We start from the raw sequence: 57671 nt of genomic DNA, 5'->3' as shown, positions 1-57671 counted from the left end.
GCGACAGACCACCGGCGAAATACGCGGCGGCCGCCTCACCGAGCGACTGCCCCACCACCGCACCGGGTTTGGCGCCGTGGTGCTTGAGCAGTTCACCGAGCGCGATCTGGATGGCGAAGATCACCGTCTGGACCACTTCGATGGGGTACTCACAGGTCTCGTTGGTGTAGTCGATCGCATCGTCGAGGATCAGCTCAACAACCGAGTAACCGCGTTCGTCCTGGATGTGTGCGTCGACCTTGTTGATCCACTCGGCGAACACAGGGTCGCGCAGATACAGTTCCTTGCCCATCTTGCGGTGCTGGGCACCGAATCCGGCCAGAACCCACACCGGACCGTTGGTCACCGGGCCGTCGGCGCTGTACACCAGCGGACTCTGCTTGCCGTCGGCAATCGCGCGCAGACCCTTGATCGCCTCGTCGTGGTCGTGCGCCATCACCACAGCCCGAGAACGGCCGTGATTGCGCCGCGATAGCGAGCGTCCAATTGACTCCAGCGATGACGCGCGGCCCGCCGGGCTGTCGATCCAGTCCGCCAGCTCGGCCGCCGCAGCGCGCTTTCGTGAGGTCAGGAATCCCGAAATAGCCAGCGGTACAACGGGAGCGGGCTTCTCCGACGCCTCCCACTCGGCGCGCGCGGCTTCGATCAGCTCCAGCGCCTCGTCGGTCAGACCGGGCAACTCCGGCTCGTCGTCGTACGCGACGGCCGAGGCGTACTCCTCGGCCACCTCGTCCTCGTCGACGAACTCGCCGTATTCGTCCATCCGGACCCCGCCGACGTAGACGGCATCGGCGTCGGCCGCGCCCTTCTCTTCGACCGGTGCGGATTCCTCCTGCGGGTCAACCAGATCCGACGGCAACACCTCGCGCACCACCAGGTGGGCGTTGGCGCCGCCGAAGCCGAATCCGGATACACCGGCGATTGCATGGCCGCTGTAGCGGGGCCAGTCGGTGACCTTGTCGACCACCCGCAGCCGGACTGTGTCGAAATCGATGTACGGGTTGGGTCCGGCGTAGTTGATCGACGGCGGAATCTTGTTGCGGCTCAACGACAATGCCACCTTGGCCAGGCTGGCCGCACCAGCGGCCGACTCCAGGTGACCGAGGTTGGACTTCACCGCACCCAACAGTGCAGGCTGGTCCGCGGAGCGGCCGCGACCGACGACGCGACCGAGCGCGTCGGCCTCCATCGGGTCGCCGAGAATCGTTCCGGTTCCGTGCGCCTCGATGTAATCCACGGTGCGCGGGTTGATTCCGGCGTCCTTGTAGGCCTTGCGAAGCACCTCCGCCTGCGCGTCCGGGTTGGGCGCAAGCATGCCGTTGGACCGGCCGTCGTGGTTGACCGCACTGCCTGCGATGATCGCGAGAATCTCGTCACCGTCGCGGCGGGCGTCGCTCACCCGCTTGAGCACCAGCATGCCGCCGCCCTCGGAGCGCGAATAGCCGTCGGCATCAGACGAGAACGACTTGATCCGGCCGTCGGGTGCGAGCACACCGCCGACCTCGTCGAAGCCGATAGTCGCCAGCGGGGTGATCATGGCGTTCACTCCGCCGACCAGCGCCACATCGGTCTCACCGGACCGCAGCGCCCGCACACCCTGATGGGTCGCGACCAGCGAACTCGAGCACGCGGTGTCCAAAGACATTGAGGGACCGCGGAAGTCGTAGAAGTAGGACACCCGGTTGGGGATGATCGAGCTTGTGGTGCCGGTGATCGCGTACGGGTGAGCGGTGGTCGGATCGGCCACGGCGAGGAACTGGTAGTCGTTGTTGGTCGAGCCGATGTACACACCGACGTTGGCGCCACGCAGGCTCGACGCGGGGATGCGGGCGTTCTCCAGCGCCTCCCAGGTGAGCTCGAGCGCCATCCGCTGCTGCGGGTCGATGTTGTCGGCTTCCATCTTCGACAGCGCGAAGAACTCGGCGTCGAAGCCCTTGATGTCGGTGAGGTAGCCACCGCGGGTGGCGGCCTTGGCAACCCGTTCGGCGATGCGCGGCTCGGCGAGGAACTCCGACCAGCGGCCCTCGGGCAAGTCGGTGATCGCGTCGCGGCCCTCGAGCAGCGCCTGCCACATTTCGCCCGGCGTGTTCAGGTCCCCGGGGAAGCGGGTGGCGACGCCGACGATCGCGATGTCCTCGACATCAGCGGTGCGCGACCAGTCCTCACCCTCGTCGTCGAACTCGACCTCGGGTTCACCCTCGATGATCACCGTGGCGAGCGACTCGATGGTCGGGTGGCGGAAGGCCACCGTCGCGGTCAGCGTCACACCGGTCAGATCCTCGATATCGCTGGCCATCGCGACCGCGTCCCGCGAGGACAGTCCCAACTCCACCATCGGGGTGGACTCGTCGACCGCGTCAGGCGCCTGCCCGGTTGTGTTGGCCACCCAGTTGCGCAGCCATTCGCGCATCTCCGGCACCGTCATGTCGGTGCGGGCGGGAGTATCGGGCGTTTCGGGCGTTTCTGATTCAGACATGGGGCCTCACCTCGTGCGAAGGGGTGAACTCCCCTTCATCGGTTGAGTCTTTCCTTCGTTCGTCATTCCGATTCGTCAGGGAAGGCATTGGCCACCTTCCCGCTGCGCAGAGTGCCGTCGAGGTACGCCGACCGGCAGGCTCGCCGGCCGATCTTGCCGCTGGAGGTACGCGGGATCGCACCCGCCGGAGTCAGCAGGACGTCGCGGACCGTGACGCCGTGGCGTACCGCGATGGCGGCGCGGATGTCGTCGGAGATCGGGCCCATCTCCATCTTGTGTGAACCCGGCGCGCGCTCCGCGACGATCACCAGTTGCTCGGAGCTGTCGTCGGCATTGCGCTTGAGCCCGGCGTGGGCGTTGTCGAACACCTCGTCCGGCAGCTGATTGGCCGGCACCGAGAACGCGGCGACGAAACCGGTCCGCACCGCCTTGGTGGCCTCCTGAGCGGAGTACTCGAGGTCCTGCGGGTAGTGATTGCGGCCGTCGATGATCACCAGGTCCTTGACGCGGCCGGTGATGTACAGGTCGCCGTCGTAGAACGCACCGAGGTCGCCGGTGCGCACCCAGGTCGCCTCGTCGGCGGCACCCTCCGCGTGCGACGGGCTGGTCCGAGACTTGAGGATGTTCTGGAACGTCGCGATGGTCTCGTCCGGTTTGTTCCAGTAGCCGGTGCCCATGTTCTGGCCGCTGATCCAGATCTCACCGATCTGTCCGTCGGCCAGCTCGGTGGCGGCGTCGTTGTCGACGATGACCGCCCACTCGGCGACGCCGATCTTGCCGGCCGAGGCCTGGGCCACCGCCTTGGGCGAGTCGTCGGGCACCACGACGAAGCGGCCCGCGTTCAGTTCGTCGCGATCGACCGAGACGATCTTCGGTTCCTCGGCCGCCGGGGTGGTCGACACGAACAGCGTGGCCTCGGCCAGGCCGTAGGACGGCTTGATGGCCTTGGGCTGGAAGCCGAATGGGCGGAATGCGTCGTTGAAGCGTTGGACGGTGGCGGCCGAGATCGGCTCGCTGCCGTTGAGGATCGCCTTGACGTGGGACAGGTCCAGCGGCTCTTCGTCGTCCTTCGGTACGCCACGTGCCGCGGCGTGGTCGAACGCGAAGTTCGGGGCCACGGAGATGGCCCCACCGGTGTCGCCTTCCCGGTAGGCGAGTTCGCGGATCCAGCGGCCCGGGCGACGGACGAAGGCCGCCGGCGTCATGAATGTGAAGTAGTGGCCGATCATCGCGGGCAGCAGCGCGGTCACCAGCCCCATGTCGTGGAAGAACGGCAGCCAGGACACACCGCGGTCGCCTTCCTCACCCTCGAGGGCCTCGATCACCTGCACGACATTGGTGGCCATGTTCAGGTGGGTGATCTGCACACCGCTGGGGATCCGGGTGGAACCCGAGGTGTACTGCAGGTAGGCGATGGTGTTCTCGTCGACCGCATCGAACGGCTCCCAGGTCGCGCCGACCTCGTCGGGGACAGCGTCCACGGCGATGACGCGGGGGCGTTCCTTGGCCGGGCGGCTTCGGAAGAACTTGCGCACACCTTCAGCGGAGTCGGTGGTGGTCAGGATCGCCGACGCGCCGCAGTCGTCCAGCACGGCGTGCAACCGGCCGACGTGGCCGGGCTCGGCCGGGTCGAACAGCGGGACGGCGATACGACCGGAGTACATGGTGCCGAAGAACGCGACCAGGTAGTCGAGGTTCTGCGGGCAGAGGATCGCGACGCGGTCGCCTGGTTGGGTGACCTGCTGCAGGCGGGCGGCGACGGCGCGATTCCGGGCGCCGAAGTCGGCCCAGGTCAGTTCGCGGACGACGCCGTCACGTTCGACGGAGAAATCGAGGAAACGGTAGGCGATCTTGTCACCGCGGACCTTGGCCCAGCGCTCCACGTGCTTGATCACACTGGCGCCCTCGGGGAAGGTGATCAGTCCGTTCTTGATGAACGGGTTGTGGAACGGCATACCAGTCTCCTGTCAGAACACATCTGTGTCGGGCCCTGCGGCGGCCGCGCATGACGTCGCGCCACCGTTCGCCCTGCGTCTAGGGCCCCAAACCTCACAGATCGTACCGATCCATCCCAGGTCCATCGGGGACCTCGGTGGCACTGTGGGCCGGCACCCTGTCGGCTCGGACGCGTGGACGTCCGGACCGACAGCTGACGCATGCAGCTCTTATTTTCTTCTTAATGTTAGGCGTAGTCGCGGCGGCGGCCAAATCCATCGGCCGACGAAGCTCCCACGTCATCCATGTTTTGGATGAGGCGCGTTCTCGATCAGATTGCGCGCCCAATCCAGTGTCCACTGCGTGGACGTTTGCCCGTCGAGGTTCCAGAACTGCGGCGTGTTGTAGAGCGCATGCACGGGTTGTCCGGCGCCGCCGGCCAATACATCGAGTGTGGTCGGCAGGTTCGTGATGTTGAACGCTTGCTGGGGCGCAGCGCAGATCAGGTCACCGGACGCGCAGATCTCATTGGTCCGGTTGTTCAGCGCGCCGAAGCCACCCGGCCGGGCCCCCGTCATGGTCAGGCCCATCGCGGACAACACCGGAACTTCCTGCAGCGTGATCTCGGCGCCTTCGCCAGGCGGGTTGGGGCCGATGTCCTGCCCGACGCCTGCCTGGCGACGGCCGTCGGCGATCAACGTCACACCCAGCACCAGATCTTCGTCGACCGGCCCCCGCCCGTTGCCGATATCGCTGGCGATGTCACCGCCGATCACCGCGCCCTGCGAGAAACCGGCGATGACGTAACTGGTCAGCGGGCAGCGGTTATTCATGTCCGTCATGGCCTTGACCGCGTTGCGGGTGCCTTCGGCGCGACTGTCGTTGTAGGACATCTGGTTGTCCTGCGACAGCGGATTGTGGAACTGCGCGGTGTAGGGAACGGTGTACACCTCGACGCGGTCGCGGCCGAACTGATCGGAGATCGGCGCCGTGACGTTGAGGATCAGCGACCGCGGGAACTGCGTCGGGTTCAGCGGATCGTCGGTCGGCGACGACTCCCAGGTGCCGGGGATCGCGATCATCTGAACGTCCGGACAGCTGGCGTCCTGGAATTCCGGCCGCGGCTTGTGCTGGCCGGGGGAACTGGTGGGCGGCAGCGCAGTCGGCGGCACCGCCGTCGGCGGCGCTTCGGGCCGGCGGGCGACGATGACGATGATCGCGACGATCAGGGCTACCGCGGCGGCCATGGCGCCTGCGGCGATGAGTCCGAGAATGCGGTGACGTCGGCGGTTGGTTCGGGAGTTTCGAGCCATTGAGGGGAGGTGATCTTCCTGCTAGCAGAGCCGCTGGGTAGCGATCCGGATGTAGTCGGCGGTAGCCGCGGTCACCTGCGGATCGGGGGCAGTGTGCGGCGGCGATCCCGCGTCGACGACGTCACTGCGCACCATCGGAGCAATGTAGTCCCAGACCGCCTGGTCACTTTGACCGGCCGCGTGGGCCTGGCAGACATGGGAACCGATGCTCAGTGCTTCCAGCTCACTCGATGGATGCACGCCGGCGGCAGCGAGCGCATCGAGGAACCCGCGCTGGGACGGCGTGACATTGAACTTGGCGGACTGCAGGTCGGCGTCTGCCGGCAACGGCGCACCGTGACCGTGGACGGCGCCATGGGTCTGCGTGGGCGGTGGCGCCGCGGTGGTCACCAGATCCTCGCCGGAGCTGCAGGCCACCATCAGCAGAGTCGTCGAGCCGAGCAGGCCGGCCATCAGCAGTGCGTGCCGGACGGTGCCGGCAGCGGTGGCGTTGACGCCGCTGCCGTTCACACGATGGACCGAGCCTTGCACGTCTCCACGTTACCGGCTGGGCATGACTGCCCCAGAGCACCGGGAGATTGCGGAAAGTTAACAGTTCGCGCTGACCTGGGAGGTCAGGAGCGAGCTATTTGATAGCCGCTACTACATCTCCCGACATCGCGGCCAGCTGCCCGGCCCAGTTGCCCCAGTCGTGATTGCCGCCGGCCGGGAAGTCGAAGTGACCGTTGCGGCCACCCACGGCCCGGTAGTGCGCGTAGAACGTCCGGTTGCTGCCCTGGGCCAGGTCGCAGTAGCCGATCATGGCCGGAACGTCGCTGCAGGTCGTGGTCTGCGGGCTGAACACCCACAGCCGGGTGTTGTTGTCGGCCAGCAGCTGCACGTGCACCTCGGGGTCATGCCACTTCCACCGGCCGAGCTGCGCGGCACCCCACATGGCCTGGGTGTTGACGCCGCCGAACTCGTTCATTCCGGCAGTGATCGCGCCGTTCATGAAGGTGTTCGAGGGGGTCAGGAAACCCGACAGCGAGCCGGCGTAGCGGTAGCGATCAGGGTGGAACGTCGCCTCCATCATGGCGCCCAAACCGCCCTGGGCGGCGCCGACGATGGCGTGCCCACCCGGGGCCAGCCCCTTGTTGGCGGCCAGCCAGTTGGGCAGCTCGTCGGACAGGAAGGTCTCCCACTGCCGGGTGCCGTCGGCCTCCCAGTTGGTGTAGAGGGTGAACGCACCGCTTGCCGGAGCCACCACGGAGACGCCCTTACCGGCCAGGGTGTTGAACGCGTTGCCCGCGGTGACCCAGTTGCTGACCGGGTCGCCGGCGTTGAACGCGTCCAGCAGCACCACGGCGTGCGGGCCGCCGCCCATGAAGGCAACCGGGATATCGCGGCCCATGGCCGGCGACGGCACCATCAGATATTCGACGTCGGCCGCATGGCCGGTCGGTGCGGTGGCACTCATGAGGCCTAGCGCCACAACCGCGGCGCACACTCCCCGAAACAGGCCCGACAGACTCTTCATGGTCACCTCAATGTCGACTCGTCGCATTTCACAGCCCCGCCCCACCTGCAGGTAGTGAATCACACTGCTTACTCGGTTGGTTCGGATACGCCAACGGCGACGACCCGGTTGGGTCGCCGCCGTCGGTGAGTTGTCGACTGCTGGATATCAGGCGGTCGGCGTGGCGCCGAGCACGCGCTGGATGTCCGGCTTCATCTGCTGCAGCTGCTGACCCCAGTAGTTCCACTGGTGGGTGCCGTTGGCGGGGAAGTTGAACACCCCGTTGGTGCCACCCTTGGCCAGGTAGGTGTCGCGGAACGTCTTGTTCGTCCGCAATGTGAAGCTCTCCAGGAACTTCGCGTTGAACAGGTTGCCGCTGCTGGTTCCGGCGTCCAGGTCCGACGGCTTGCCGTCACCGCAGTAGATCCAGATGCGGGTGTTGTTGTTGATCAGCGTCTGGATGTTGACCATCGGGTCGTTGCGCTTCCAGGCGCTGTTCGGATCCTCGGTCGGTCCCCACATGTCGTTGGCCTTGAAGCCACCGGCGTCGCCCATCGACAGGTTCACCAGCATCGGCCACCAGCCCTCGGAGAGGTTGAGGAAGCCCGACAGAGCGCCGGCGTACGGGAACTGCTCGGGGTGGTAGATCGCCAGGGTCAGGGCGGCGGAGCCGGCCATCGACAGACCCACGGCAGCGCTGCCGGTCGGCTTGACCTGCTTGTTGGCGGCCAGGTACGCGGGCAGCTCCTGGGTCAGGAACGTCTCCCACTTGTAGGTCTGGCAACCCGCCTTGCCGCACGCCGGCTTGTACCAATCCGAGTAGAAGCTGGACTGGCCACCGACGGGCATGACGACCGACAGGCCGGAGTTGTAGTACCACTCGAACGCCGGGGTGTTGATGTCCCAGCCGTTGAAGTCGTCCTGCGCGCGCAGACCGTCGAGCAGGTAGACCGCGGGCGAGTCGGGCCCGCCGCTCTGGAACTGGATCTTGATGTCGCGTCCCATGCCTGCGGACGGCACTTCGAGGTACTCGACCGGCAGGCCGGGCTTGGAGAATGCTCCCGCCGTTGCGGAGCCGCCGACGACGCCGATCAGGCCGGGCAGCACGGCGGCAGCCGCGGCAGCGACTGTCAGCCGGCGCAGCCAAACGCCGCGCAACTTCTCAACGAACTTCATGTATTTCCATCCTTTTTCGGGGGCCGCACCGCATGCGATCCACGCAGCCGTGCCCTGGTAGTCAACCACATGTGTCGTGATCGTTCCTCTTCAGAGATGTTGTCGTGACCGCCCTCTCACCGGTTTATGGTGGCGATGAGGTCGGGTTTCAGTGCCGCGAGTTGAGCTCCCCAGTAGGGCCACGAATGGTTGCCCGACGGCGGGAATTCGAACGTCGCATTTGTGCCGCCGGCCGCGGTGTAGGCGGCCTGAAAATCTTTGTTGCTCTTGATCGCCATCGACTCCAGGCTGGTGGCACTCAGCGCAGCGCCCGCGTCGGCGCCGACATCGAGATCGGTCTGCCCACCAGGCGCGCAGTAGATCCACAGCCGGGTGCCGTTGTGCGCGATCGCCGCGGCCTGGACCACCGGATCATTGCGCTTCCACGCTGGATCCCAGGGTGGGCCCCACATGTTGTCGACGTTGTAACCGCCGGCGTCGAGCATGGCCACCCGGATGGCTTGCTGCATCAGCAGCGCCGAGGGATTGAGGAAGCCCGACAGCGAGGCCGCGTAGACGAACTGCTGCGGGTGATAGGCCGACAGAATCAAGGCGGCGCCACCCGACATCGACAGGCCGACGACGGCGTTGCCGGTCGACGAGACCTGCTTGTTGGCGGCCAGCCACTGCGGCAGCTCACTGGTGAGGAATGTCTCCCACTTATAGGTGTAGGGCTGCTTGTTGAAGCTCGACGGCGAGTACCAGTCGCTGTAGAAGCTGGACTGCCCACCGACGGGCATGACCACCGAGACTCCGGAGTCGTAGAACCACTCGAAGGCGGGGGTGTTTATGTCCCAGCCGCTGTAGTCGTCCTGGGCACGCAGACCGTCGAGCAGGTAGACGGCTTTGGAGCCGCTGCCCGCTCCTTGGAACTCGACGCGGATGTTGCGGCCCATCGACGGCGAGTACACGTCCAGGTACTCGACCGGAAGGCCTTCTCGGGAGAACGCTTTGGCGTGCGGAACCACGCCCGTCACCGTCGCCAGTGCGGTCATCAGTAGGACGGCGGCGAGGGAGGCTCTCACGGCACGGACCATCGGTTGCTCAACTCATTCGTTCACGGCACGGCAGAACCGTTGTCGACATTGACATTGGTTTTGCCAAGCGCTGTCACACTTGACCTGTGTATCGCCGCAAACTGACCGCAGCGTTACCGGCTAGAGCCCGGCTGGCAAACTAAACTACCGCGCCGGCGACACAATCGTGAAACCCGCTGCACCGGACGGGTGCCTCGGGGCCACGACTCGACGGCCTGCGGCGGGTGTCACACGTAACATCTTGCACTCGGCCCACTTTGGCCACAGCGCGAGGCCGGAAAACTGACGGTACAGTCAGCCGCGGCGATCAGGGACCCGTTGCAGGCAGGCCCGTGTAGGGGGTGCCCTTCAACGGCGGCTCCGCAAGTCCGCAACGCGCCAGCTCGTACTGCGGAACGCGATCGATGCGGTACCGGGTGAAATCGATCGCGTGCAACACATTTGACAAGAAGCGACGGATACCGAGCGGGCCCCGGATGGAATTGAGCATCGCGTCGGTCTCGGGGCACCTCAGCGCCACCTCGGCCTCGGCGATCCACCCCTCGTCGAGATACGGCGGCACGTAGGGGTGCTCCTTGAACCAGGGCCCCTCGGCAACGGCCCAGTCCGGGAACAAATTCTTGTCGTGGCCGATCCGGCCATCCTCCAGCCGCGCCGTGTGCGCTGCGATCGGGTTGGCCAGACCGATCTGGTCGATCACCCTCACGTTCAGCCCGACGTTCATCCCGAGCATGCCGAGGTTCGTGAAAAAGACTGTGTGCGGGGCTATTTGGCGACGCCAAGTATCCATCGAGACGCCCGGCGGAGGTGGCGGCGGCGGGTAGGCGGGCACCACATCCCACTGGTCGTAATTCCCAGACGGCAGCAGTAGCGCGCCATCGGGTGTGTTGGCGATCGCGGTCAGCACCGCGCGCATACGCGGGTAATCCAGGTAATCGGCAGCGGTAAGCGGGTGAGCGTGCCCTGTGGCCTGGGAGTAGAACCGCCGCTCGTCGACGATGCCCGAATACGTGACCCGGGTGGCGTCGGGGCCCAGACCCGGCGAGTTCGCCGCCCACAGCGACCAGCCGACCAGCCCGAGCCACACTGCGATGGTCGCGCCTGCGAGCACCGTGGCGCGCTCACGGGAGAAGGTGATGGGGTCTGGCAGCACAACCGGAATCACCGCGACGGGAGTCAGCAGGCAGAACAGGGGCGTCAGCAACACCCGGCCGTGCATGAAGTCACCGCCCTGCCGGATCCAGTACAGCGCCTGCAGCAGGCCACTGACGAGCATGAAAATCACGACGGCAGTGGGACTTTGGATTCTGCGCGCCAACCGGCCGCGGCCGCCGGACAGGTCCGGTGCGCCGGCCCGCGACGAGGTGTCGCGCGCGGCGACCACCGCCGCACCCAGTGCGATCACCAGCAGCGCCGCCAGCCACAATGCATAGGGCTGGTTGAAGTTGGCCAGATAGATCAGGCCCTGCCCCCACTTGTCTCCCGAGGCATCCTTGGCCAGCGCGGTCTGTGGGAAAAGCAGTGCGTAGTAACCCATCCGGAAGATCTGGTAGGCCACCGGGAGCAGGCCACCGGCGACCAAGATGATCACTCGGGTGATCCAGCCGCGGGCCGCGACGAGCATCATGATCAACGCGACGCCGCCGATCAGGGCGAGTTCGGGCCGCACCAGCACGCTCAAGCCGGCGACGAAGGCCAGCGCGGCAGTGAAGACCGGGCCCCCGCGGTGCAACCGAGGCGCTTGCGCCCAGCAGACCATCATCCACCACAGCAAGCCGATCCAGGCCAGCACAAGTCCGTTCTCCAGACCCGAGGTGGCAAAGTCCCGTGCGGGCGGGATCGCAATGTAGACCAGGGCACCGGCGGGCAGCAACACGGCCCGGCGGCCAACCAGGCTGGGCGCGAAAAGTCTTGCGGTGCCCAGCATTATCAAGACCACCCCGGCGACCGACAGGCTCAGCGCCAGCGCCAGCGCCACGTACTCCAACTGCACCGGCCCGGCGATCAGCGCGCCGAGATAATTCAGGTAGGTCCACAGCGTGGAGGTGTTGGATTCCACCCGCTCTCCGGCGTTGAACACCGGGCCGTTGCCGGCCAACAGATTGCGCACCGTGCGCAGTACGATCAGGCCGTCGTCGGCGATCCAGCGGCGCTGCCAGGCGCCCCACGTCCACAACGCCGCGGTCACCACGACGCCAACCCAGAGGCTCACCCGGGCCAGGCGGCGCCCCGTCGGCGCGGCCGAAACCGGTTCAGACGTCAGGTGTTCAACTGAAGGCGATCGCTGCACCGATGGTCCCGATCCAAGCCAGCAACAGCAGCTGCAGCACCCGGTCCTTCAACGCGATGTCCTCGGGTTCACCGGCCATACCGCCGTCGACGTCGACCGCATACCGCAGGATCGCGATGGTGATGGGAATGATCGTGACCGCGTACCAGGACGCGTTGGCACCGTCACGCTCAAAAGCCCACAGGCTGTAACAGACCACCATCGCGGTGGCCGCCACCGTCCACACGAACCGGAGGTAGGAGGCTGTGTAACTCTCGAGCGACTTGCGGATCTTGGCGCCGGTCCGTTCGGCGAGTTGCAGTTCGGCATAACGCTTTCCGGCCACCATGAACAGCGAGCCGAAGGTCATCACCAGCAGGAACCATTGTGACAGCGGGATACCCGCGGCCGCGCCGCCTGCGATGGCGCGGATCAGGTATGCCGACGACACGATGCAGATATCCAGCACCGCTTGGTGTTTGAGTCCGAAGCAGTAGGCGAGTTGCATGGCGATGTAGACGGCGATCACGATGAGCAGGTTCACCGAGGCCAGCAGCGAGAGTGCGAGCGCGGCGATGCCCAGCACGACCGCCAACGTGTATGCCAGCCACGGGGGAACCACACCCGCGGCGATCGGTCGGAACCGTTTGGTCGGATGCTGACGATCCGCTTCGACGTCTCGCGAATCGTTCACCAGGTAGATGCAGGAGGCGGCCAGCGAGAACGAGGCGAAAGCGATCAGGATCTTGACCGCGACCTCTTTGTAGTCGTACTGCACGTTGCCGCCGAGCGCCGCGATGGGGGCGAGCAGCACGAGCAGGTTCTTGACCCACTGGCGAGGGCGGATGGCCTTGATAATCCCGGTGAACAGATTGCTCGGCGGTCCGGAAACCGGGGCCGCTGCCTCACTCATGGGCGCTCATTTCCGCTTCTCCTTCTGCGGTGCGGCGACACGGCTGGCCGTCGTCGCGACAGCGGCGCCGACCGCCGCCCCCGCGAGCACGTCAGTCGGGTAATGCACGCCGAGCACCAGCCGCGACAGGGCCATCGCGGGCACCACTACCAGCGGCAGTCGTGAGCGGGTGGCCCGGCTCAGCAGCATAGCCGCGGCCGTCGTGGAGGTGGCGTGCGCCGAGGGAAAGCTCAGCGCGCTGGGCGTGCCGACGTTGACCGCGACCGCGGGATGATTGGGGCGCGCGCGGCGGACCACCAGCTTGATCGCAATCGCGGCCGCGTGCGCGGCAACGGCACCGACGCCGACCAGCACCCAGTCCCGGCGCCGCTTCGGCATGGCCAGCGCACCGAGCGCCGATACCGCGACCCAGCCCTGGGCGTGTTCGCCGAAATGCGACATCGCCCGGGCCACCTCGATGACCCGGGGCGTACCCATGGTCGATTGGATCGTGACCAGCGCGGCGACCTCGCCGCTCGCGGGTGGCGCAACGGGCTCGACGTCAGCCATGGCTGGAGGAGCTCTCGAGCAACACCGTTTCCCACTTCTCCTTGCTCGACAGCGTCGGGAGAGCGTCCCGGTAGACCTTGCGCATCCGATTGAACTTGCGGGCCAGCCGGACTTGGCGGCGCGCCGAAGCACGCAGCAGCGCAAACATTTTCGCGCGGTCGCGCTGCCGGTAGACCACGCCGCGTCCGTCGGCGGTGGTGACGGTGACACCGTCGACCCGAGACAGCGAGAACCACCGGGCATCCTGGGTGGCGACGTTGATCTGGGGACGCTGGTGGTGCACCGGATCGTGCGGCTTCAGCTGGTGGGCCACGCCGCGGGCGAGCCGCACCGAGATCGACAGCGGGTTGGTCGGGATGCTGACCTTGCGGCGCCACCGCTTGTCCGAGGGCGTGGGCAGTGCGGTCGCACTGGGCAGTACAACGGCGTCGGGGTACTGCGACCGCATCTGGCGCACTTCCGGCAGCGCCGACTCGAGGATCGAGAAGATGTGCTCGGGCCCCTCGAGGAAATCGTCCATCGCCTTGTTCTGGATGGCGACAGTCGAATACTCAAGGCACAAAAGGTGTTTGAGGGTTGCCTTCATGTGGCTGGCAATCAGGCCGCGGACGTTTCCGTCCCAGTGCAGGGCGGCCACCACCAAGCGGTTGCGCAGGTGGAAGTACGCCTGCCAGTCGATGGCATCGTCCTTGTCGCTCCACGCCATATGCCAGATCGCGGCGCCGGGCAGCGTGACGGTGGGATAACCGTGCTCGCCGGCCCGCAGGCCGTAGTCCGCGTCGTCCCATTTGATGAACAGCGGCAACGGCTGGCCGAGCTCCTCGGCGACCTGCCGCGGGATCATGCACATCCACCAGCCGTTGTAGTCGACGTCGATCCGCCGGTGCAGCAGCCGGCTGCGATATTCCTCTTCGTCGTTGAGCGGGTACTTGGCGAAGTTGTGGTCGTACTCGGTGTTCACCGCGCCGGTCCACATGAAGTTCTCCGAGTCGACCATCTCGCCCATGACGTGCAGGTGGCTGGGCTCCTGCAGGTTGAGCATCTGGCCGCCGACGAGGGTCGGGACCTTCGCAAATCGGTTGAGCGCCAACGCCCGAAGGATCGAGTCCGGCTCGATGCGGATATCGTCGTCCATGAACAGGATCTGTTCGCAGTCGGTGTTCTTCAGCGCCTCGTACATGACCCGGCTGTAACCGCCCGAGCCGCCCAGGTTGGGCTGGTTGTGTATCGACAGGCGTGAACCCAAAGCTGCCGCGGCGGCGTCGAACCCAGGATGGTCTTTCGCTTTCCGGGTTCCTTGATCCGACACGATCACGCCGGTGATCACGTTGTCCACCAACGGATCCGACGTCAGGGCCGCCAGCGCGTTGACGCAGTCCGCAGGCCGGTTGAAGGTCGGGATTCCGACGACGACGCTGGCCCGGCCCGGCGCGGGAACCGGGGCGTACCACCCGGCGCTGTGCACCGTCGTCGTGTTGTCGGTGGTGATGTCGAACCAGACCCAGCCGCCGTCTTCGAAGGGGTCCAGGCCGATCTCGAATTCGGCGGCGGTCGGCGTCGTCGCATCGGGGCTGCTGATCTCGGTGCCGCCGACGGTGATTCGGGCGCCGGTGGCCTTGGACCGGTAGACGTCGACGCGGGCCGATCCGGTGATCTCGACGCGCAACACCACCGAGTCGAGCGTGGACCAGCGTCGCCAGTAGCTGGCCGGGAAGGCGTTGAAGTAGGTCGCGAACGAGACCTCGGACTCCGCGCCGATCTCCAGGGTGGTGCGAGTCGGCGCATGCGCACGGCGGGCGTTGGTGTCGGACTCTTCGATGTACAGCTTGCGAACGTCGAGCGGTTCGCCGGGACGCGGGAGGATCACCCGCGCCAACAGGCTGACGGCCTTGGTTTCTCCGGCCGCGATCGGGCCGGACGGAATCTCGCTCATTCTGTGCTGCTTTCGGTCAGCGGAGTCCCGTCGCGCAAATGCGGCGCCAGGGTGTTGTCGTACATGTTCAGCGCGCTGGCGATCGCCATGTGCATGTCCAGGTATTGGTACGTGCCCAGCCTGCCACCGAAGAGCACCTTGTTCGCGGACGTCTCCTCCCGCGCCCTGGTGCGGTAGGCGGCCAGCAGCGCGCGGTCGGACTCGGTGTTGATCGGGTAGTACGGCTCATCGTCGTCGTCGGCGAACCGGGAGTACTCGCGCATGATGACCGTCTTGTCGGTCGGGTAGTCGCGCTCCGGATGGAAGTGCCGGAACTCGTGAATGCGGGTGTAGGGCACGTCGAGGTCGTTGTAGTTCATCACCGGGGTGCCTTGAAAATCACCGGTGGCAAGCACGTCAAGCTCGAAGTCCAGCGTGCGCCAGCCCAGCCGGCCCTCGGCGTAGTCGAAGTAGCGGTCGAGCGGCCCGGTGTAGATCACCGGGGCATCGGGGCTGGCGGCACGCAGTTCGTCGCGGACGTCGAACCAGTCGGTGTCCAGCCGGACTTCGATGCGGTCGTCGGCCGCCATGTTCTGCAGCCACTTCGTATAGCCCTCGACCGGCAGGCCCTCGTAGGTGTCGTTGAAGTATCGGTTGTCGAACGTGTAGCGCACCGGCAGGCGGCTGATGACCGCTGCCGGGAGTTCGGCCGGGTCGGTCTGCCACTGCTTGGCGGTGTAGCCCTTGACGAAGGCCTCATAAAGGGGACGGCCGATCAGCGAGATCGCCTTCTCCTCGAGATTGGTGGCCTCCTCGGTCTTGAACTCGGCGGCCTGCTCCTGGATGAGTTGACGCGCTTCGTCCGGGGTGAAGTACTTGCCGAAGAACTGCGCCACCAATCCCAGCCCCATCGGGAACTGGTACGCCTGCCCGCCGTGCATGGCGAACACTCTGTGCTGGTATCCGGTGAAGTCGGTGAACTGCCGCACGTAGTCCCACACCCTCTGATTGGAGGTGTGGAACAGGTGGGCGCCGTAGCGGTGGATCTCGATGCCGGTCTGGGGCTCCGGCTCGGAGTACGCGTTGCCCCCGATGTGCGACCGGCGTTCGACGACCAGGACCCGCTTGCCCAGCTGGGTGGCCACGCGCTCGGCGATGGTCAGGCCGAAGAAGCCGGAGCCGACGACGAAGAGGTCGAAGGGGCCTGGGGCTTTCCCGGAATTCGACTCGGCGGGTAGGAGCGGAGCGACCCGGGATTCTGAATCGGTCATCGGCGCCTAGGTTATCGGACCGGCGCGGCGGGACCCGCATCGCAAGCCCGGACGCCGGCGGGAAATCACATGCGTCGGTACCGATCCAAGGTCGCAATTGGCTCACGATTCAGCATCGTCACTCTAGACACAGCAGTCACACCCTTAACATCAATCACGTTGGCTTCGGATCCGGCGCACGGCCGGTTCCGAGTCCCCACGAAGTGATCAGACACGAACGTTGTCTAGATATTGAGGAGACTTCCGTGCCTAACAGCCGTCGACGCAAGCTCTCGACAGCCATGAGCGCAGTCGCCGCATTGGCCGTCGCAAGTCCAATTGCCGCTATTGGTGTGATCGAACTGACCGCCGCCCCGCAGAAGGCGCCCGAGCATCGCGAGTTCGTTCGCGCCGCCGTGGTGACCGACCTGCCCAACGAGCTGATGTCCGCGCTACAGCAGGGCCTGTCGCAGTTCGGGATCAACCTGCCGCCACTACCGACGGGCTTGAGCCCCGCCGGCGCCCAGCCCGCGCAGGCCGGCCCGACGCTGACCACCCCGGGCCTGACCGCGCCGGGGCTGACCACCCCGAGCCTGACGACTCCCGGTCTGACCACCCCGAGCCTGACGACTCCCGGTCTGACCACCCCGAGCCTGACGACCCCTGGTCTGACCACACCGGGTCTGACGACCCCGGGTCTGACCACTCCCGGGCTGACAACTCCAGGGTTGACGACTCCCGGATTGACCACGCCCGGCCTCACCACGCCGAGCGTCACCACCCCGGGTCTCACGACACCCGGCCTCACCACGCCCGGCCTCACCACGCCCGGGGCCGCCGTGCCGTCGGCGTCGCTGACCGATCCCGGGTTGACCAACCCGGCACTGACGACTCCGCAGCTCGGCACCACTCCGTCGCTGGCGACACCGGGCTTGACCAGCCCCTCGGCGACAGGCCTCGGGTTGCCCAGTGAGCAGCCGATCAGTGCTCCGCTGGGTCCGGTGAACGGGACCTATCCGATCCTCGGTGATCCCTCGCTGGCGATGCCCAGCGCACCGGCCGCCTCCGGCGGGATCATCAGCGATCTCAGCAGCGCCGCCAACCAACTCGGCGTCGGCCAGGCGATCGACCTGCTCAAGGGTGTGGTGATGCCGTCGATCACCCAGGCCATGCAAGGCGCATCGGCCGCCGCTGCCGCCCCCGCGGCAGCCCCAGCCCCCGCCGGTTAAGAAAAGACCTGCGTCGGAACGGCACCGCAGGGTGGGTCAGGCCGCTAGGGCAGTGAACCCGGAGAGGCCCCTGCGGTGCCGTTGCAGGCATCAAGTATCACTTTCTTCACACTGGCCCGTGTCGAAACAGTGGTATCAGAGGGCACATACGTAACATCGCCTTGTGCTGCCCCGCCGACCTGCGCCGACGCTCGTGTTCACCGCGATCGCGGCGACCGTCGTCATCTTGCCGTGGGCGATCACCGGCGTACCCGGCTCCGAGCACCCGGACTCACCGAAGGCCTCGGACACCGTGCTCTCCCAGCAACCGCTGACCGGTGTCGGCGGCGGCGTGACCGTGCGCGAGATCAGTCAGCCGACGCCGTTCTCGATGGTGGCCCTCACGGGGACCGACCTGACCGGAACGTCGGCCCGGGTGCGCGCCAAGCGCCCGGACGGAACCTGGGGCCCGTGGTACACCGCGGAGACTCTGGAATCGAACGCCGACGACAGCCAGCACGGCGGCCCGCGCGGCACCGACCCGGTGTTCGTCGGGTCCACCACATCCGTGCAGATCGCGGTCACCCGGCCGCCGAACGCACCGGTCACCACCGCGCCACCCGAGACCGGCAAGGAACTCGGCTACGTGCCCGCCACCTCCGAACAACCTTTCGCGCAGAACATCTCGGCGGTGTTGATCACCCCGCCGCCCAAGGCGCCGGTCGACTCGCAGTGGCAGCTGCCGACGGCCGCACTGGGCCCCGGCCAACCGCCGAACATCATCAGCCGCGCCCAATGGGGTGCCGACGAACACATCCGCTGCGGTAACGCCGCGTACGGCAACGGGATTCGCGCGGCAGTGGTCCACCACACCGCGGGCAGCAATGACTACGCGCCCGAAGACTCGGCCGAGATCGTCCGCTCGATCTACGCCTATCACACCCGCACCCTGGGCTGGTGCGACATCGCCTACAACGCGTTGGTCGACAAGTACGGCCAGGTCTTCGAGGGCCGCGCCGGCGGAATCACCAAAGACGTACTCGGTTCTCACACAGGCGGTTTCAACACCGACGTCTGGGGTGTGTCGATGATCGGCGACTTCGAGGACGTGCCGCCCACCGACATCCTGGTCCGAACGGTCGGCAGGCTGCTCGGCTGGCGGCTGGGGTTGGACCACGTCAATCCGCTGGGAACCGCGATGCTGCGTTCGGCCGGCGGCGACTACACGTTCTTCCCTGCCGGCGCCACGCCCACGCTGCCGACCATCTTCGCGCACCGCGACGTCGGCAACACCGCATGCCCCGGCAACGCCGGCTATGCGGCGCTGAACCAGATCCGGGACATCGCCTCGAGGTTCAACAGGCCGCCGGACCTGATGGATTCGCTGCGCGGTGGCGCGATCCTGGCCAAGTGGGAGGCCATGGGCGGCAAGGACTCACCCCTCGGGATGCCGACGACGCCGGAGGCCGCGGCCGACGGCAACGCGCGGTACGTCACCTTCGAACACGGCGCCGTGTACTGGTCGCCTACCACCGATGCACAGCCGCTGACCGGTGCGATCTACGAGGCCTGGGCGTCGCTGGGCTACGAACGAGGTGCACTGGGCCTGCCGACCAGCGGCGAGATCCAGGAACCCGAATGGATCGTGCAGAACTTCCAGCACGGCACCCTCAACTTCGACCGCCAGACGCACAACGTGCTGCGGGTGGTCGACGGACTGACCTTGGTGATGCCGCCGCCCCCTGCCGACGGGCCGCCGGTGCAGCTGGAGCGGTTCAGCCGCATCACCAACCCGATCGCCTAGCTCTACAGCCACCAGCGTTCGAGGACCCGGGCCAAGCCGTCGTCGGCGTTCGTCGCGGTCACCTCGTTGGCGGCGGCGACCGCCTCCGGGTGGGCATTGCCCATGGCGACACCCAGGCCGGCCCAGCGCAGCATCGGAACATCGTTGGGCATGTCGCCGAAGGCGACCACATCCTCGGCAGCGATCCCCAGCGGCCTCGCGATGTGCTCGACGCCGGTCGCCTTGCTGGTCCCGATCGGGTTGATCTCGATCAGGCCGTTGTTGGTCGAGTAGGTGATATCACCCTGGGGACCAATGTGTTTCGCAAGCTCGACGGCCATGTCAGCGCTGAGCGCGCCGGCCTTGCGGATCAGCAGCTTCACCGCAGGCGCACTGAGCAGATCCTCGATCGCGACTTCGGTGTTGTCGGGGTTGAGCCAGGCGTGCTCGTAACCGGGTGAGCTGACGAACTGCGGGGTGGCCGAGTCATGCGCGCTGACACCGACACGTTCGACGGCCAAGCCCACACCCGGGATCACCCGGGTGGCGATATCGGCGAGCTCGGCGAGCACCTCCACCGACAAGGTGCGCGCGGAGATGATCCGATCCTGATCGGAGTCGTAGATCACGGCACCGTTGGCGCACACCGCCATCGGAGCAAATCCCAGTTCCTCGACGACCGGTGGCACCCAGCGTGGCGGGCGGCCGGTCGCCAACACGAACTGGACACCCGAGGCCACCGCGGCCTGAACCGCGCTGCGGGTGCGCGCCGTGACGTGCTCGTCCTCGTCGAGCAGGGTGCCATCCACATCGGTGGCGATCATCGCGGGCAGCATCAGCGGTGCTCCCCCGCGCGGCGTGCACGTTCGGCCAACTCGGCCTCGTCGCGCCGCCTGGCCTCGTCCAGGGTCGGCGCTCCGCCCCCGAGCTCGGCCGGCACCCAGTATTCACCTTCCGGGTGCGGATACGCCCGCTGAACCTCACGCAGAATCGTGCTCATCTGATCTCTGAGCGCACCTTCCAGCTCGCGGGCCGTGCCAACCGGCGGCAATGGCCGGCCGTATCGCACGGTGAAGGGAATCTTGTTGCGGCCCAGACGTTTCGGATGATCCTTGGTCCACACCCGATGCGCCCCCCAGACGATGCAGGGGATGATGGGAACCTGCGCCTCCAGGGCCATCCGCGCGGCTCCGCTCTTGAAGTCCTTCAGGACGAAGGCCCGGCTGATCGTGGCCTCGGGATAGACGCCGACGAGTTCGCCGGCCTTGAGTGTGCGCACCGCTTCGGCGTAGGCGTCGGCCCCGGCCTGCCGGTTCACCGGGATGGTGCCCGTGTGCTTGATCAAAAAGTTCACCGTCCGCACGTTCTGCATCTCGGCCTTGATCATGAACCGGATGCGGCGTCTGCGTTGCCGGGTACCCAGCGCGGCCGGCAGGAAATCGACGTAACCGGTGTGGTTGATCGCGATCACACCGCCACCGCGGGCGGGGATGTTGTCAAGGCCCTCGAAGGTGATCGTTGACCCCGCTGCCCGGACCGCCATCGAGGCGAGGATTTCCAGGGAGCGAAAAACGGGTTCCATGGTGGCTACCCGGGCGGGTTTGGGCGCTGCGCTCTCTTGGCGGCCTTCTCGGCAGCCTCGGCGGCGTCCATCGCAGATGCTTCAGCCAGCGTCGGAGCACCCCCACCCAGGCGGTGCGGCACCCAGAATTCACCGGCAGGATGCGGGCCATAGCTGTCCTGCACCTGTTCGAGCAGATGCTGCATACGCGAGTGCAGCAGCGCGGTCAGTTCGTTGGGCGGCAGCGTCGGCGCAATGGGCTCCCCAACCGCGATCGCGATCGGCACCTTGGGCCGCCACATCTTGCGCGGACGGCCCTTGGTCCAGATGCGCTGAGCGCCCCACACGATGTGCGGGATGATCGGCACGTCGGCGGCGATCGCCATGCGCGCCGCGCCGGACTTGAACTCCTTGAGTTCGAAGCTGCGGCTGATCGTCGCTTCGGGGTAGACGCCGACCAGTTCACCGGCCTTGAGCGCCAGGCAGGCCGCGTCGAAGGAAGCGGCACCATTGGCACGATCCACCGGGATGTGGCGCAGGCTGCGCATGATCGGACCGGTGATCTTGGCGTCGAACACCTCTTGCTTCGCCATGAACCGCACCTTGCGTCCGCGGCCCTGCAGGTAGGCGGGCAGTCCGGCGAAAGTGAAGTCGAAATAGCTGGTGTGGTTGATGGCCACGACGGCGCCACCCGTCGCAGGTAGGTTCTCGACGCCGGTCACGGTGAACTTCAGGCCCTGCGCCCGCCACGTCAGGCGGGCGAGCGCAATGACCGTTCCATATACCGGTTCCACAGCGGTCAGCCTAGCTCGCGAACCGTTGGCAGCTAAGCTCGTGGCTGGTGCAGCTACCACGGAAATGGGGATTTGTGCAGGTCACCAGCATCGGTCACGCCGGTTTTCGGATCGATACCCAGGCAGGAAGCATCCTGTGCGACCCCTGGCTGAACCCTGCCTATTTCGGCTCGTGGTTCGTTTTCCCTGACAACAGCGCCCTGGACTGGGCCGCGCTGGGCGATTGCGATTACCTCTACGTCTCGCACCTGCACAAAGACCACTTCGACCCCAAGCTGCTCGCCGAACACGTCAACAAGGACGCGGTCGTCCTGCTGCCGGACTTCCCGGTGCCCGACCTCAAGCGCGAACTCGAGGCGCTGGGCTTCCACCGATTCTTCGAGACCACCGACTCCGTCAAGCATCGGGTCAGCGGGCCCAAAGGTGACTTGGACGTCATGATCGTGGCGTTACGTGCCCCGGCCGACGGCCCGATCGGCGACTCCGGGCTGGTCGTCTCCGACGGCACCACGACGGTGTTCAACATGAACGACTCGCGACCGCTGGCGGTCGACCTGCTGGCCGATGCGTTCGGGCACATCGACGTGCACATGCTGCAGTACTCGGGCGCGATCTGGTACCCGATGGTCTACGACATGCCGGAGCGTGCCAAGCAGTCGTTCGGCACTCAGAAGCGCCAGCGCGGTATGGACCGCTGTCGGCAGTTCATCGCCGATGTCGGTGCCACCTGGGTGATCCCGTCGGCCGGTCCGCCATGCTTCCTGGATCCCGAACTGCGCGACCTCAACGACGACCACGGCGACCCGGCCAACATCTTCCCCGACCAGATGGTGTTCCTGGACCAGATGCGGCGCAACGGCAACGATGGCGGCCTGCTGATGATCCCTGGATCGGTCGCCGACTTCACCGGGCCGGAACTGAATTCGCTGGAACACCCGATCCCGACCGCCGAGGTGGAGGCGATCTTCACCACCGGCAAAGCCGACTACATCGCCGACTACGCCGAACGGATGGCGCCGGTGCTGGCCGCCGAGAAGGCGCGGTGGGCGCCGGCGACGGGTGAATCGCTGCTGGAGCCGCTGCGCGCGAAGTTCGAACCGATCATGTTGCAGAGCGACCAGATCTGCGACGGCATCGGATACGCGGTGGAGCTGCGGGTAGGACCCGAGATCATCGTGGTGGACTTCCCGAAACGCGTTGTGCGGGAGCCGATTGCCGACGAGAAGTTCCGGTACGGATTCGAGATCGCCCCGGAACTGGTGCGAACGGTGCTGCGTGACGACGAACCGGACTGGGTGAACACGATCTTCCTGTCCACCCGGTTCCGCGCGTGGCGGGTGGGCGGTTACAACGAGTACCTGTACACCTTCTTCAAGTGCCTGACCGATGAGCGGATCGCGTATGCCGACGGCTGGTTCGCCGAGACCCACGACGACAGCAGCGACGTGGAGATCGGTGGGTACACCATGCAGCGCCGCTGCCCGCACCTGAAGGCCGACCTGTCCAAATTCGGTGTGGTGGAGGGCACGACGCTGACCTGCAACCTGCATGGCTGGCAGTGGAATCTGGAGACCGGACGATGCCTGACCACCAAAGGGCACGAGCTGCGGTGTTCTCGACAATGAGCGCCCCGCCGCAGCAGCATTACGATGACGGCCTGGTTCAACTGGACCGTTACGCGCTGACGTTGCGGCGCTATCACTTCCCGTCGGGAACTGCGAAAGTGATTCCCCTGCAGTCTATTCGGGGATACAAAGCCGAGCCGCTGGGCTTCTGGATGCAGCGCTTCCGGCTGTGGGGCAGCTCGGATCTGCGTCGCTGGCTGCCGCTGGACATCTACCGGCCGGTGAAATCGACGCTGGTGACACTCGACGTTCCCGGCACCCATCCGAGTCCGGCGTTCACTCCGGTGAAGCCGCGTGAGTTCTTGACGGTGCTCGACGAGTTGTTGGATTAAGCGCTCATCCCGAGCCGACATCGACGAAATGCAGCGATCTACTCGCCCGTCTGCGTCCAAAGGTCGGTTTCGGCGCAATGGCGACGAAAGACCGAACTAGGGCTGCCAGACCAGCTGGCGCAGTTCGGATGCCGCGTCGCTGTCGGTGTCGTACACCCGCACGATGGCCTCATCGCCGGGCTGCAGGTAGGTCGACTCGCCCAGCTTGGTGTACCGCGTCGCACCGATGCCGATGAGAACTCGCTTCGGGTGCCCGGATGCGACCATCAGCGCGCCGACATCCTCCAAAGGTGTATCGGGAGAGCCTTTTTGGTTCGCCAGTCGTTCGACGATCCAGTCCAGCAACACCTCGCCGTAGTACGAGTAGCCCAGCAGTGGGCTGTCCACTCCGTACTCGTGATGCACACCGTCGGCAGTCCGTAGATGGCACAGCAGCCGCAGCGTCGCGGTCGGGCCGTCCGGGGTGAGGTCGCTGATGTCGAAGAACTGGTGCGCAACGCCTTTGGACGCCGGCCCCCAGTTCTTCTTGTGGCTGATCTTGGCTGCGTTGGGCCGGCGGATCGAGCAGTCGTTGAACGCGCCGAGCGCGAACGGCCGCAGTGTGACGACTGTGTCGCCCTCCCACACCACGTCACAGGCCAACCCCACCTCGGGCTCGATCTGCAGGTTCAGCGGGCCGTCGGCCTCCGTCGTCTTGGGCACCATCAAGGCGTCGTGGGACAGCGGAAACTCGCCCAGGAAACTGTCGTGCCCGGGCGCGTACCACGGGAAGATTCCCTTCGGGGCGGCACCTTCGCTGGCTACGTTTACGAAATCGACTGCCTCACCGGCCTGTTCGAGGTGTCCGGCGAAGTTACCGGCCACACCGAAGCCGAACCACCCACGCACCTCATCGAGGTCGAGTTCGATCACGGTTGCAGGACCTCCGTCCCAACGTAAGGCACCAGGGCCGCGGGTACACGCACGCTGCCGTCAGGCTGCTGATGGTTCTCCAGGATCGCGACCAGCCACCGCGTTGTGGCCAGCGTCCCGTTGAGCGTCGCCGCGGTCTGCGGCTTGCCGTTCTCGTCGCGGTATCGGGTGGCCAGCCGGCGGGCCTGGAACGTCGTGCAGTTCGACGTCGAGGTCAGCTCGCGGTAGGCCTGCTGGGTGGGAACCCAAGCCTCGCAGTCGAATTTGCGTGCTGCCGACGAGCCGAGGTCACCGGCGGCCACGTCGATCACCCGGTAGGGCACGTCGATGAGCTCGAGCATTTGGCGCTGCCAGCCGAGCAGCCGCTGGTGTTCGGCCTCCGCCTCCTCGGGGCGGCAGTAGACGAAGCCCTCCACCTTGTCGAACTGGTGCACCCGGATGATGCCGCGGGTGTCTTTGCCGTAGCTGCCGGCCTCACGCCGGAAACACGACGACCATCCGGCGTAGCGCAGCGGACCGCCCGAGAGGTCGAGGATCTCGTCGGAGTGATAGCCCGCCAACGGCACCTCCGAGGTACCGACGAGATAGAGGTCGTCGTCGGCGAGGTGGTAGATCTCGTCGGCGTGGGCGCCGAGGAATCCGGTCCCGGCCATCACCTCGGGGCGCACCAGCACCGGCGGGATCATCAGCGTGAAGCCGTTCTCGGTTGCCACCCGCACCGCCAGCTGGAGCAGCCCGAGTTGGAGCAGCGCGCCGCGGCCGGTCAAGAAGTAGAACCGCGATCCCGAGACCTTGGCGCCGCGCTCCATGTCGATGAGCCCCAGCGACTCACCGAGCTCGAGGTGGTCCTTCGGGTTCTCGATCTCACGAGGCCGGCCCACCACGTCGAGCACGACGAAATCGTCCTCACCACCAGACGGGACGCCGGGGATGATGACGTTCTGAATGCCCATGTGCGCAGCCGTCATCGCAGCTTCGGCTTGAGCCTGCTCGGCTTCAGCCGATTTCACCTGCGCAGCAAGTTCTTTGGCGTTCTCGAGCAGAGCCGGACGATCGTCGGGGGACGCCGAACCGACCTTCTTGCTGGCGGCCTTCTGCTCGGCGCGCAGTGAATCGGCCCTTGATATCGCCGCCCGGCGCGCCGTGTCGGCGTCCAGCAGGGCATCAACGAGGCCCGGATCCTCACCACGGCTGAGCTGAGACCGCCGTACCGCATCGGGGTCGTCGCGCAGCAGTTTCAGGTCGATCACGCCCTGAACCCTAGCTAGTCGGCCTCAGCCATGCGCCGGCCCCTCCGGCTCACGACACAGCACAACCACATAACATTACAACTGCATCACTTGTCACACGCCGCGCCGCGCCTGCCACAATGGAGGGCGATGCTGCAGCTATCCGAGCGCGACGACGTGACGCCTGACCAGCCCGAACCGGGCACATCAAGGCGAACGTTCCTCGGCACCTTCCAGGCCACGTCCACCCGACGGGCCCTGCTACTGACCGCGCTCGGCGGCCTGCTGATCGCGGGCGTCGTCACCGCGCTGCCGATCGGCTACAACAACCGGCTGGCCGGCTATGCCGGGTCCAACCCCCTCTCAGGTGCCAAGGGCACGGCGGCCTTCGCCAACGCCAAATCCGGCAGCTGCTTGACCTGGGACAAGAATCCCGACGCGGCCACCATCGTCGACTGCGCTGGCGACCACAAGTTCGAGGTTGCCGAATCCGTCGACATGCGCACCTATCCGGGTACCGAATACGGCCCCAACGCCGCGCCGCCGAGCGCCGCCCGCATCCAGCAGATCAGCCTGGAGCAGTGCCAGCCGGCCGTTGAGCGCTACCTGGGCGACAAGTTCGACCCGAACAGCAAGTTCACGATCAGCATGCTGTGGTCGGGTGACAAAGCCTGGAAGCAGGACGGCGAGCGACGCATGCTGTGCGGCCTGCAACTGCCGGGAACCGACAACCAGCAGATCGCCTTCAAAGGACGGGTGGCCGAGGTCGACCAGTCGAAGGTCTGGCCCGCCGGTACCTGCCTCGGCATCGATCCGCCCACCAACCAGCCCACCGACATCCCCGTCGACTGTGGCGCGCCGCACGCCATGGAGGTCACCGGTGCGGTGAACCTCGCGGAGAAGTTCTCCGCCGGCCTGCCGTCGGACGCCGACCAGGACGCCTTCATCAAGGACGCATGCACCCGGATGACCGACGCCTACCTGGCCCCGGTGCAGCTGCGCTCGACCACTCTGACACTGATCTACAGCACGATCTCACTGCCCAGCTGGACCGCCGGCAGCCACCAGGTGGCGTGCAGCATCGGCGCGACCCTGGGCAACGGCGGCTGGGCCACGCTGATCAACCCGGCCAAGGGCGCGCTGCTGATCAACGGCATGCCGCCGATCCCGCCGCCGGACATTCCGTCCGAACGCCTGAATCTCCCGTCGATTCCGCTGTTGCCCGACGTCCCGACGACAACGTATTCGCCGTCGGCCACCGACAGCAGTAGCCAGTCCAGCCAGTCCACCCAAACCCAGCACCTCCCGCAGCAGTCGACCGCGACCGCGACTCAGACCCAGACGCCGAGTTCGACCGCCGCACCCACCACCCCGGCAGCGGTGCCTCCCCCGGCCGACGGCAACGTGGTCAACGGTGAGCCCGTGCCCGCGCAAGCCCCGCCGCCGCCCCCCGCCGACGCACCGCCCATGGATGGCCCCCCGGCACCCGCGGGGCCGCCACCCGGACCCGCCGACGTCCCTGTCCCACCGCCGGCCTAGTGCCCGTCCGGATGGATCCGGCACGGTTCGAGGAATTGGTCGGCGACGCACTGGATCTGATTCCGCCCGGGCTGGCCAAAGCGATCGACAACGTCGTCATCATGGTCGAGGACCAGCACCCCGACGACCCTGACCTGCTGGGGCTCTACGAAGGCATCGCGCTGACCGAACGCGATTCCAGTTACGCCGGCTCACTTCCCGACACCGTCACGATCTATCGCGAACCGCTGCTGGACATGTGCGACACCGAGGCCGACGTGGTCGAGGAGGTGGCGATCACGGTAATCCACGAGATCGCACACCATTTCGGCATCGATGACGATCGGCTTCACGAATTAGGTTGGGGCTGACCGATTTCAGCGGGGCGGGTCACCCTGCCAGGCGAAGCTGTTGACGTACTTGCCCATGTCCTGGGCAATCTGCAGGTTGGCCCCTGACGGCAGGCCGGGGCCGAAATCTGGACCGAACGCGTGGTACGGCCCGACAGCGCCGGCCACCAGCGCCAGATCGTTCTTGACCGCCACCAGCAGAACGGTCCGGATCCGGATGTAGCTGTTGGACGTCCCCTGCGGCCAGGTATCGGCGACCTCGCCGTAACCCGGTTGATAGCCGACCATCGCGTTGGGTATTTCATAGGCGATCTTGGCGTCGGGGAACTTCTGCTTGAGCAGATCACGGGCGATGGTCTGTGGGTCGCGACCTCTTGCGGGTTCGGAAAAGAGTTGCAGCACACCAGTATCGCCACCGGTGAACTTTGCGGTCACACCGTTGCCTGCGGTGGAGATCTCGTAGGCCGAATTCGTCGTCGGATACGACACCGAGAATGAGCCGTCCGCGGCGGTGAAGCGGGGAAGCCCCGTCACGGGTGTGCCCATCGGCGGGGCACCGCATTCCGGCGGGCACATGTAGCGGGGGACCTTCTTGGTGACCGACAGCGACACCCCTACCAGAATCAGAGCGACGACGACAATCCCCGTCATCCAAATCCCGACCGTGCGACTGAATTTGGGGCGGCGCACCTCCGGGGCGACATAGAGGCCGGCCGGCAGCGCATATCCGACGAACTTCTCCTCGCCGGAAGTCGCCGAGGGTGCGGTCACGACCCCTCCGCGGCAACCTGCCGGACCGGGCGCACCTCACGCCGCTCATGGCGCGAAGCGCGCGACGACGCTCGCGTGGCCGCGCCGCACGCCGGACAGAACGCCATGTCGGGAACCACGTGCTGACAATGGATACACAACAGCGGCTCGTCCAGCTCGATCGGATCGTGCGCTTCGTGAAGAAGTGCCAGCTGCAACGCGATTCGCAGCAGAACCAGAGCCACCAATGTCATCACGACGTGGACAGCCAGCATCCGGAGCTGCTCCATCCCCAAGATGTCGGTGACCGCGACCCCGGTGTGAATCACCACGACCACGATCGCCAGCGCGAACAGCACCACACGGGTCCGGCCGGGGTGCTCGTGCGGGTTCGAGTTCTGGCCCTTGAACCACAACGCGATACCGATCATCCCGCCCGCGACCGCAGCGGTGAGCGGAATCGTCACCCCGCACAGCAGCGCCTCGACGAGCAGCCCCTTCAGCGGACGATCGCGCGCCAACAGCCCGGTGGCGAACTGCGGTGCCAGCCGGGTCAGGGTCGCACCCGCGGCGAACATCAACGCGGACAGCGCACCGACGACGAACCCGTCCAACGACTCTCGGGAGTTCGGCCGCAGCAGCCGCACCAGGACCGTCGGCACCAGCATCAGGATCATCCCGCCGACGGGGATCATCATGCCTTCGCGCACGAGGTGGTGAATCGCCATGCCGGCGGCCATCGGCACGCCGTAGGCTCGGGCCACCATCTGCCCGGTCAACAGTGTCCAGCCCACGCCGAGCGCTGCGCCCAGCGTGCCGGCCAGCAGCATTGCCCAGGTGGACATGTCGCGGTACACCGCTGATTCGGCGAGGTACAGCACGAACAACAGCGGCAACCCGAGCGCGGCAACGGTGATCAGCGCGGCGGGCATCTTCACGACGGCGAACAAAACGAGGCCGACGAGCACCAGTGCCAGCCCCACCCGGAACGGCGTCCGGGATCGCTGCGGCAGGTGCGGAAACAGTGAGCTGGCGATCGCCGGCAGCAATACGCTCTCCCCCGGCGATGCACCGAACGTGTCGCCGCGCAGCCTGCCCAGCCAACGCGGTCCGCGGTGGGGTTCGTCGGACGCGTGCGCGCCGCAGTAGCCGCAGAACGCCCCGGCGGGGACGTCGATCTGACAGACCGAACATTCCATCGTCGGAACGTCGTCGATGCCGCTTTCCGGCGAACTCATCCGACCACCTTCTGGGTCACAAGAATATTCTGCGCCAGGTTCTCGACATTGGGTGTGCCCAGCCCGGTCACCAGGTCGTAGCCCGGTCCGGCGTTGGCCACCGCGTTACCGCCGAGCACCACATCACGAAAGGCGGGCAGTGGTGTGCCCTGGGCGATCGCGTAGAGCACCGGGTTGATGTTGCCGATCAATGAGCCGCCCTTGTCGACCACGAACTCGTTCATCACGGCGGTCAACCCGGCCCAGATGGGCGCCGCCAACGAGGTGCCGCCGCCCACTATCACCTGCTGGTTGAACACGATCTGCACGCCGGTGAAAGGGTCGGCGACGGCGGCGATGTCGGGGGTCAGCCGCTTGCCGTCGCCCTTGGGGGCGCTGAGGTGCTGCTGCCACTCGGGGCGCTCGAAGAGCGCCGACACACCGCCGCCGGTGCCCTGTGAGAGCGGCGCGTCGAACCAGGACTGCTCGGCCAGCCAGTCGCCCTTGTCGTCGGTGGACACCGTCGTGCCGCCGACGTCGGTCATCTCCGGCATCGAGGCGACGGCGTCCAGTCCGACGTCGTTGTCACTCGGCGGTGACGACCATTCGTCACCACCCTTGCAATCAAGCCCGGCCAGGTCGCCGCTGGCATCGAAAGCTGTTGTGCCCGAACGATGCGCGGACGTCAATGCTGCGCGCACCGGCACCAGGTCGGCGGCGGTGATGAGCTTGTCGCAGCCCCAGCCGATGGAGAAGCTCCACACTGCGCCCGGGTAGGTGCGTTCGGTGTCCTCCATGAGTTTGGCGATCTTTTCGTATGAGCCGTCACCCTCGACGGTCGGCCGCGCATTGACCAGCACCTTCTTGGCGTCCGGGGCGATCGCGTGGATGGCCTCGAGGTCCATGGTCGCCTCGCCGCGCCGCGCCGACGGCATGCCACCCACCACGTCCGGGGTGAACTTCGGCAGGTTGAACATCGTCGCGAAGGTGTCGAGGTCGGCTTGGTCGAAGCCGTCGAACGCGAACACCACGACCGTGGTGCCCTTGCCGGTGTAGCCCTTGTCGTGCAACGGCATTGCGTTGTAGGTGCGCAGCAGTGCGCTGGGGCTCAGGCCTTGGTCGGGGACCTCCAGCGGCAGCATCCAGACCTTGGACTCGCGGTGCGGCGTGTAGCCGAGGATGCGGCCCAGGCCGGCGACCTCCACGCTGAGCGACTGAGGTACCGACGGCTGCTGGGGTGAGGCGTAGAACACCTGGCCCCGCTTGCCCCGGTAGTCGTGCACGTCGACATCGAATGCGCCGGATACCGCGTCGGGCGCGCCTTCGAGGATCGCCCAGCTGTCGCCGGGGCGCCAGCGCACTGAAAGGTTCTGTTGGACAGCCCATCCCATCAAGAGGTCGGGCCGAGAATCGTCACGCAGCGCAGCAGTCAGCTGAACGTGATCGGTGCGCGCCGGGCCGAGGTCGACCGAACTGGCGAGCAGAGACGCGTACGGGCCGCTGATCGCACCGATGTCGGCGGGTGCCGGTGGACGGTGCAGATCAGCGACCAGTACTACGGCAGCGGTCAGCACTCCGAGCAGCCCCACCGCGGACAGCGCCCGGAGGCGGTTGACCCCGATCATTGTCGGCGGCGGGTGGCTGCGGACGGATACCGACCGAACGGCTTAGTTACCGCCGGTGATGACGTTGCCGGGCAGCGCGGTCGGAGCCGGCGGCGCCTTGACCGTCGGCGTGAAGGAGTTGGCCCCACCAGGCGATACAGCCTTCTCGGTGGGCGACGGCGCAGGAGCGCTGGTGGTGGTCGGCGTGGTGCTTTCCGGCGCCTTTTCCTTGTCCTTACCGCAAGCGGTCAGCGTGCCCATCCCGACAATCGCGAGGCCGCCAGCAAAAAGCGCAATCTGCCGAGTCAAACGACCTGACATCATGTTCAGTCCTTACTTCGTGTTGCCGGGGTTGATCATCGAATTGCTGGCTGGCCCGGCAGTTAACCAGCCCACCCCCGAAGGGCCGAGGACACTCAAGATATCTCACCACACCAGCTATTGCATAGCTAATTTCGCGACGGGCGAAAATTAGCTTGCTGGCACCAGCGTGGCAACCACTCCGTGTCGGACCGCAATGCTATGAACGAACCATGGATTCGAGTTGCCGAGAATGCGCTGCTGGCCTGGCACATTGCCACGGTACCTTGATCGTCCACGACCTGCATCGCGGCGAGTGCACAGAGCCGGATTGCGACGGCCCCGAACTGGTACTCCACCTGTTGGTGATCGATTGCGACGCGGTCGGGTGTGCGTGCTCCCAGCAAACGAGTCACTCGTTGGCTGTGTGAGGTCTTCTCAGCCCATCGGGTCGATCGATTCGAGGGCATCTTCGATCGGATGTGCGTCCGGCTCCGGGTAGAACGGCGGGCTGAGCGATCCCCACTGCACGCAGCTCCACCGGCCGTCGGTGATCGGCGCCAAGACCACCGACTCGGCGTTGGCCAGATGGTGGTCGAGAACGAAGCTGCTCTCCACCCCCGCCAACGTCGCCGCGATCAGCCGGATCGCCGCCCCATGACTGACCACGACGATGTCGTCGGTCCAGGCGTGGTCGTCCAGGTAGCGCAGCCGCAGATCCGTGATCGACGGAAGGTAGCGCTCCAGCACATCGTTGGCACTCTCACCGCCGGGCATGGGCACTGCCAGTTCCCCCTGATGCCAGCGCTGGTAAATGGCATTGAACTCGGCGATCGCATCGTCGTCGTTGCGGTTCTCCAGCTCGCCCGCCTGCACTTCGTGGATGCCCTCGAATTCCTCCGCGGACAGCCGGAACTGCGCACCGATCTCCTCGGCGGTCTGGGCGGCGCGCCGGGCGACCGAGTGCACCAGCAGCCCGGGACGCCGAGCGCGGGACAGGGCGAATTCGCGCGCCTGGTCCCGGCCGAGGTCGGTCAGGTCCGCACCGGGTGGCCGGGTGTCGAGGCGGCGTTCGACGTTGCCGTGCGATTGCCCGTGCCGCAGCAGAATCAGACGCCCACTCATGCCGGGTCACCTTCCCGCAGCCGGATCAGCCAACGATCCGCTTCATCCGGTTGGGGCGGTGTCGCACCGGTCGCCGATTCCGTCGGCCACGACCCCAGGAAGCGCACGTCGGCGCAGCGGCGATGCAGCGCTTTGAGCGCCTCGGCCACCGCAGAGTCGTCGATGTGGCCAACGCAATCCAGGAAAAACACGTAGGTGCCCAATTCGACTCGGGTGGGCCGGGATTCGATCCGGGTCAGATCGATGTCCCGGATGCCGAACTCGGTCATCGCCGATACCAGCGCCCCGGGGGTGTTGTCGATCCGCAACACCACCGACGTGCGGTCGGCGCCGGTGCGCGGGGGCGGCGGGCCGGGCCTGCCGACCAAGACGAACCGCGTCCGGGCGTTGGGCTCATCGACCACCCCGTCAGCCAGCGTGTCCAACCCGTAGCGCTGCGCAGCCAGCGCGGTGCTGACACCGGCGTCGGCGCGGCCTGCGGCCACCTCCTGAGCGGCGGCGGCGTTGGAGTGGGCCGGAACCAGCTCCGCATCCGGTAGATGTTCACTCAGCCAGCGGCGTACCTGCGCGGCGGCGATCGGAAACGCCGCAACGGTCCGCACGGCGGCACGGTCCTGGCCGTCACGCACCACGATGCTGAATGCGACATCGAGGGTGAGCTCGGCGTAGATCTGCAGCGGAAGACCGGTCGCCAGGCTGTCCAGGGTTGGCAGCACACTTCCCTCGATCGAATTCTCGATCGGCACACAGGCGAAATCCGCCGTGCCGGCGCGGACGGCGGCCAATGCAGCGGGGGTGCTGTCTGTCGGCTCGGGCTGCGCGGCACCGTCACCCGGAACTACTCCGGCCGCGCACATTTTGAGCAGCGCCGCTTCGGTGAACGTGCCCTCGGGACCGAGGTAGGCGATGCGGGCCACGGATCAACCCTATCGGTTCTGTCTTGCGGGAAAGCCTTGCGCGACCCCCATCCGATAGTTAACTTAGGCTTACCTCACTAACCGGAAGGTGCGCGATGACCTCAGCGACGCTCACAACACCAACCACCGCCGAACGCGTCCGCAGTGCTTGTGCGCGGGCGGCCGGCGCGATGCTGGTCGCCGACGACGTCGCCCCCGCAACCACCCCCCTGCACCACCTCCTGCCCGGCGGTTCCTTCGCAGTCAGCCTGGACGCCGACTCAGCGCTGGCCACCCGTGCCCGCTGCGCTGGTGCCGACGGCATCGCCGCGGTACTCGAGCTCACCGATTACGCCCCGCTGCCATTGCGGGAGCCGGTGCGTTCGCTGGTGTGGATCCGCGGCCGGGTCCAGAGCGTGCCTTGTCACGCCGTGCGCACGATGGTCGACATGATCGCGACCGACCACCCCAACCCGGCACTGCTGGACATCGGGTCCGGCCAGGCGCTGTTCCTGCTCGAAGTGGAGTCCGTCGTCGTTGCCGATGCCGCGGGCGCCGAAACCGTCGGTCTGCACGAGCTGCTGACGGCACAGCCGGATCCGTTCTGCGAGTTCGAATCGGCCTGGTTGCAGCATCTGGACAACGACCACCCTGAGGTCCTCGCAAGGCTGGCCGGCAAGCTGCCCGCCCAACTACGCCGCGGGCGGGTGCGCCCGCTCGGCCTGGACCGCTACGGCGTGCGGCTGCGCGTGGAGAGCACCGACGGTGATCATGACGTCCGCCTGCCGTTCGGCGCCCCGGTGCACGACGTCCCCGCGCTGGGTCGCGCGATCCGGCTGCTGATGGGCTGCCCGTTCGTCAACGGGCTGCGCGCCCGGCGCATGTAGGGCCGTTACCGTGTCGGGGTGAGCGCCCCCCGCGACGACTTCCTGGCCACCGACCGGCGCGGGCTGCGCATCGAAATCGGCGTCATGCTCGCGGTCACGTTCGGTGTCAGCGCTGTCACCGCGATACTGCAATTGCTCGACGGTGTCCTGTCCGGACTGGCCGGACGCCGGGTTCGGTTGAACCCCAACCTGTCTCGTTACGACCTGATCAACCTCGGCCTGAATCTGGCCTCCGTCGCCCAGCTGGTGGCCTGGGGCGCGCTCGGCCTGTATCTGTTGTGGCGCAGCGGAATCAGCCCGGCGCGGGTCGGGCTCGGCCGGCTGCGCTGGCGTTCAGACGTCCTGGGCGGTCTGGGCCTGGCGGCGCTGATCGGCATTCCCGGCCTGCTGCTCTATCTCGCCGCGCGCTGGCTGGGGATGAATGCCCAGGTCGAGCCGTCGGCACTGCACGACAGCTGGTGGCGCATCCCGGTACTGATCTTCTCCGCGTTCGCCAACGGTTTCGCCGAGGAAGTGGTGGTGGTCGGGTACCTGATCACCCGGTTGAAGCAACTGGGGTTCAGCCAGAACCGCGCGGTCCTGGTATCGAGCGTTCTGCGCGGGATGTACCACCTGTACCAGGGGTTCGGAGCGGGTCTGGGCAACCTGGTTATGGGTCTGGTCTTCGGCTATGTCTGGTGCCGCACGGGGCGGTTGTGGCCGTTGGTGATCGCACATGGCGTCATCGACACCGTCGCCTTCGTGGGTTACGTCGCACTCGCCGGTCATGTTGGCTGGCTCACGTGACTTCGGCACGTAAATTGACCTGGTGAGCGACGACTGGCGGCCGCGCCCCGCGCCGGATCCGCCGACCGAGCGGATACCGCGTGCCGCACCGCCGCGCCGCGAGCCCTCCGAGGTGATCCGGCGCGAACCCGGCCATCGGCCACCACCACCACCACCACCGCGCCAGGCACCGCCACCCCCACCACCCCGTCAGCCACCACCGCGCCAGGCACCCCCACCCCCACCACCACTTCGGCGACCTCCACCACCCCTGCCGGTAGCACGCCCACCGGTCCCACCGCCGGCTGCAACGGCCCCACCGAAACGTAAAAAGCGTTGGGGCCGAAGGATTTTCGCCACCTTTATCATCGTCGTGCTGCTCGTGGTCGGCGGGCTCGTCGGTGGTGCCATCTGGATCGACACCTCACTGCACCGGGTCACCGTGTTCGACTACGCCGACCGGCCGGCCGCGGGTGCGGGCACCACGTGGCTGCTGGTCGGGTCCGACAGCCGGGCCGGTCTGACCCCCGAGCAACAAGCCCAGCTCGCGACGGGCGGGGACCTCGGCAACGGCCGGACCGACACGATCCTGGTGATTCACATCCCGGGGTTGGGCTCCGGCGCACCGACCACGATGGTCTCCCTGCCACGCGACTCCTATGTGAACATCCCCGGCCACGGCAAGGACAAGATCAACGCCGCCTTCGCCGTAGGCGGCGCGCCGCTGCTGGCGCAGACCGTCGAAGAAGCGACCGGGCTACACCTCGACCACTACGCCGAGGTGGGTTTCGACGGTTTCGCCGTGGTGGTCGACGCGCTCGGCGGTGTCGACGTGTGCCCGGCCGACCCGATCGACGATCCGCTGGCCGGGATCACGTTGCCCGCGGGCTGCCAAACCGTCGACGGGAGCAAGGCGCTGGGCTACGTGCGCACCCGCGCGACGCCGCGGGCCGATCTGGACCGGATGGTGCATCAGCGCGAGTTCATGGCCGCCGTGATGCACCGCGCGAGCAGCCCTCTGGTGTGGCTCAATCCGTGGCGCTGGTACTCGGTGCCGGACGCCGCCGTCGGGTCGCTCACTGTCGACACCGGTGACCACGTCTGGGATCTCGCCCAGCTGGGCTGGGCGCTACACGGCTCGACCACCGCGATCACCGTGCCGATCGGAGAGTTCACCGGAAACGACTCGGGCTCGGTGGTGGTGTGGGATTCCGACGCCGCCGATCAGCTGTTCCAGGCGCTGCGCACCGACTCGGCCATCCCGCAGTCGGTACTCGACGCTCAGCCCTAGTCGCCCTGGACCGCCAGCGGGTTCTGCAGCCAGGCTTTGGTCCGGCCCGGATGGTTGGTGGCGATCCAGCCGACGCCGAGGTCGCGGCAGTACCCGACGTCCTCGTAGTGATCGACCGTCCAGCAGTACATGGCCCGCCCCTGGGCGGCGGCCCGGTCGACGAGTTCGGGATGCTCGCGCAGCGTGGTGATGGACGGGCCGACAGCCGTGGCCCCGACGGTCGTGGCGGCGCTGCCGCCCAGATAGCGCGACGTCTCCCCCAGCAGCACCGTGGGCAGCAACGGGGCGGCACGGCGGATCCGCCAGACCGCCGCGGCCGAGAACGACATCACCACCGCGCGGGACAGATCGGCCGACGCCGGCGCGGCGATGCCGTAGCGATGTAGCAGGGCCAACACCTTGCTCTCCACCAGACCGCCGTAGCGGACCGGATGCTTGGTCTCGATGAACATCTTCACCGGCCGGTTCCAGTCCAGAACCAGCCGGACCAGGTCGTCGAGGGTGAGTAGCCCGGTTCCCTCCGGCGGCTTGTCGGAGCTGGCGCTGCTGTGCCAGGCACCCCAGTCCAGCCGCTTGAGCTCGGCGAGTGTCATCTCGCTGACCAGACCTGTGCCGGTCGAGGTGCGATCCACCCGCCGGTCATGCACGCACACCAGATGGCCGTCGCGCGTCAGGCGGACATCGCACTCGACTCCGTCGGCACCTTCGGCGAGGGCGAGTTCGTAGGCGGCGAGGGTGTGCTCGGGGCAATCGGCCGACGCGCCCCGGTGGGCCACCACGAAGGGGTGCCCGCCGTGCGGTTCGCCGGCCGAGTGCATAGGCCTATGCTGCCGGTTCCCGTTGGTCTGGCTCAACCGCTGGAGGCGTTTCGGATTCGACGGGCCCCGGCTGATCGGGACTGGGCTCGGCCTGTCCGACCATCACCCACCGGTGAAGTGGTCGTTCGACCGGCTTGCGCACGAACGCGTTGAACACCTGCCACAACAACACCAGCACCGCCGCACCCAGCAGGTAGGCGATGACGACCGTCACGGTGTTGTCGGCGATTCCCTGCGGCTTGGTGGTGAAGCTGGTGGCGATCCCGAAGATCGACACCGCGGTGGACAGCACCCACGCGATCCACCAGGCGGCGATCGGTCCACGCAACCGGGCCTGCGACTGTTCGGCATGAGCGAGTTCGATGACGTACACCGGCGCCCACACCAGATTGACGATCGGAACCAGACATCCGGCCCACAGCGCCCAAGCCGGCCGCGGGTCGTCCTGTCCCAGGTGCGCATAGACGGCCGCACGGCGGGTGATCAACCACCACGCCATCACAGCGGCGGTCAGGATCACCGACACGATGGCGGCCAGACTGAGCAACACGCCGAGCCACAGCGCCGCGCCGGCAACCAGCGGGGGCAGCAGCGTCGTCCGATTGATCAACAGCAACACGTAGCGAACGATGTGGATCGCCGCGGCCAGGCCGAAGATGGCGATCGCCGACAGCAACGCGGCGCGGACGGTGACGAGCGCCGGCCCTTCTTTCGCGGAGGCCTCGCCTTCCACGGGGGCCTGCGGGAGGTTGTCGGCGAGGCCCCAGCGCGGGATGTAGGCATACCGGGGCGTCGGTCCGAGATGGCGGCGACGACGGCGCGGCGGCGGGGGCGGCCCGGGCCGGACCGCTATCCAGCGGAATCCCGATGGCAGCCGAGGCGCGCCGGCCTGCGGCGCAGGAGACCGTGTCGGCGGATGTGTGGTGGCGCCCGGGCTCCAGCGCGGATCCGGTGGACCGGTCGGCGGCATCAGGGCCCCGTTGCAGCGGGGACACCAGGCGCGCTGGCGGTCGCGCACGTTCCACCGCGTTCCGCACTGGGAGCACACCTGAATCACGCGGACCAGCCTAGCGAGCGCGCGCGCAAGTTGGACCGACCCGGCAGGCCGTCGTCGAGCCGGAGTTGTGGCACGCAGTGCATGTTCGGTGTTCCGGCACGTGCAGCAATGATCGACTATCCACAGTTTCCACAGGTTTATCCACAGCCCTCGTCACCGGTCAATGGGCGTTGAGCGCACCATCTCGCCATGGAGACGGGCAGTATCTGTGGATAACAGCGCGGCCGTTGGGCGCCCTGATCAACAACTTGGTAACGGGCGAGCGAAATCGGTTGCCACGCTAACCGTCCGATGACGGCCCGCGACGCGCCGAACGACACGCCGACGCATTCGCGCCAACTGTGATCTTCGATACCCCGCACCGCGATACGCCAAACAAAATTTTTGCCGCGCCGGTCAACGTGGTGGGCCAATTTTCCTACCGCTACAGATGGGGTTATGATCGCGCTCACAGTTGATCTGTGACGATTTTCACTAGGGGCGGTAGTTGAACATGCTGGTCAGGACGGTGTGATGGCGTATCAGCAGCCATACCGGGCGCAGTCCGGGTCGCAGCAGTCGCATTGGTATGCCCCGTCTGCGACCTGTAACCGCTCCTACATGCTGGCCGCGCTGCGCGCCGGCGTCATCGCCCTCGTGCTGCTGGGCATCCTCGCCCTGATCGTCCTGTTCTGAGCTCGCGCGCCCGGCGGCGATTTCTCTGCTATTGGCACTCGTGTCCGCTTGCGTGCCACGCGCTACGTGCCGCATCCTGAATCGAACCGACCCACTGTCGAGTCGCACTGGCATACCGAGTGTCGCGGAGGCGAGATGGAAAATGGTTCCGGGCGTTCAGTCGAAGTCGCCCCATTTCATTCTCGTGGTGCCCTCAAGGGCTTTGTGGTTTCCGGCCGCTGGCCGAACTCGACCAAGGAGTGGGCCCAGCTTCTGATGGTCGCCGTCCGGGTCGCATCGCTACCCGGGTTGCTCTCCACGACAACAATTTTCGGCGTCAGGGAGGAACTGCCCGACAAGCCGCAGCCGGGCACCGTCGGCCTGGTGCTTGCCGAGGGCACAGTGGTCGGTGAATCTGCCGTTGCGCCGGGACATTTCGCTGACCGTCAGCCACCGGCACTTCTGATGCTGCACCCCCCGTCAGAGACCACGCCGTCACTGCCGGAATGCACCGGCGCGGCGTCCGGATGCGTTCTGCTGCCCGGCATTCCACATCTGGGCCTGGAACACCGCGCCGCCTGGGTCGAGGCGGAGTCCGACGGCACCATCACCGGCATGGTCAGCCGTGTCGGAGTGGACCCGATCAGCCATCCCGACACGGCGATCCTGGCGATGCTGCTGGCCGCTTAAGGTTGTGAGGGCACCCGAACTTTCCGGAACGGTTCACCAAAGTTATTGCTGCGGTTAGGCTTTCGCGAATCACGAGTTGCGGGCATCGCGTAGCTGCACGTAGAGTTGGCGCCAGCGAAGGGGAGTAGCCCCCCAATCGGACAATCGACATACTGGCCCGGCATGCATCGCGGGCCCGGTTGTCCGGCCGGCGCACATTTACCGGTGGGCGAGACCTTCGGCCGTTAGACCGTTAGTGGTTGTCGGCCGGAGGCATCTATACCGCCCCTGGCAACAGCCACCCGATCGAGGAGTCTCGGGTGCTTGCCGCACTGATCCTGAGTTTCGCCGTCATCTTCGTCGCCGAGTTGGGCGACAAGTCGCAGCTGATGGCCATGACCTTCGCCTTGCGCCATCGCTGGTGGGTGGTGCTGTCCGGCATCACCGTGGCGACCACGGCGGTCCACCTGATCTCGGTCGCCGTCGGGCACTACCTCGGCGCGGCCCTGCCCACGCATCTACTGGGCATCCTCGCCGGCGTCGCCTTCATCTTGTTTGGTCTATGGACGCTGCGTGGCGACAAGCTCTCCGAGGACGAGGCAGGCAAGGCCCAACGCAACAGCGCCCCGGCCTTCTTCGCCGTCACCTCCGCGTTCCTGCTCGCCGAGCTCGGCGACAAGACGATGCTCGCGACGATCACCCTGGCCGCCGACCATGACTGGGTCGGCGTGTGGATCGGTTCGACGATCGGCATGGTCGCCGCCGACGCACTGGCCATCCTCGTCGGCGCGCTGGCCGGCAAGCACCTTCCCGAGCGGTTCATCCAGCTCGGCGCGGCGGCGCTGTTCCTCGTGTTCGGCGTGTCGATGTTGATCGAGGGCGCATTCCCGGCGGCGTCAGGCATCGTCATCGGGGCGATCTCGGTGGCGGTGGTCGCGCTGGCCGCCGTCGCATTGCGGGCACTGCCGCCCCGTCTGCGCCCGGCCGCGCTGCGGTCGACACCCGAGGTGGAACCCATTGCCGACTGTGCCCCTGAGTCGGCGTCGTCAGCGGTCGGTGGAGAGGGCGGCCGGGGAGCAGCCCCGACGCCGCCCGCCGAGTCTGCATAACCGCACTTACAGCAAAGCGGTTTTCGGCAACTGCCCGCTACAGGCTCGGTTGCTCAGGGTACTCTCAGGTTCTTGACTGAGCGATTATCGATCGCGCACTGTGCCAAGACGCGCCCCAGCTTGCTTTTCTTTGCCTAAGGCCCCGCTCCGAGCACCTGTTCACCACGCGAATCTCCCGCGTCGTTGTTTGCCGCATCTCCGAAAAAGCACGCGCGCGTCAATTATCTAGTAGTTTGCACTTGGTTGTCGGCGAATGTGTCGCTACGATGATCAGCAAATAAGCCAACGGAAACGACCGCTCCTGGCGCATGTGGAGGTCAACAAGATGAGCACGACGTTCTCGGCGCGACTGAATCGCCTGTTCGACACGGTGTATCCGCCCGGCCGGGGTCCGCATACCTCCGCGGAAGTCATCGCCGCACTCAAGTCCGAGGGCATCACGATGTCGGCTCCCTACCTGTCTCAGCTGCGTTCAGGCAACCGGACGAATCCGTCATCGACCACCATGACGGCGCTTGCCAACTTCTTCCGTATCAAGCCGGCCTACTTCACCGACGACGAGTACTACGAGAAGCTCGACAAGGAACTGACCTGGCTGGCGAACATGCGGGACGAGGGCGTACGTCGCATTGCCGCACGTACCGTCGGGCTGTCCCCGGAGGCCCAGCAGGACATCGTGACCAAGGTCGACGAGCTGCGTCGTCGGGAACACCTCGACGATTAGCCCGCTGGTCCCGCAACGGGATACTCGGCAACGTTAGATTTCTTTCACAGCGCAACGGTCGGCGTGCTCTGCTCCAACGCGCGGTACTGCCGCGCGATTTCGAGGATCCATTCCCTGTCCGAATAGCTTTCGGGCTGCCCGAGCCAACTCATTCCGGGGAACCGGCCCTGGCCTGCAGGCAGCGCCACGCGCGGTGTCCGGCGGCCCGCATGGATCCACTTCGCGATCGCCATCGCCTGCGCGTCGGGGCTCACACCGGTGCGCTCGACATCGGCCAGCACATCCACCGTGGCGCCGTCCGGCCCACCGGCGCGTAGATGCTCGGCCATGGTGGCCTCCATGTACAACGCGTCGGAAATCAGGGACAACCGCTCGGCCACCCGGAAAACCAATGGCCCGCGCGGCCGTTCACCGATCCCGACTTCCGGCTGCCGCCGCTCGAGCTCGGTCAGCAGCGGGTCGATGAGACGCAGCTCGCGCCGCCCGCCGAACCAGTCCTCGATCGCGGGCAACAGCGATCCGGCCGCCACGATGGCCATCGCCGCGCCCAGCAGCGTCGCCGCAGTGCCCACCCCGACCAGGCGCGAGGTGCCCACTGCCCGGATCAGGAAGAACGCGGTGGCCGCCACCAGCAGTGCGATGCCGATTGTGAACACGAACAGTGCGCGACCGCGTCGGGTCCGATTGGAATGGCGCATGCCCGCCCACAGCACCAGCGTGCAAGCCAGCATCACGTACAACAGCGGCAACAGCCACGGCAGCGAGGTATTGGCCGATCCGAGATTGCGCCGCAGATACTCCTCGGGCGACATCTCCGGCTGTTGACCGGACAGGAAGAACAGCACAAGGCTTGCGACACCGATGACCGCGGCCACGGCGTACTGGGCGGCGGCCATCCGGCGGACGGCGGCCGGGCTACGCGTCGACGCGACGCTGGTGATCATCACGCAGCTGCCCGCCGCGCAGCCGATCAGCGCCATCTGGCTCAACCCGATGGAGATGTTGGACCAGTGCAGCGCGCTGTCGATCAACAGGGTCAGCGGCGGCCAGTTCAACGCGGCGACCGCCGCCAAACTGCCCAGTGCGACGATCATCGCGGAGCTGACCACCGACTGCTTATTGACCAGTGCCCACCCGATGCGCAGGCCGGTGGCCATCCCGAGCAGACCGGCGATCAACCAGACGATCAACCAAACGCCTCTCCGAGGCGAACTTGGACGATCGACGACCGGTCCGACGGTGACCGGCCCAGGCGGTACAGCAGCAGAGCGGCGAAATCCTCGGCCTCCTGCTCGATGTCCTCTCCCCCGGGTCCCATGCATCCCGTGCGCTGGTTGAGCATGTACCCGATGAGGTCGTCGCTGGCCAGTTCGGCGACATCGCGGGCGGCTTCGGTGACCGGAATGCCGTAGTGCCCGAGCACGAGATGCCCGAGTTCGTGGGCCAGCGTGCGGTCCCAGGTCGGCAGACCGTTCTGGATCATGAACACATCGTGATCGGCGTATTGGCGCCACTGTCCGCACACACCGGGCGGCAGGTCGGCCATCGTGACCTCGATGGGACGGCCCCGGTCGGCGCTGACGGCGGCGACCAGCCGGGTCAGTGAGATCTCCCCCTGGCGCGGCGCGAGGTCGAGAACGTCGTTGACCGCAGTCGTGACGCGGCGACTGGCCGACATCTCGTCCCCCTTCCCCGACGGCGGGTTGCGATGCGAACTGCGCTACTGCATGAACCGCGTCGTCCCGGCGGCCCGTACTAGATGGCCGGCCTTCGCCTGGCGGTATCCGAGAAATCCGCCGAGTCCGGTGAGCGCGAGGAGTCCGGCGAAACCGGGTAAGGCTACCGCCGCGACCTCGCCGATCTTGGCATCTTGGAGGTATTTCGGATAGCCAACCCTAGACGACGGCGGCACTTCTGTACCGGCTCCCGTGGACGTGGCGGGTGGCCGCTCACGCGTCGACGGGGATTCCCTCCCGGGCCCGCTTCGTGGGGCCGGCTCGGAACCCGGACCGACCGGCCGCAGCGGCACCTCGAGTACCGGAGGCAGTCCGATCAACGGGGGCATCGTGATGGGTGGCGGTGTCAATCCGCTCGACCCCACCGCGCCGCTCTCGGCGCTGACCACGGGCGGCTCCCCCGGCTCACCCGGCTCCCCGGGCGGCGGGATCGTTCGCGGCGCGGCGTCGATCAGGCCGCCGCTGCCGCCACCGCCGCCACCGGCCTCTGGCGGCGGTGCGATACGCGCGCTCGGCGGAGCTTCGACGCCGACACCGTCCCCTATCGCGGCACGCGGCCAATGCAACGGCGGCAGCGGCGGTAGCGGCGGTAGCGGCGGGAGCACGATCGGCGGGAAATGCGGAAACGGCAGACACGGCCAGCTCGACGGCCCACCGGGATCGCCGGGATGCCAACCGCCGCCCGGAATCTGGCCGGCCGGGGCGAGAACTCGGCGTGGGCCCCTCGCGACGCCGCCGTCCGGCCGGCCTGTGCCCGGGGCGATTCCGCTACCGCCCGGTTTATGCGGCCCGTTGTGTCGACGGCCGCTGCCCGGCCTGACGTTCGGCGAGGTGTTGCTGTCCGGGCCGGGCGCAGCACCTTGCCCGCCGTCGCTGTTACCGACGGTGCCCGGGCCGGCGGCAGCCGGCGTCGCCGCGAACATGGCTCCACCACCGCAGAGCAAACCGCACGCGATCACCCAGCTAATCGCTGCGGCACCCATCGGTGAGCGGTTCACGACGTTCCTCGAGTTAGCGGTGCACGTCGGCGCCGCGTCGGACGGTTGGGGATCATTGTGGCATATCCGCAGGTCGTGATAGGCCTCGTTGAGCCGGGCGATAGGGTTAGCTGACCCGATCGCGAGCGCGTCTCGCCGATCGCCGACGACCTACTCGGGAGGCATCAGGTATGGGCCTGTTCACCAAGCGCAAAAGCCGTGCGACGCGCCGCGCGGAGGCTCGTGCGATCAAGGCCCGCGCCAAGCTCGAGGCCAAGCTGTCCGCACGCAACGAGGTCCGCCGCATCAAGGCCGCCGAGCGGTCCGAGAACAAGGTGCTCAAGGCGCAGCTGAAAGCCGCCCGCGACTCCGACCGGGCTGCGGTGAAAGTCGCCGAGGCGCAACTAAAGGCGGTCCGCGAGGGCAAACTCCTGTCGCCCACTCGGGTGCGGCGCGCGCTGACGGTGTCCCGGCTGCTCGCCCCGGTCATCGTCCCGGTGGCCTACCGCGCCGCGATCGCGGCCCGCGGCATCATCGACGAGCGGCGCGCTGACCGTCTCGGCGTCCCGCTGAGTCAGCTCGGGCAGTTCTCCGGCCAGGGCGGCCAGTTGTCGGCCCGCATCGCAGGCGCCGAGAACTCGCTGCGCATGGTTGCCGAGAAGAAGCCCAAGGACGCCGAGACCAAGCAGTTCGTCGCCGCGATGACCGAACGGCTCAACGCCCTGTCGGCGGCCATCCCCGCCGCCGAGAACATGCCCGGACAACGCCGCCGCGACGCACACGCCGCGATCGCCGAACAGCTCGACGGAATCGACGCCGATCTGATGGCGCGCCTCGGCGTGCTGTGATGGCATTCCGTCGGGTGGCGACCCGCGCAGTGGCCCTGGCCGCGCTGCTGACCCTGAGCTCGTGGACGGTCGCGGCGACCGCCGGCGCGCACGTCCATGTCAGCGCCGATCACGCGGTGCGTGGCGATTACGCGCTGGTGACCTTCCAGGTTCCCAACGAATCCGAAAAAGGCGTTCCGACAACGCAAGTCACGATCACGCTGCCCAACGTCGCATCAGCGAGCACCGATGTGATGGCCGGCTGGACCGCCACCCTGGACCGCGACCCGTCCACCGGTACGTACCGGTCCGTGACGTTCACCGCGACACCGAACGCGGGTATCGGCGTCAGCCAGTTCGAACTGTTTCCGCTGTCGATCAAACTGCCCGACGCCGATTCGGTGTCGTTCCCGGTGACCCAGACCTACGCCGACGGCACGAAAGTGAACTGGGATCAGCCGCCGCTGCCGGGCGGCGGTGAGCCCGAGTATCCGGCCCCGGTGCTGTCGCTGACCGCCGGCCCGCACGAGCCGGAGGAGCACCACGCCGCACCACCGGCGACCGCGAGTCCCTCGGTGAGCGCCGCCCCGGCTGCCGACGCGCAGGCCCCGACACGGGGCGGCGCCGACAACACCGCGCGGGCACTGGCCGGCGGTGCGCTGCTGGTGGCCGCGATCGGCGTCGGCGTCGCATTGGCCCGCCGGCGAACATGACAGCGTTGCGGCGGTTGGTCGCCACGGCGTTGCTGATCACCGCGATGGCGGTGGGCGGCACGGCGGTGGCGTGGGCGCACGCCGTGCGGGTGTCCGCAGACCCGGCACCGGACGCGGTGCTGTCCACGGCACCGACGCGCATCAGTGCCACCTTCAACGAACAGCTGCAGAGCGCCTTCGCCGCGATGACCGTGGTAGGCCCCGACGGAAACCTGTGGTCCGACGGGACCCCGCAGGTGCAGGGCGCAACGGCCAGCGTCGGAGTGCGCCCCCTCGGCCCGGCCGGGTCCTACACCGTGAACTACCGGGTGACCTCGGCGGACGGTCACGTGGTGTCCGGTTCCTGGGCGTTCACGATGACCGTCGCGGGCGGCGGCTCACCGGGCCCGTCCGCGACGCCGTCGACACCATCTGCAGAGCGCGCGCTGCCGGTCTGGCCGTTCATTGTCGGCGCCGCGGCGGTCATCGCCCTCGGGGTGATCTGGTCGCGGCTTCGCCGCACGTGACCCTGGCATGATGGGTGCCACTGCCGGCGACGAGTTAGTGAAGAGGAGCCCACCTGATGGCAGACGCGCAGGACCTGCCCGACGAGGGTCGCGACGCCACGCCGCCGGAGCCGCCGGCTCCGGATACGGCCCCTGAGACGGCTCCCGACAAGGCCGTTGCCAAGAAGCAGCCGGCCAAAAAAGCGCCGGCGAAGAAAGCTGTGAAGAAGGCGCCGGCCAGAAAGGCGCCCGCGAAGGCCGCCGAACCGGCCAAGAAGGCTCCGGCCAAAAAGGCTCCGGCGAAGAAAGTGGCCCCGCCGCCACCGGAACCGGTTGCCGATGCCGCCGCCACCGTTGCGGGTAACGGCTCCGCGCCGCTGGCCGAGGGTGCCCGGGCCGCGGCCTACAGCGCCAAGGCATCGGTGGAACAGGCCACCGACCCGGTCTCCACCCCGGCCATCGTTCCGGCGCCGGAATCGTCGCGTTCCCCGTTGCCGTTCGCGATGGCCTTTGCCGCAACGGTGCTGATCGCCCTGCTGGTGCGCCGGTTGCGCCAGCGGAACGCGGAGTGACCGTGGCGGTCACCTTCCGTCCCACCGCCGATCTGGTCGACGACATCGGCCCGGACGTCCGCAGCTGCGATGTGCAGTTCCGGCAGTTCGGCGCTCGGACCGAATTCGCCGGACCGATCAGCACCGTGCGCTGCTTCGAAGACAACGCACTGCTGAAGTCGGTGCTCTCCGAACCCGGCGACGGCCGGGTCCTGGTGATCGACGGTGCGGCCTCGGTGCACACCGCCCTCGTCGGGGACGTGATCGCCGAGCTGGGTCGCTCCAACGGCTGGGCCGGTCTCATCGTGCACGGCGCGGTCCGCGACGCGTCGACGTTGCGAACCCTCGAGATCGGCATCAAGGCACTGGGCACCAATCCCCGCAAGAGCACCAAGACCGGCGACGGCGAGCGTGATGTGCCGGTCAGCTTCGGCGGCGTCACCTTCACGCCCGGCGATATCGCCCACAGCGACGACGACGGGATCGTCGTCACTTCAGCGGATTAGACCCCCACGGCGACACGGTTCTTGGTGAAGCTCAGCGCGTCGTCGGCGACCTTGCCGTGCCGGATCAGCCGCAGGTCCAGCAGGTAGTTCTGCTTGAGCCGCCACGGTGCGCGGGAGCCGGCCTTGGGCAGCCGGTCCAGCGCCCGAAGAACATAGCCCGGCGTGAAGTCCATCAGCGGGCGTTCCTCGATATCGGCCGACGGCTGGCTCGGAGCAACCCGGTCATATCCGTTGGCGTCCATGTAATTGAGGACGCGGCATACGAATTCGGACACCAGGTCGGCCTTCAGCGTCCAGGACGCATTGGTGTAGCCGATGGTGAATGCCATATTGGGCACGCCGGAGAGCATCATGCCCTTGTAGGCCATCGTGGTGTTCAGGTCGAGCGTATTGCCGTCCATGGCGATTTCGGCGCCGCCGAACAGCTGGAGGTTCAAACCGGTTGCGGTGACGATGATGTCGGCCGCCAGCTCGTGGCCCGAGGCGAGCTGGATTCCCGTCGCCGTGAAGCGCTCGATGGTATCGGTGACCACCTCTGCCCGGCCCTTACGGATCGTGCGGAACAGATCGCCGTTGGGCGCCAAGCACAGTCGCTCGTCCCACACCCGGTAGCTCGGCCCGAAGTGCTTGTTCACGTCGTAGCCTTCGGGCAACCGGCGCTTGGCCATCGTCATCAATTGCTTGCGCATGAAGTTGGGGAACCGGCGGGCCAGGCGGTACTGCATGGACTGGAACACGATGCTCTTCCACCGGTTGGCGACATAGGCGGGTTTGGCGGGCAGCAGTTTGTTCATCCGTACCGCGAACGGGTCGACGTCGGGCAGCGACCCGATGTACGTCGGTGAACGCTGCAGCATCGTGACGTGTTCGGCGCCCGAATTGGCAAGGGCCGGAATGAGAGTCACGGCGGTGGCACCGCTGCCGATGACGACGATCCGCTTGCCGGTGTAATCCAGATCCTCAGGCCAGTGCTGCGGGTGGACGATGGTGCCGGTGAACTCGTCGGAGCCGGGGAACTGCGGCGAGTAGCCCTCGTCGTAGTTGTAGTAACCGCTGCAGGCGAACAGGAACGAACACGTGATGTCCTTCTGCTCGCCATCGGCTTCGACTCGCACCGTCCACAGGTTGTCGGCGCTGGACCACTCGGCGCGGAGCACCCGGTTTCGGAAGCGGATGTGCTTGTCGATGCCGTACTCGCGCACCGTGTCCTTGAGATACGACATGATCGACGGCCCGTCGGCGATCGACTTCTCCGACGTCCAGGGCTTGAACCGGAACCCCAGGGTGAACATGTCGGAGTCCGACCGGATGCCGGGGTACTTGAACAGATCCCACGTGCCGCCGAGATTCTCGCGGCGCTCCAGGATCAGAAAGCTCTTGCCCGGGCAGCGGTCCTGTAGATGCCAGGCGGCGCTGATGCCCGAGATGCCGGCTCCCACGATCACCACATCGACGTGTTCAGTCATGGCGGCGACGTTATCAACACGGTGTTGAATAGGTCAACAGTCTGTCGAAAAAATCAACACGTTGTAAAGTAATGCGCGTGCCTGCTGTCAGCCCGGCCCGCGTTCGCGGGCGCCGCGCCACCCGCCCGTCCGGCGATGATCGCGAAGCGGCCATCCTGCGCACACTCGAGGAGATGCTCACCGAACGGCCGTTCGCCGAGATCTCCGTGGACGAACTCGCCAAGGGCGCCGGCCTGTCCCGGCCGACGTTCTACTTCTACTTCCCGTCCAAGGACGCAGTCCTGGTGCGACTGTTCACCCGGGCGATCACCGCCTCCGGCCCCCGGCAGCAGCAGAGCGCCGAGGTCCCCGCCCAGCGCCGGCAGGCGTGGCGCGACGGCATCTATGCCTTCTTCGATTCGCTGCGCCCGCACCGCGCGGTGGTACTCGCCGGGCTCGGCGTCATGGCCACCAATACCGAACTCCGGGAGGTGTGGTCGGCATTCATGACGGGCTGGATCGACTACACCGCGGCACTGATCACCCGGGAGCGGGAGCGCGGCGCGGCACCCGACACCATCCCGGCGCGCGACCTGGCGACGGCTCTGAACCTGATGAACGAGCGCGTGGTGGTCGCCGCCCAGGGCACCCAGCAGCCCACGCTGGCGGAGGACGCCGCCCTGGAATCCGTCGTCCACATCTGGATCACCAGCATTTACGGCGGGGTCCCGGACTCGGTTTGATTCCGGCTTCGCATATTCGAATTCGCCGTCCGAGCGGCTGGCCCTAGTCTGGGCGGCATGTCGGAGCCACACCCATCGAGGGGTGCCACCGTTGGCAAGCTCGCGTTGTACTGCGTGTTGGCCGGTGTGTTGCTGGCGGCCATGCTGTTTCCGCTGGCCGGCGGCGCGGGCATCGTGGTGAACCACGCCTCCGACGTGGCGGCGCAGGATTCCGAGCAGTTGATGGAGGGCGAAGTGCCCACGGTCTCCACGATGGTGGACGCCGCCGGGAACCCGATCGCCTGGATCTATGCCCAGCGCCGGTGGCCGGTGCCCAGTGACCGGATCGCCGACACGATGAAGCTGGCGATCGTCTCGATCGAGGACAAGCGCTTTGCCGACCACAACGGCGTCGATGTCCAGGGCACCCTGACCGGCCTGGTCGGCTACCTCAGGGGCGACCTCGACACCCGCGGCGGCTCGACGATCGAGCAGCAATACATCAAGAACTACAACCTCCTGGTCAACGCCCAGACCGACGCCGAGCGGCGGGCGGCGGTCGAGACGACGCCGGCGCGCAAACTGCGCGAGATCCGGATGGCGCTGGCGCTGGACCGGGCGATCTCGAAACCCGAGATCCTGACCCGATACCTAAACCTCGTCTACTTCGGCAACGGCGCCTACGGGGTGCAGGACGCCGCCAAGACGTACTTCGGCATCAACTCCACCGACCTCAACTGGCAGCAGGCCGCGCTGCTGGCCGGCATCGTGCAGTCGACCAATGCGCTGAATCCCTACACCAACCCCGAGGCCGCGCTGGCCCGCCGCAACGTGGTCCTCGACACGATGATCGAGAACCTGCCGGACCGCGCCGACGAGCTGCGCGCCGCCCGTCAGGCGCCGCTTGGCATCCTGCCGCAGCCGAACTCACTGCCGCAGGGCTGCATCGCCGCCGGCGACCGCGGCTTCTTCTGCGACTACGTGCTGCAGTATCTGGCGCGAGCGGGCCTGTCCAAGGACGATGTGGCGCGCAACGGCTATCTGATCCGCACGACCTTGGACCCCAAGGTCCAGAACAGCGTGAAGAAGGCGATCGACACTGTCGCCAGTCCGCAACTCGACGGCGTGGCCAGCGTGATGTCGGTGATCGCGCCGGGCAAGACCACTCACAAGGTGCTCGCCATGGGCGACAACCGCAATTACGGACTGCAGCTCGACGCCGGTCAGACGGTCCAGCCGCAGCCGTTCTCGCTGGCCGGTGACGGCGCCGGGTCGATCTTCAAGATCTTCACCACTGCGGCCGCCATGGAGATGGGCATGGGGACCAGTGCCCAGCTCGATGTTCCCGCACAGTTCCAGGGAAAAGGTCTGGGCAGCAGTAACACTCCGGGTTGCCCCAAGGAGACCTGGTGTGTGAAGAACGCCGGGAACTACCGCAGCCCGATGAGCGTGACGGATGCGCTGGCCCAGTCGCCGAACACCGCGTTCGCCCGGTTGATCGGCCAGATCGGTGTTCCGCGCGCGGTGGACATGGCGGTCAAGCTGGGGCTGCGCTCCTACGCCGAGCCGGGAACGGCGCGCGCCTACCAGCCGGACAGCAACGAGAGTCTCGCCGACTTCATCAAGCGCCAGAACCTCGGCTCGTTCACGCTGGGCCCGTTCGAGCTCAACGCCCTCGAATTATCCAATGTGGCAGCCACATTGGCATCGGGCGGAACCTGGTGCCCGCCCAGCCCGGTCGACAAGATCTTCGATCGGCACGGCCGCGAGGTCGCCGTCGAGACGCAAGCCTGTGAGCAGGCCGTCCCGGAAGGCCTGGCCAACACGCTGGCCAATGCCCTGTCCAAGGACTCCACCGGCGGCACCGCGGCCGGCTCGGCCGGCTCGGTCGGCTGGAGCCTGCCGATGTCGGGCAAGACCGGCACCACCGAATCACACCGCTCCTCAGGCTTTCTCGGCTTCACCAACCAGTACGCCGCCGCCAACTACATCTTCGACGACTCCACCAATCCCGGTGGCCTGTGCTCGTTTCCGTTGCGCAAGTGCGGATACGGCAACCTTTACGGTGGCAACGAGCCCGCGCGCACCTGGTTTCTGGCGATGAAGCCGGTCGCCGAGGACTTCGGGCCGATCGCGCTGCCGCCGACGGACAAGCGTTACGTCGAGGGCGGCCCGGGCAGCACGGTGCCCAGTGTGACCAGTCTGAGCTTTGAGGCCGCACGGAAGCGCCTGCGGGAAGCCGGTTTCCAGGTCGCCGATCTCCCCACCCCGGTCAACAGCTTCTCGTCGCGGGGTGCGGTCGTGGGGACCACTCCGTCGGGCAAGACCATCCCGGGCTCGATCATCACGATCAACACCAGCAACGGGATCCCGCCCGCGCCGCCACCGGATCTGGCGCCGCCGCCACCTCCCCCACCGCCGGACGCCCCGCCGCCGGATGTCAACGTCATCAACATTCCGGGCCTGCCGCCGATCACGCTGCCGATGTGGCCGCCACCGGCACCGCCGCCGCCACCGGCGCCGGAACCCCCGCCACCGCCCGCACCCGAGCCACCACCACCCCCGCCGCCGGGCGACGGGCCCGCACCGCCGTAGAAGGTTGTCGGACCGGCATGCGAACATATGTTCGTGTCCGGCCGGGCGACCATCCTGCACGCTGATCTCGACTCGTTCTACGCCTCGGTCGAGCAGCGCGACGACCCGACACTGCGCGGCCGTCCGGTGATCGTCGGCGGCGGCGTCGTGCTGGCGGCGAACTACGAGGCCAAGGCCTACGGGGTGCGCACGGCGATGGGCGGCCACCAGGCTCGCCGGCTGTGCCCCGCGGCGGTCGTGGTCCCGCCGCGGATGTCGGCCTACAGCCAGGCCAGCGACGACGTCTTCGCGGTGTTCCGTGACACCACACCGCTGGTCGAACCCCTCTCGGTGGACGAGGCCTTCCTCGACGTCGCCGGCTTGCAGCGACTGGCCGGCGACCCGGTGCAGATCGGGGCCCGGCTGCGGGACGAGGTTCGCGACCGGGTCGGGCTGCCGATCACGGTCGGTATCGCGCGCACAAAATTCCTGGCCAAGGTCGCCAGCCAGGAAGCCAAACCCGACGGCCTGCTCTTGGTGCCGCCCGAGCGGGAACTGGAATTCCTGCATCCGCTGCCGGTGCGCAGGCTGTGGGGGGTTGGGCCCAAGACGGCCGACAAGTTGCACGGGTACGGCATCGACACCGTCGCCCAGGTCGCCGAGCTCGGGGAGTCGATGCTGGCGTCGATGGTCGGCCCGGCGATGGGCCGGCAGTTGTACTCGTTGTCCCGCAACATCGATCGGCGCCGGGTCGACACCGGCCGCAGGCGCCGCTCGGTGGGCGCCCAACGCGCGCTGGGCCGGCGCCGGATCACCCCTGCAGAGCTGGACACCGTGGTGATCGGCCTGGTCGAGCGGATCACCCGCCGGATGCGCTCAGCCCAACGCACCGGCCGAACAGTGGTGCTGCGCTTGCGTTTTGACGACTTCACCCGCGTCACCCGATCGCACACCATGGCCAGAGCCACTGGATCCACCGCACCGATCCTGGCCGCGGCACGCGACCTGGTCGCCGCCGCCGAACCATTGATAGCCGAGCGCGGCATCACGCTGATCGGCTTCGCCGTCAGCAATATCGACCCCGATGGCGCTCAGCAGCTGGAGCTTCCGCTCGACGGCGGGCGGGTCGAGACGCTGGACCTCGACGCCGCGGTCGACCGCGTCCGGCGGCGCTACGGCAACGCGGTGCTGACGCGCGGTGTACTCATCGGTCGGGATCCGGGTCTGGAGATGCCCCACCTGCCGGACTAACCGGCCGGGTGCCATCCGCGCCATCGCCGCATCCATCTGGTCGTCGTCGAGCGCACCAAAATGGGGCTCGGTCTGCTGTTCGACACTCTGGTGGTGCGGTCGCTGTTGACACCATCTCTGGCTGCGCTGCTCGGACGTTGGTTTTGGTGGCCGCAGCGCGAGCTGGTGCCTACCGGCAATTAACTTGCGGCCCAAGCCATCAGCTTCTCAACCGGCCAGGTATTGACGATGCGGTCGACGGGAACGTCGTTGTCGAGCGCACGCTGCGCGCCGTAGCCGAGGAAGTCGAGTTGCCCCGGTGCGTGGGCATCGGTGTCGATCGAGAAGGTGCAACCGACATCCAACGCCAGTTTGAGCAGCCGGGTCGGCGGGTCGCGGCGCTCAGGCCGTGAATTGATCTCCACCGCGGTGTTGTTGTCGCGGCACGCGGTGAATACCTTCTCGGCGTCGAACTTCGACTCCGGTCGCAGCCCGCGGTTGCCGGTCACCAGCCGTCCCGTGCAGTGCCCGAGAACGTTGACCCGCGAGTTGGTCACCGCGCGGACCATCCGCCGAGTCATCGACGGTTCGTCCATGGCCAGTTTCGAGTGCACGCTGGCGACGACGACGTCGAGGCGGTCCAGCAGCTCGGGCTCCTGGTCCAGGGTTCCGTCATCGAGGATGTCCACCTCGATTCCGGTGAGGATCCGGAAGGGCGCCATCTTCTCGCGCAGTTCGTCGATGACGTCGAGCTGATGCCGCAGCCGGTCGGGCGAGAGCCCGTTGGCAATGGTCAGCCGCGGCGAATGGTCGGTCAGCACGCAGTATTCGTGGCCCAGCGCGGCCGCGGCCGCCATCATCTCCGGGATCGGCGCCGAGCCGTCCGACCAGTTCGAGTGAAGATGCAGATCGCCTCGCAGCGCAGCTCGGATGTCGCCGCCGCCGAGATCTTCGGCGCTGCTGCGCAACTCGACCAGCACGTCGGGTTCCTGGCCGGCCCAAGCCTGGGCGATCACCTTTGCCGTTTTCGGCCCAATACCGGGCAGGCTCTGCCAGCTGTTGGCGCGGCCGTGCCGGTCCCGGGTCTGCTCGTCGAGTGCCTCCACGATGTCGGCGGCCTTGCGGTAGGCCATCACCCGACGCGAGTCCTCCCGCGCGCGGTCCTTGTAGTACGCGATCTCGCGCAGCGCGGCCACCGGGTCCATGCCTCCAGTGTGCCCGCGAGCGTCACCTCTTTTGGCCGACGAGCCGGTCGGCTATATGCTGATTGAGCTTTCGTTCAATCCATCAAGTCGTCAACTTGAGGCCACCAATGCCCACCAGCTTCCCCGCCGGCGACGAGCGGCCGCTGTATGAGATCAAAGCCAACCTCTTCAAGGCGCTGGCGCACCCCGCGCGCATTCGCGTGCTGGAGATCTTGTCGGCGAATGACCGGCCGACCCCGGTCAGCGAAATCCTCGCGGCGACCGAGATCGAACCGACGCTGCTATCGCAGCACCTGGCAGTCCTCAAACGTCATCACGTCGTGTCGTCGCAGAGGACTCGCAACGCCGTGCACTACGAACTCGCCCACCCGTCGATCCGGGATCTGCTCGTGTCTGCGCGCGGCTTTCTGGCCGACACGCTCAAGGCCCGCCACGAACAGCTCTCGGCGTTCGATGCGTTGCCTCCGGTGGGACATCCGCAGTGATCACCAGGGCTGCCGGTCAGCTGTCGCGGCTGCTCCCACGACTGAGTGACTACGCCGACCTACCCCGGTCGTGGCGACGCGACATTCTCGCCGGAATCACGGTGGGTGTGGTGGCCCTGCCGCTGGCGTTGGCGTTCGGAATCAGTTCCGGAGTCGGGGCGGCCGCGGGATTGATCACGGCGGTGATCGCCGGAGTTGTCGCCGCGATATTCGGCGGATCGCATGTTCAGGTGTCGGGGCCGACGGGAGCCATGGCGGTGGTGCTCGCGCCGATCGTGGCCCAACACGGCATCGGCAGCGTCGCACTCGTCACGGTCCTGGCCGGGTTGATCGTGCTGGCCGCCGGTATCACCGGCCTGGGCCGGGCGGTCACGTTCATCCCCTGGCCGGTGATCGAGGGCTTCACGCTCGGCATTGCGGCGATCATCTTTCTCCAGCAGGTGCCCGCGGCGTTCGGCGTCGCAGCCCCCAGCGGGCAACGCACACTGGTCGCCGCCTGGACGGTCGTCACCGACGCCGACTGGTCGTCGGCGTGGCGCACCCTGGCCGTGGTGGCCTTCGTCGCCGCAGTCATGGTCGGCCTGCCGCGCGTGCACCGCGCGATTCCCGAATCGCTGACCGCCGTCGTCGTCAGCACGCTGCTCGTCGTCGCCGTCCACTTTCCGGTCGCCGCGATCGGGAGCCTGCCGGCGCATCTACCCGCGCCTCTGGTGCCGCACGCCGATCCCGCGGCGCTGCGCACACTGCTCGGCGCCGCCGTGGCCATCGCCGCGCTCGCCGCCATCGAATCGCTGCTATCGGCGCGGGTGGCGGCAACCATGTCACCGACCGGCCCCTACGATCCGGACCGCGAACTCGTCGGACAGGGTCTGGCGTCGATGGCGTCCGGCCTCTTCGGCGGCATGCCGGCCACCGGCGCGATCGCCCGCACCGCGGTGAATGTGCGGTCCGGAGCTCGTACCCGGCTGTCGGCCATCGTGCATTCGCTGCTGTTGCTCGGCGTCGTCTATCTGGCCACCGGCCCGGTCGCGGCGATTCCGTTGTCCGCCTTGGCCGGTGTGCTGATGGTGACGTCGTTCCGGATGATCTCGTTGAGCACCGTCACCAAGATCGTCGGCTCCACCCGCTCGGACGCGCTGGCGTTCACCCTCACTGCGGTGGTCACGGTGTGCTTCGACCTGATCGAGGCGGTCGAGATCGGCATTCTGGTCGCGGCGTTCTTCGCGCTGCGGACGGTCGCGCGACGCAGCAGCGTGGTCCGTGAAGATCTTCCCGGACCGCCCCGGCCCGGCGACGAACGCATCGCGCTGCTGCGACTGGACGGCGCGATGTTCTTCGGCGCTGCCGAGCGACTGTCCAACGCGATCACCAACTATCCCGACGTGTCAGTGGTGATCATCCGGATGTCCCAGCTGGGCATGCTGGACGCTACCGGCGCGCACACCCTCGCCGAGATCGCCGAAGACCTGGAATCGCGTGGCGTCACCGTCATCATCAAAGGAGTGCGGCCCGAGCACATGGCGTTGCTGGCCAACATGGGAATCGTCGACGCGCTGCGCCACGAGAATCATCTGATCGATTCCTTCGACGACGCGATCGCGCACGCCCGCTCGCACGTGGCCAGGGCGGTTTATCCCTGACAGTGTTCGGGTACAGGCCTGCCATGTCATCTCTGCAATGGGTGGTCGCGTATGTGTGCGCCGCTACTCTCGTCGCGGGTGGTGCCATGGTGTTTGCCGCCTGGTCGCGCAGAAGCCAACTGACCACACCCGCCATCGCGATCGCTCCCGCCCTGCTCGCCGGCGCACTCTGGCCGCTGGTGGTTGCCGGACTGGGCCAGTGGCTGCTCGTCCACGCGCTCGGCAAGGCACTGCGCCGTGAGCCCAGCGGCCGCAGCGAACTGATCCGCATGGACGCTGCCTGACAGGTGCCGGTCAGCGAACCGGACTAGGCTCGGCACAGTGCAATTCGCCTTCAAGACTTCCCCCCAAAACACCACGTGGGCCGACATGCTGGCGGTCTGGCAGGCCGCCGACGACATCGACGTCTTCCACTCCGGCTGGACCTTCGACCACTTCTATCCGATCTTCTCGGACTCGAGCGGCCCCTGTCTGGAGGGCTGGACCACGCTGACCGCCCTGGCCCAGGCCACCACCCGGCTCCGACTCGGCAACCTGGTCAGCGGCATCCATTACCGCCATCCCGCGGTGCTGGCCAACATGGCCTCCGCCGTCGACATCATCTCCGGTGGCCGTCTCGAACTCGGCATCGGCGCCGGCTGGAACGAAGAGGAGTCCGGCGCCTACGGCATCGAGCTGGGCAGCGTCAAAGAGCGGCTGGACCGCTTCGAAGAGGCGTGCCAGGTGCTGATCGGCCTGCTCAGCGACGAGACCACCAACTTCGACGGGACGTACTACCAACTCAAGGACGCCCGCAACGAGCCGAAGGGGCCGCAGCGGCCGCACCCCCCGATCTGCATCGGCGGCAGCGGCGAGAAGCGCACGCTACGCATCGTGGCGAGATACGCCCAGCATTGGAATTTCGCCGGTGGAACCCCTGCGGAGTTCGCCCACAAGCGCAGCGTTCTGGCGGCGCATTGCGCCGACATCGGCCGCGACCCGAGCGAGATCATGACCTCCGCTCACGTCCGGCTCAGCGAAGACCACGACTACA

At 67.1% G+C, this 57671-nt stretch carries 55 protein-coding genes and 1 pseudogene (2 of these 56 running past the window's edge); 26 read left to right on the top strand and 30 right to left on the bottom strand.

Annotation, left to right across the window (positions count from 1 at the left end; genetic code table 11):
- The 12 genes from pks13 to glf all read right to left on the bottom strand — a co-directional run.
- Positions 1-2476 carry the beginning of a polyketide synthase Pks13 gene (pks13, locus tag G6N32_RS01040; protein WP_163789070.1) on the bottom strand. 2840 nt of this gene lie to the left of the window's left edge, so the window shows 2476 of its 5316 coding nt (coding positions 1-2476); it begins with the start codon at positions 2474-2476; its stop codon lies beyond the left edge, outside the window.
- A 62-nt stretch (positions 2477-2538) separates the two neighbouring features.
- Positions 2539-4431 (bottom strand): long-chain-fatty-acid--AMP ligase FadD32, encoded by a 1893-nt coding sequence (gene fadD32 / locus G6N32_RS01035; protein WP_115317742.1) that lies wholly within the window; start codon positions 4429-4431, stop codon positions 2539-2541.
- Between the two features lie 279 nt (positions 4432-4710).
- Positions 4711-5724: a carboxylesterase Culp6 gene (gene culp6 / locus G6N32_RS01030; RefSeq protein WP_115317743.1), complete on the bottom strand. Its 1014-nt coding sequence runs from the start codon at positions 5722-5724 to the stop codon at positions 4711-4713.
- Between the two features lie 21 nt (positions 5725-5745).
- Complete coding sequence (locus tag G6N32_RS01025) at positions 5746-6255, bottom strand: DUF732 domain-containing protein (protein WP_232077428.1); 510 nt, start codon at positions 6253-6255, stop codon at positions 5746-5748.
- A 94-nt stretch (positions 6256-6349) separates the two neighbouring features.
- A complete protein-coding gene (locus G6N32_RS01020) occupies positions 6350-7180 on the bottom strand; it encodes an alpha/beta hydrolase-fold protein (protein WP_410432816.1) in 831 nt (276 codons plus the stop codon).
- A gap of 207 nt (positions 7181-7387) precedes the next feature.
- Positions 7388-8395 carry an esterase family protein gene (locus tag G6N32_RS01015; RefSeq protein ID WP_115317745.1) on the bottom strand — a complete coding sequence of 336 codons (1008 nt, stop codon included), beginning with the start codon at positions 8393-8395 and terminating at the stop codon, positions 7388-7390.
- A 116-nt stretch (positions 8396-8511) separates the two neighbouring features.
- Positions 8512-9471: an esterase family protein gene (locus G6N32_RS01010; RefSeq protein ID WP_115317746.1), complete on the bottom strand. Its 960-nt coding sequence runs from the start codon at positions 9469-9471 to the stop codon at positions 8512-8514.
- Positions 9472-9778: 307 nt separating this feature from the next.
- On the bottom strand, positions 9779-11734 hold the full coding sequence (aftB, locus tag G6N32_RS01005) for a terminal beta-(1->2)-arabinofuranosyltransferase (RefSeq protein WP_115318916.1): 1956 nt from the start codon (positions 11732-11734) through the stop codon (positions 9779-9781).
- A gap of 4 nt (positions 11735-11738) precedes the next feature.
- Positions 11739-12653 (bottom strand): decaprenyl-phosphate phosphoribosyltransferase, encoded by a 915-nt coding sequence (locus G6N32_RS01000; RefSeq protein ID WP_115317747.1) that lies wholly within the window; start codon positions 12651-12653, stop codon positions 11739-11741.
- Between the two features lie 6 nt (positions 12654-12659).
- Entirely contained in the window at positions 12660-13202 is a 543-nt protein-coding gene (locus tag G6N32_RS00995; protein ID WP_115317748.1) for a phosphatase PAP2 family protein, read from the bottom strand.
- Positions 13195-15135, bottom strand: a complete 1941-nt coding sequence (locus tag G6N32_RS00990) for a glycosyltransferase (protein ID WP_115317749.1) — start codon at positions 15133-15135, stop codon at positions 13195-13197. Before G6N32_RS00990 ends, G6N32_RS00995 begins: the two co-directional genes overlap by 8 nt.
- A complete protein-coding gene (gene glf, locus G6N32_RS00985) occupies positions 15132-16385 on the bottom strand; it encodes a UDP-galactopyranose mutase (RefSeq protein WP_115317750.1) in 1254 nt (417 codons plus the stop codon). Before glf ends, G6N32_RS00990 begins: the two co-directional genes overlap by 4 nt.
- Positions 16386-16630: 245 nt before the next feature.
- Here glf and G6N32_RS00980 point away from each other — a divergent pair, with 245 nt between their 5' ends.
- A complete protein-coding gene (locus tag G6N32_RS00980; RefSeq protein WP_115317751.1) occupies positions 16631-17593 on the top strand; it encodes a hypothetical protein in 963 nt (320 codons plus the stop codon).
- Between the two features lie 163 nt (positions 17594-17756).
- On the top strand, positions 17757-19376 hold the full coding sequence (locus tag G6N32_RS00975) for an N-acetylmuramoyl-L-alanine amidase (RefSeq protein WP_115317752.1): 1620 nt from the start codon (positions 17757-17759) through the stop codon (positions 19374-19376).
- Positions 19377-19378: 2 nt separating this feature from the next.
- On the opposite strand, the gene G6N32_RS00970 is transcribed toward G6N32_RS00975, so the two are convergent.
- Genes G6N32_RS00970 through G6N32_RS00960 form a run of 3 tightly spaced genes read right to left on the bottom strand, consistent with a single transcriptional unit; the run spans position 19379 to position 21710 of the window.
- The gene (locus G6N32_RS00970) at positions 19379-20191 is read right to left on the bottom strand and encodes an HAD family hydrolase (RefSeq protein WP_115317753.1); all 813 of its coding nucleotides are present in this window, start codon (positions 20189-20191) and stop codon (positions 19379-19381) included.
- Entirely contained in the window at positions 20191-20937 is a 747-nt protein-coding gene (locus G6N32_RS00965; protein WP_115317754.1) for a lysophospholipid acyltransferase family protein, read from the bottom strand. Before G6N32_RS00965 ends, G6N32_RS00970 begins: the two co-directional genes overlap by 1 nt.
- Before the next feature lie 5 nt (positions 20938-20942).
- Positions 20943-21710 (bottom strand): lysophospholipid acyltransferase family protein, encoded by a 768-nt coding sequence (locus G6N32_RS00960; protein WP_115317755.1) that lies wholly within the window; start codon positions 21708-21710, stop codon positions 20943-20945.
- Positions 21711-21784: 74 nt separating this feature from the next.
- Between G6N32_RS00960 and G6N32_RS00955 the strand changes: the two genes are divergently transcribed.
- Positions 21785-23335 (top strand): Rieske 2Fe-2S domain-containing protein, encoded by a 1551-nt coding sequence (locus tag G6N32_RS00955; RefSeq protein ID WP_115317756.1) that lies wholly within the window; start codon positions 21785-21787, stop codon positions 23333-23335.
- Positions 23332-23667 carry a hypothetical protein gene (locus tag G6N32_RS00950; RefSeq protein ID WP_115317757.1) on the top strand — a complete coding sequence of 112 codons (336 nt, stop codon included), beginning with the start codon at positions 23332-23334 and terminating at the stop codon, positions 23665-23667. The genes G6N32_RS00955 and G6N32_RS00950 overlap by 4 nt, the downstream gene beginning before the upstream one ends.
- A 96-nt stretch (positions 23668-23763) precedes the next feature.
- Here G6N32_RS00950 and G6N32_RS00945 read toward each other — a convergent pair whose 3' ends face one another.
- A complete protein-coding gene (locus G6N32_RS00945; protein WP_115317758.1) occupies positions 23764-24579 on the bottom strand; it encodes a DUF5718 family protein in 816 nt (271 codons plus the stop codon).
- Positions 24576-25829, bottom strand: a complete 1254-nt coding sequence (gene serS, locus G6N32_RS00940; protein WP_115317759.1) for a serine--tRNA ligase — start codon at positions 25827-25829, stop codon at positions 24576-24578. Before serS ends, G6N32_RS00945 begins: the two co-directional genes overlap by 4 nt.
- 129 nt (positions 25830-25958) lie before the next feature.
- Here serS and G6N32_RS00935 point away from each other — a divergent pair, with 129 nt between their 5' ends.
- On the top strand, positions 25959-27347 hold the full coding sequence (locus G6N32_RS00935; protein WP_115317760.1) for a septum formation family protein: 1389 nt from the start codon (positions 25959-25961) through the stop codon (positions 27345-27347).
- Positions 27347-27697 (top strand): metallopeptidase family protein, encoded by a 351-nt coding sequence (locus G6N32_RS00930; RefSeq protein WP_115317761.1) that lies wholly within the window; start codon positions 27347-27349, stop codon positions 27695-27697. Before G6N32_RS00935 ends, G6N32_RS00930 begins: the two co-directional genes overlap by 1 nt.
- Positions 27698-27703: 6 nt before the next feature.
- On the opposite strand, the gene G6N32_RS00925 is transcribed toward G6N32_RS00930, so the two are convergent.
- The 6 genes from G6N32_RS00925 to pheA form a co-directional block, all read right to left on the bottom strand.
- Positions 27704-28447 (bottom strand): hypothetical protein, encoded by a 744-nt coding sequence (locus tag G6N32_RS00925; protein WP_115317762.1) that lies wholly within the window; start codon positions 28445-28447, stop codon positions 27704-27706.
- A complete protein-coding gene (locus G6N32_RS00920) occupies positions 28444-29664 on the bottom strand; it encodes a zinc ribbon domain-containing protein (RefSeq protein WP_115317763.1) in 1221 nt (406 codons plus the stop codon). Before G6N32_RS00920 ends, G6N32_RS00925 begins: the two co-directional genes overlap by 4 nt.
- Positions 29661-31268, bottom strand: coding sequence for a S53 family peptidase (locus G6N32_RS00915; RefSeq protein ID WP_115317764.1), 1608 nt, complete (start codon positions 31266-31268; stop codon positions 29661-29663). Before G6N32_RS00915 ends, G6N32_RS00920 begins: the two co-directional genes overlap by 4 nt.
- A 42-nt stretch (positions 31269-31310) precedes the next feature.
- The gene (locus G6N32_RS00910; protein ID WP_115317765.1) at positions 31311-31571 is read right to left on the bottom strand and encodes a hypothetical protein; all 261 of its coding nucleotides are present in this window, start codon (positions 31569-31571) and stop codon (positions 31311-31313) included.
- Positions 31572-31985: 414 nt separating this feature from the next.
- Complete coding sequence (locus G6N32_RS00905; protein ID WP_115317767.1) at positions 31986-32672, bottom strand: histidine phosphatase family protein; 687 nt, start codon at positions 32670-32672, stop codon at positions 31986-31988.
- Complete coding sequence (pheA, locus tag G6N32_RS00900; RefSeq protein WP_115317768.1) at positions 32669-33589, bottom strand: prephenate dehydratase; 921 nt, start codon at positions 33587-33589, stop codon at positions 32669-32671. Before pheA ends, G6N32_RS00905 begins: the two co-directional genes overlap by 4 nt.
- A gap of 95 nt (positions 33590-33684) precedes the next feature.
- Here pheA and G6N32_RS00895 point away from each other — a divergent pair, with 95 nt between their 5' ends.
- The 3 genes from G6N32_RS00895 (at position 33685) to G6N32_RS00885 (ending at position 36511) form a co-directional block, all read left to right on the top strand.
- Positions 33685-34455: a DUF2470 domain-containing protein gene (locus G6N32_RS00895; protein ID WP_115317769.1), complete on the top strand. Its 771-nt coding sequence runs from the start codon at positions 33685-33687 to the stop codon at positions 34453-34455.
- Positions 34456-34473: 18 nt separating this feature from the next.
- Positions 34474-35241, top strand: coding sequence for a CPBP family intramembrane glutamic endopeptidase (locus G6N32_RS00890; protein WP_115317770.1), 768 nt, complete (start codon positions 34474-34476; stop codon positions 35239-35241).
- Positions 35242-35314: 73 nt separating this feature from the next.
- Positions 35315-36511 carry an LCP family protein gene (locus tag G6N32_RS00885; RefSeq protein WP_115318917.1) on the top strand — a complete coding sequence of 399 codons (1197 nt, stop codon included), beginning with the start codon at positions 35315-35317 and terminating at the stop codon, positions 36509-36511.
- Here G6N32_RS00885 and G6N32_RS00880 read toward each other — a convergent pair.
- On the bottom strand, positions 36508-37329 hold the full coding sequence (locus G6N32_RS00880) for a glycerophosphodiester phosphodiesterase (RefSeq protein ID WP_115317771.1): 822 nt from the start codon (positions 37327-37329) through the stop codon (positions 36508-36510). The genes G6N32_RS00885 and G6N32_RS00880 overlap by 4 nt on opposite strands.
- A 4-nt stretch (positions 37330-37333) precedes the next feature.
- Positions 37334-38386 carry a DUF4328 domain-containing protein gene (locus G6N32_RS00875; RefSeq protein ID WP_115317772.1) on the bottom strand — a complete coding sequence of 351 codons (1053 nt, stop codon included), beginning with the start codon at positions 38384-38386 and terminating at the stop codon, positions 37334-37336.
- Positions 38387-38899: 513 nt separating this feature from the next.
- Here G6N32_RS00875 and G6N32_RS28410 point away from each other — a divergent pair.
- The 4 genes from G6N32_RS28410 (at position 38900) to G6N32_RS00860 (ending at position 41542) form a co-directional block, all read left to right on the top strand.
- On the top strand, positions 38900-39061 hold the full coding sequence (locus G6N32_RS28410; RefSeq protein WP_165760953.1) for a hypothetical protein: 162 nt from the start codon (positions 38900-38902) through the stop codon (positions 39059-39061).
- A gap of 135 nt (positions 39062-39196) precedes the next feature.
- A complete protein-coding gene (locus tag G6N32_RS00870) occupies positions 39197-39730 on the top strand; it encodes a peptidase (RefSeq protein WP_115317773.1) in 534 nt (177 codons plus the stop codon).
- Positions 39731-40029: 299 nt separating this feature from the next.
- Positions 40030-40818: a TMEM165/GDT1 family protein gene (locus tag G6N32_RS00865; protein ID WP_115318918.1), complete on the top strand. Its 789-nt coding sequence runs from the start codon at positions 40030-40032 to the stop codon at positions 40816-40818.
- Between the two features lie 325 nt (positions 40819-41143).
- Positions 41144-41542: a hypothetical protein gene (locus G6N32_RS00860; RefSeq protein ID WP_036346519.1), complete on the top strand. Its 399-nt coding sequence runs from the start codon at positions 41144-41146 to the stop codon at positions 41540-41542.
- A 44-nt stretch (positions 41543-41586) separates the two neighbouring features.
- Here G6N32_RS00860 and G6N32_RS00855 read toward each other — a convergent pair whose 3' ends face one another.
- Genes G6N32_RS00855 through G6N32_RS00845 form a run of 3 tightly spaced genes read right to left on the bottom strand, consistent with a single transcriptional unit; the run spans position 41587 to position 44201 of the window.
- Positions 41587-42732, bottom strand: a complete 1146-nt coding sequence (locus G6N32_RS00855; RefSeq protein WP_115317774.1) for a hypothetical protein — start codon at positions 42730-42732, stop codon at positions 41587-41589.
- Positions 42729-43220 carry an ImmA/IrrE family metallo-endopeptidase gene (locus tag G6N32_RS00850; RefSeq protein WP_083123042.1) on the bottom strand — a complete coding sequence of 164 codons (492 nt, stop codon included), beginning with the start codon at positions 43218-43220 and terminating at the stop codon, positions 42729-42731. Before G6N32_RS00850 ends, G6N32_RS00855 begins: the two co-directional genes overlap by 4 nt.
- A gap of 42 nt (positions 43221-43262) precedes the next feature.
- Positions 43263-44201 (bottom strand): hypothetical protein, encoded by a 939-nt coding sequence (locus tag G6N32_RS00845; protein WP_147291963.1) that lies wholly within the window; start codon positions 44199-44201, stop codon positions 43263-43265.
- A 245-nt stretch (positions 44202-44446) separates the two neighbouring features.
- Between G6N32_RS00845 and G6N32_RS00840 the strand changes: the two genes are divergently transcribed.
- From G6N32_RS00840 to rraA, 5 genes are read left to right on the top strand one after another with little or no spacing between them, the layout of a single operon-like run.
- A complete protein-coding gene (locus G6N32_RS00840; RefSeq protein WP_115317776.1) occupies positions 44447-45103 on the top strand; it encodes a DUF6474 family protein in 657 nt (218 codons plus the stop codon).
- Complete coding sequence (locus G6N32_RS00835) at positions 45103-45795, top strand: YcnI family copper-binding membrane protein (RefSeq protein ID WP_115317777.1); 693 nt, start codon at positions 45103-45105, stop codon at positions 45793-45795. Before G6N32_RS00840 ends, G6N32_RS00835 begins: the two co-directional genes overlap by 1 nt.
- Positions 45792-46301, top strand: coding sequence for a copper resistance CopC family protein (locus tag G6N32_RS00830; protein ID WP_115317778.1), 510 nt, complete (start codon positions 45792-45794; stop codon positions 46299-46301). The genes G6N32_RS00835 and G6N32_RS00830 overlap by 4 nt, the downstream gene beginning before the upstream one ends.
- Before the next feature lie 56 nt (positions 46302-46357).
- Positions 46358-46852 (top strand): hypothetical protein, encoded by a 495-nt coding sequence (locus G6N32_RS00825; RefSeq protein WP_115317779.1) that lies wholly within the window; start codon positions 46358-46360, stop codon positions 46850-46852.
- Between the two features lie 2 nt (positions 46853-46854).
- Positions 46855-47337 (top strand): ribonuclease E activity regulator RraA, encoded by a 483-nt coding sequence (gene rraA / locus G6N32_RS00820; RefSeq protein WP_115318919.1) that lies wholly within the window; start codon positions 46855-46857, stop codon positions 47335-47337.
- Here rraA and G6N32_RS00815 read toward each other — a convergent pair.
- Entirely contained in the window at positions 47334-48803 is a 1470-nt protein-coding gene (locus tag G6N32_RS00815; protein WP_115317780.1) for a flavin-containing monooxygenase, read from the bottom strand. The genes rraA and G6N32_RS00815 overlap by 4 nt on opposite strands.
- A gap of 71 nt (positions 48804-48874) precedes the next feature.
- On the opposite strand from G6N32_RS00815, the gene G6N32_RS00810 reads away from it, so the two are divergent.
- The 4 genes and pseudogenes from G6N32_RS00810 to G6N32_RS29265 all read left to right on the top strand — a co-directional run.
- Complete coding sequence (locus G6N32_RS00810; protein WP_115317781.1) at positions 48875-49525, top strand: TetR/AcrR family transcriptional regulator; 651 nt, start codon at positions 48875-48877, stop codon at positions 49523-49525.
- Between the two features lie 57 nt (positions 49526-49582).
- Entirely contained in the window at positions 49583-52099 is a 2517-nt protein-coding gene (ponA2, locus tag G6N32_RS00805; protein WP_163789068.1) for a transglycosylase/D,D-transpeptidase PonA2, read from the top strand.
- Between the two features lie 27 nt (positions 52100-52126).
- Complete coding sequence (dinB, locus tag G6N32_RS00800; protein ID WP_115317783.1) at positions 52127-53329, top strand: DNA polymerase IV; 1203 nt, start codon at positions 52127-52129, stop codon at positions 53327-53329.
- Between the two features lie 54 nt (positions 53330-53383).
- Positions 53384-53512: pseudogene (locus G6N32_RS29265) on the top strand (MMPL family transporter); the annotation flags it as partial.
- Here the strand turns inward: G6N32_RS29265 and G6N32_RS00790 are convergent.
- Positions 53509-54513 carry a PHP domain-containing protein gene (locus tag G6N32_RS00790; RefSeq protein WP_115317785.1) on the bottom strand — a complete coding sequence of 335 codons (1005 nt, stop codon included), beginning with the start codon at positions 54511-54513 and terminating at the stop codon, positions 53509-53511. The pseudogene G6N32_RS29265 and the gene G6N32_RS00790 sit on opposite strands and share 4 nt — an antisense overlap.
- A gap of 107 nt (positions 54514-54620) precedes the next feature.
- Between G6N32_RS00790 and G6N32_RS00785 the strand changes: the two genes are divergently transcribed.
- The 4 genes in view from G6N32_RS00785 to G6N32_RS00770 are tightly spaced (at most 37 nt apart) and all read left to right on the top strand, a layout consistent with a single transcriptional unit that may run on beyond the window.
- Positions 54621-54998, top strand: coding sequence for an ArsR/SmtB family transcription factor (locus tag G6N32_RS00785; RefSeq protein ID WP_115317786.1), 378 nt, complete (start codon positions 54621-54623; stop codon positions 54996-54998).
- Entirely contained in the window at positions 54995-56638 is a 1644-nt protein-coding gene (locus G6N32_RS00780; RefSeq protein ID WP_115317787.1) for a SulP family inorganic anion transporter, read from the top strand. The genes G6N32_RS00785 and G6N32_RS00780 overlap by 4 nt, the downstream gene beginning before the upstream one ends.
- 23 nt (positions 56639-56661) lie before the next feature.
- Positions 56662-56922, top strand: coding sequence for a hypothetical protein (locus G6N32_RS00775; RefSeq protein ID WP_147291964.1), 261 nt, complete (start codon positions 56662-56664; stop codon positions 56920-56922).
- A gap of 37 nt (positions 56923-56959) precedes the next feature.
- A protein-coding gene (locus G6N32_RS00770; protein ID WP_115317789.1) for an LLM class F420-dependent oxidoreductase crosses the window boundary here: on the top strand, positions 56960-57671 show its 5' portion. The gene runs 131 nt beyond the window's last position; only the first 712 of its 843 coding nucleotides appear in the window; it begins with the start codon at positions 56960-56962; its stop codon lies beyond the right edge, outside the window.

It is taken from the genome of Mycolicibacterium aichiense, from assembly GCF_010726245.1.
Classification (GTDB): Bacteria; Actinomycetota; Actinomycetes; order Mycobacteriales; family Mycobacteriaceae; genus Mycobacterium; species Mycobacterium aichiense.
This window is presented reverse-complemented; position numbering and strand designations above follow the sequence as displayed.

What these genes read in the sequence shown, in the direction of transcription:
- fadD32 (WP_115317742.1), bottom strand. Translation starts at nt 4,431, where the DNA reads ATGCCGTTCCACAACCCGTTCATCAAGAACGGACTGATCACCTTCCCC.
- culp6 (WP_115317743.1), bottom strand. Translation starts at nt 5,724, where the DNA reads ATGGCTCGAAACTCCCGAACCAACCGCCGACGTCACCGCATTCTCGGA.
- G6N32_RS01020 (WP_410432816.1), bottom strand. Translation starts at nt 7,180, where the DNA reads ATGAGTGCCACCGCACCGACCGGCCATGCGGCCGACGTCGAATATCTG.
- G6N32_RS01015 (WP_115317745.1), bottom strand. Translation starts at nt 8,395, where the DNA reads ATGAAGTTCGTTGAGAAGTTGCGCGGCGTTTGGCTGCGCCGGCTGACA.
- G6N32_RS01010 (WP_115317746.1), bottom strand. Translation starts at nt 9,471, where the DNA reads ATGGTCCGTGCCGTGAGAGCCTCCCTCGCCGCCGTCCTACTGATGACC.
- G6N32_RS01000 (WP_115317747.1), bottom strand. Translation starts at nt 12,653, where the DNA reads ATGAGTGAGGCAGCGGCCCCGGTTTCCGGACCGCCGAGCAATCTGTTC.
- G6N32_RS00995 (WP_115317748.1), bottom strand. Translation starts at nt 13,202, where the DNA reads ATGGCTGACGTCGAGCCCGTTGCGCCACCCGCGAGCGGCGAGGTCGCC.
- G6N32_RS00990 (WP_115317749.1), bottom strand. Translation starts at nt 15,135, where the DNA reads ATGAGCGAGATTCCGTCCGGCCCGATCGCGGCCGGAGAAACCAAGGCC.
- glf (WP_115317750.1), bottom strand. Translation starts at nt 16,385, where the DNA reads ATGACCGATTCAGAATCCCGGGTCGCTCCGCTCCTACCCGCCGAGTCG.
- G6N32_RS00970 (WP_115317753.1), bottom strand. Translation starts at nt 20,191, where the DNA reads ATGCTGCCCGCGATGATCGCCACCGATGTGGATGGCACCCTGCTCGAC.
- G6N32_RS00965 (WP_115317754.1), bottom strand. Translation starts at nt 20,937, where the DNA reads ATGGAACCCGTTTTTCGCTCCCTGGAAATCCTCGCCTCGATGGCGGTC.
- G6N32_RS00950 (WP_115317757.1), top strand. Translation starts at nt 23,332, where the DNA reads ATGAGCGCCCCGCCGCAGCAGCATTACGATGACGGCCTGGTTCAACTG.
- G6N32_RS00935 (WP_115317760.1), top strand. Translation starts at nt 25,959, where the DNA reads ATGCTGCAGCTATCCGAGCGCGACGACGTGACGCCTGACCAGCCCGAA.
- G6N32_RS00920 (WP_115317763.1), bottom strand. Translation starts at nt 29,664, where the DNA reads ATGAGTTCGCCGGAAAGCGGCATCGACGACGTTCCGACGATGGAATGT.
- G6N32_RS00915 (WP_115317764.1), bottom strand. Translation starts at nt 31,268, where the DNA reads ATGATCGGGGTCAACCGCCTCCGGGCGCTGTCCGCGGTGGGGCTGCTC.
- G6N32_RS00910 (WP_115317765.1), bottom strand. Translation starts at nt 31,571, where the DNA reads ATGATGTCAGGTCGTTTGACTCGGCAGATTGCGCTTTTTGCTGGCGGC.
- G6N32_RS00905 (WP_115317767.1), bottom strand. Translation starts at nt 32,672, where the DNA reads ATGAGTGGGCGTCTGATTCTGCTGCGGCACGGGCAATCGCACGGCAAC.
- G6N32_RS00895 (WP_115317769.1), top strand. Translation starts at nt 33,685, where the DNA reads ATGACCTCAGCGACGCTCACAACACCAACCACCGCCGAACGCGTCCGC.
- G6N32_RS00880 (WP_115317771.1), bottom strand. Translation starts at nt 37,329, where the DNA reads ATGCACTCGGCCGGCGAACCGCACGGCGGGCACCCCTTCGTGGTGGCC.
- G6N32_RS28410 (WP_165760953.1), top strand. Translation starts at nt 38,900, where the DNA reads ATGGCGTATCAGCAGCCATACCGGGCGCAGTCCGGGTCGCAGCAGTCG.
- G6N32_RS00870 (WP_115317773.1), top strand. Translation starts at nt 39,197, where the DNA reads ATGGAAAATGGTTCCGGGCGTTCAGTCGAAGTCGCCCCATTTCATTCT.
- G6N32_RS00860 (WP_036346519.1), top strand. Translation starts at nt 41,144, where the DNA reads ATGAGCACGACGTTCTCGGCGCGACTGAATCGCCTGTTCGACACGGTG.
- G6N32_RS00850 (WP_083123042.1), bottom strand. Translation starts at nt 43,220, where the DNA reads ATGTCGGCCAGTCGCCGCGTCACGACTGCGGTCAACGACGTTCTCGAC.
- G6N32_RS00845 (WP_147291963.1), bottom strand. Translation starts at nt 44,201, where the DNA reads ATGTTCGCGGCGACGCCGGCTGCCGCCGGCCCGGGCACCGTCGGTAAC.
- G6N32_RS00840 (WP_115317776.1), top strand. Translation starts at nt 44,447, where the DNA reads ATGGGCCTGTTCACCAAGCGCAAAAGCCGTGCGACGCGCCGCGCGGAG.
- G6N32_RS00835 (WP_115317777.1), top strand. Translation starts at nt 45,103, where the DNA reads ATGGCATTCCGTCGGGTGGCGACCCGCGCAGTGGCCCTGGCCGCGCTG.
- G6N32_RS00830 (WP_115317778.1), top strand. Translation starts at nt 45,792, where the DNA reads ATGACAGCGTTGCGGCGGTTGGTCGCCACGGCGTTGCTGATCACCGCG.
- G6N32_RS00825 (WP_115317779.1), top strand. Translation starts at nt 46,358, where the DNA reads ATGGCAGACGCGCAGGACCTGCCCGACGAGGGTCGCGACGCCACGCCG.
- G6N32_RS00815 (WP_115317780.1), bottom strand. Translation starts at nt 48,803, where the DNA reads ATGACTGAACACGTCGATGTGGTGATCGTGGGAGCCGGCATCTCGGGC.
- G6N32_RS00810 (WP_115317781.1), top strand. Translation starts at nt 48,875, where the DNA reads ATGCGCGTGCCTGCTGTCAGCCCGGCCCGCGTTCGCGGGCGCCGCGCC.
- ponA2 (WP_163789068.1), top strand. Translation starts at nt 49,583, where the DNA reads ATGTCGGAGCCACACCCATCGAGGGGTGCCACCGTTGGCAAGCTCGCG.
- dinB (WP_115317783.1), top strand. Translation starts at nt 52,127, where the DNA reads ATGTTCGTGTCCGGCCGGGCGACCATCCTGCACGCTGATCTCGACTCG.
- G6N32_RS00790 (WP_115317785.1), bottom strand. Translation starts at nt 54,513, where the DNA reads ATGGACCCGGTGGCCGCGCTGCGCGAGATCGCGTACTACAAGGACCGC.
- G6N32_RS00785 (WP_115317786.1), top strand. Translation starts at nt 54,621, where the DNA reads ATGCCCACCAGCTTCCCCGCCGGCGACGAGCGGCCGCTGTATGAGATC.
- G6N32_RS00775 (WP_147291964.1), top strand. Translation starts at nt 56,662, where the DNA reads ATGTCATCTCTGCAATGGGTGGTCGCGTATGTGTGCGCCGCTACTCTC.